Here is a 57,671-nt window from a genome sequence, read left to right as displayed (position 1 = left end):
CAGCCTGCCTCAGACACCGGGGAATAAACGATATATGGCTGGCAATAAACACTCATCCCGACACTGATCACCTGCAGGGGATTGAAACCGTCATGCAGGAAATGCGGGTTCGACAAGTGGCGATTCCGGCCTGTTTGGATTCGTCAGATGACTATGATTATTTAAAAGGCATAGCCAGAGAAAAAGAAATTCCCCTGGTTAGACTATTCGCGGGGCAGGTGCTGAACGCAGATAATAGTTTGCAAATAGAGGTTTTATATCCGGAGCAGAATATGAATCTAACCAATAACAATGATCTTTCACTGGTACTGAGGCTGCAATACGGCAAATTTTCGTGTCTGTTAGCCGGTGACCTGCAGCAGGCAGGTATAAGTAATATGTTAAAGAAAGAAAAATTGCTGCCGGTAAATGTCTTGAAAATACCGCATCACGGCAGCAAAGGGTCGCTGGTTCCCGCTTTGTACGAAGAAACCTCCCCCGACTGGGCGGTAATATCGGTAGGGGCCAACAACCGCTTCGGACATCCTTCACCAATAGTCTTGCAAGAGTTAGCGCAGAGGGGCATAAAAGTTCTGCGCACCGATCAAGACGGGGCGATCAGCGTCCGCAGCGATGGGCGGTTTATAAAGATTGAGCCTTACCGGAAAAAAGTGAGGGATATTTTCAAAGCCTCGTGGCAGTATGGTTTGTCCCATCACCCCGGTTAACAGGTCATCATTAAACAGCAGGCAGGAATTAAATACAGAACAAGTCTTGATAATCGCAATATGAACAGCCCTAAATGTTTTAGGTACGGAAATGGAATTAATGATTATATCAACCCGGCATATTGAATTATACGGGATACTGATTCTCCAGCCCTGGTTCTGACATCATTTTCGTCAAGGCAAAGCAGTTGTCCATTAAGCATTAACAAGCGGCCGTCAACTATTGTCGCGTAGACGTCACTGGCCTGGGCCTGATAAACCAGATGGCTGTACACGTCAGCTGCCTGTACCGGCTGGTGATGCCATCCGTCCAGGCTTACTACAGCGATATCCGCCTTTTTGCCGATTTCCAGACTGCCGACCTCTTTTTCCAGGCCCAATGCTTTAGCGCCTCCCAGGGTAGCCATTGCAAAAACCAGCGGAGCCGGCATGCTGCGGGGACCGTGCAGGGGCTTTTGGATAAGAGACGCCAGGCGCATTTCCATGAACATGCTCAGGTTGTTGTTACAGGGGGCGCCATCAGCTCCCAGAGAAATATTGGCCCCCATGGCCTGCAGTTCAGGAATTCTGGCTATACCCGATCCCAGTTTCAAATTGGAACCGGGACAATGAACGATATTTGTTTTGCTTTCAGCCAGGATTTTCATTTCTTCATTATTTAGATAAATGCAGTGGGCCAGTATCAAGCGGTCGTTACATAACCCCAAACTTTCCAGGTAGTTGATATTGCTTAAGCCATGTTCCTTTTCTATCAGGGCTGTTTCGCTGCGGTTTTCGGAAGCATGGGTATGTACGGGAATATTATGTTGGCGTGACAAAGCGGCCAGGCTGCGCAGCAGTTCATCTGAACATGAAACCGCAAACCTGGGACAAAAAGCGTAGTGTATCCGACCATTGGCCTGTCCATCCCAGCGCTGCCAAAGATCCAGGCTTTCCTGCACCGCATTTTCGGTGGTGTCCATCAAGCTGGCCGGAACTGCCTCGCCCTTGTTCATCAGGCATTTTCCGCCCAGGTAGCGGATACCCGCCAGTTCAACCGCCTGAAATACCGATTCAGTATGGTGGACACTGGCCATGTCAATTATAGCTGTAGTTCCGCCCCGCAGCAGTTCAGCACAACCTGAGAGTGAAGAATAATATATGGATTCTTCATCGTGACTGCCTTCCAGAGGCCAGATGCGTTTTCTAAGCCAATCAAGCAGTTCCAGATTATCGGCCATACCGCGAAAGAGGGTCTGACATAGGTGAACATGAGTCTGAATCAGCCCGGGAATGACCAGTTTGCCTTGGGCGTTAATAGCCGTATCCCCTGCACCTGCTGCGAATTCTCCGATGCCTGTGATACAGTTATCTTCTATAAGAAGATCAGCCTGGAGAATTTGGCGTTCGGGGTTCATGGTTACCAGGGTGCCGTTTTTTATTACAAGCATAAAAAACACCTCGTTTTTATCATGAGTGTATCTTAACAGGTATATGCGTATAATTCCATGCTTATGAATAGTTAAACTAAAATACATAATGATAATATTCCCGGCTAATTATTCATAGCTTGAAAAGATAACAAAGTAATGAGCTGTGAAGCTTACCGGGGGAGGGATAATAATCAACCAGCATGAGATGCTGCACCGGCCTGTGGGCAGGCTGTTATTCAAACTTTCCTTTCCTGCCATGACCGGTATGGCAATATACTCATTATTATGCCTGGCAGAAACCTTTTTCGTCAGCCGCCTGGGGGAGGAGGCCCTGGCGGCGGTAACCCTGACCATACCTGTGCAGGTTTTGCTTACCGCGATGGCATCAGCCGCCGGCACCGGTCTAACATCATTGATTTCTCGCACCCTTGGAGGCGGAAATAGCAGCGAAGCCCGCAATATTTCCTGGCATGGATTTTTCCTGGCCGTTTTTATGGGCCTGCTGTTTTGGCGTCTGGGTGTCAGCTGCATTGACAAGCTGCTGATCTATTCAGGCTGTACTTCAACAACCTTTGCTTTGAGTAAAGACTTTTTGTTGATTATTCTTTCCGGTTCTATATTTACCTTTCTGGCTATTATGATGGGCAACGTCATCCAGGGCGAAGGGGATACGGCAATGCCGATGCTGATTGCCCTGGCAGGGGTTAGTATCAACGTGATTATTGACCCGTTCCTCATGTTTGGCCTGGGGGTTTTTCCGGTTCTGGGATTAAACGGGGTGGCGGCGGCAACTGTTGTTTGCCAGGTCTGCAGTACCATTTTCACCTTTATGGTTTTAAAAAGGAGAAACAATATATTCAGCTGGTCGCTGCGTGAATTCTCCCCCAGTTGGCAGATTATTCGCGATATCTTTAGGGTAGGGCTGCCGGCCCTGGTCATGGAAATAGCCTCTTTGCTGGTTATGGTTTTAATTAACCGGGTTCTGGTTGGTTACGGCTGTGCGGCGGTAGCGGTTATGGGTATATTCGTGCGTATTCGTTCATTGCTTTTGATGCCAGTATTGGGCTTGGCCCAGGGAACTATGCCTATAGTCGGTTTTGCTTACGGTGCCCGCAGAGATGAACGGGTAAAAGAGACCCTGCTCAAAGCAGCCATTTTCTCCCTGGTGCTGATGATGGCCGCCTGGCTTCCCCTGCAGTGCAGTCCGGCCTGGTTAATGCGTTTATTTTCCCAGGATGTAAAACTGGTGGTTATGGGGGCTGATTGCTTGCGATTGGCCACTCTGATCTTACCCATATTGGGGCCGTTGATTATCCTATCCACTGTTCTGCAGGCAGTTGACCGGGGCATGAAAGCCATGTGGCTGTCAGTCTTGCGGCAATTGGTCTTCTTTTTACCGCTGTTATATGTACTGCCCGGAATGGTTGGCCTGAAGGGAGTGTGGCTGTCATTTGCCGGTTCTGAATTATTGGCCGCTTTTTTAGGATTATACTTCCTGGTGCGGTTATGGAACGAACTTACCCCGCGCCGCTCTCTGAGAATCCTGACCATGGCCCCGAAATACACCCTGGGGAGGCTGCTGGTTTGGCTGAGGTTTTAGTAAAACAAACGCCCATGACGTTGTGGGTTACCGAGAAGATGGAACAGGAGCGAGGAATACGTGTACAGAGCACTCGGGTTTTAATAACAGATCTTTAACTGCAGGATAAGACAAAGCACTGAAGATTGAACCGGGTTTTCTAAATCCGTTATACTAGAGAAAAATAATTTGATGGGCAGTGTTGATTGGAAATGAAAAAAGAACAGGTTTATTTTCTGTGGGGAGACGAATCGTATCTAATAGATAAGGAAATAAAAGATATACATACCCGCCTGCGGCACAACTATGGAGAAGTGGAACTGCTATACCTTGATGGGGATGAGATGAGCGGCCGGCAGCTTATAGAAAACCTGCAGTTTACTTCTTTATTTTGCGAGCAGCGCATGGTGGTCATAAAAAAACCGGCCTTTCTGGGGAAAGGCAAACGTAAAGCTGCACGCAACGATGAACTGCGCAAAGCTGTTGAAGAATTTCTTCTTCAGGATATGGAGGACCAGACCCTGGTGCTTACAGCCGAAGAACATGATAACAGCAACCCTTTGGTTAAAATCCTGGACCGCCAGGCCACAGTTTTGCAGTTTAAGCAGGCCAGCCCCCAGTATATAACCAAATGGGCGCAGGAGGAATGCAAACGCCGCGGATTGAAGGCTTCCGCCGAAGTGATAAATTTGCTGAGCCGCAGTGGTCAGGACATGTATTACCTGGAAAACCTGATTGAAAAGCTCAGTTTGATGACTATGGGAGGCAGCCTGACCGTTCAAGATTTGGAAGAGGAACTGGAGAATAAAGAGGAGACCCGGGTATTCGCTTTGACCGATGCGCTGCTGAATCGCAACCTGAGAAGCGCGTTTAGGGCCTATAACCAGCTGTTGGAACAAGGCGAGCCCCCTTTGCTGTTCCTGAATATGACCGGACGCCAATTCTTTAATTTAGGCAAAGTAAAAGCTTACATGGAAAAAGGATATGATAAGCAGAGTATAGCTGCGGCTGTGGGGATGAAGGAATATGGCGTACAGAAACTCATGTCCTGCGCACGTGGTTTTGCCTGGGAAGAAATGGATGATATTTTAGCCTATTTGATGGAGCTTGATTTGACCATGAAAAGCACCCAGCAGGACGGGGAAATCCTTATGGAATCAATGCTGGTGAAGATTTGCAGAAAAAAATAGAACCTGTCGTAAAGACAGGTTATTGAGCTTGCATCTGGTTTAGTTTTTTGGCCAGTTTGGATTTACGTCTGGCAGCGGTATTTTTATGCATGATATTCTTACCTACGCTCTTATCGATTAAAGAAGTTGCCTTTTTTAAGTTATCCTGGGCGACTTCTGTATTATCCTGACGCAGAGAACTTTCATACTTCTTGATAGCGGTCTTTATCCGGCTTTTCTGGGCTTTATTTCTCAGACGATTTTCTTCTGCTTTGCGGGCCCGCTTGGCCGGGGTCTTACTTTTGGCCACGAATTCACCTCCTCGTGATGGACAGCTAACAGGAATACTATAGCACTAGGCCCTGCAAAATGCAACTGCATCTTATGAAATTCATCCCCATCAGACCATAATAATCATTTCTCAGGCCGCATATTCTTTAAAAGCTTTCCTGATTATAAATTCTAAGATCCCAATATGGCTAGGTTATTTAGATGAATCTATGTGTAAAGGCGGTTTGAGACGGGTGAAAATAATTGAAACCGATGGAAAGGTCCTGGCGAAACTGATTCCTGTATCCCAATGCACTGAAGCTCAGTTTTTTTTCGCAAGACGATGAACCTTTACAGGCAGGAACCTGGAACTGTCAAGCGGGTACGAAACTTCCCGCACATATCCATAATGAAGCCCATAGAATAATCAAGCGAACCAATGAAGTTTTGTATATTTACAGCGGCGGTGTTATGGCCAGCATATATGATGAGGAAGAAAATCTCATTGAAGAACTGCAATTACAGGAAGGGGACGTATTAATTTTACTTGCAGGTGGGCATGGATACCGGATTTTAGATAACGCCGCCAAGGTTTTGGAGAAAGAGCCATCTGCTGCTGCATTAGAAAAGGTTTCCCTCAATACTGACCTTATCACATGATAGCTATAAAATATAACTGAAAGGTTAACAATGGGTTGCGTTTATTGTTCGTATTCCAGTTATACTGTATAATAATGCTATATTTATGAAAATGGGGGTCAAACCTTGGCTAAATCCCGTTATTTACTTTTAACACTTTTAATAGGGTTGATTTCTTACTCATTTATTGATCTATTTTTGAAACTGCCGTTTGAAATACCGATTGCCTCGCTGTCCATTTTAGGCGGGCTTGTTTTTATTGCTATGGCATATATAGAAACGAAAAAAATGTTTAATGATACAGCATCGAACCAGGCTGTGGTTTTGATGGTTTATTGGGTAATCAGCTTTTTGGGTATTACAGTTGGCTTCTCGGGTATTTACCTGGAGTTATTAAGGCAAAATCCAGTTAGCTTTGTAGGATTATCCGATGGTATTTCAGCGCTTTATTTCTCGCTGGTTACCTTCGCTACAGTTGGTTATGGAGATATCTATCCGGTATCTGCAATAGCCAAGGTTTTGGTAATGAGCGAGGTTTTATTTTCTGTTATTTTGATGCCTATAGTTATTGCCATTACTATTGCTTTTATTATTAATAAAAAACAGTTATCTCAAAAAAACCATAAAATCAGCCTGCACCAGGACGAACAAACCATTTTAAAAAGGATTAAATAAGGCTAGTTATTATAGCTTGTATCCCAAATTCATTTCTTATATTCGCCTATCGCAGCCCTCATTTTGTTATGCCTGCTTCATGCCTGCTTTGTTCCACCTGTTCTATTCATCATGGCCTAGCCATAAATTTAAAATAATATGCCCTTAATGAGGTGGCGGGATGAAGCGGCGGAGTGCCTTTGTTAGTTTTATAAAAGCCATAGTCCTTATGCAGTTCTTTTTCCTGGCTCTGTTGGCAGGTTTAAGCTGGGATATAAACAGCAACCTTGAATACTCACGGAACTTGCGTATTCCGGAAACATATATGTCGTTATTCAAGGTAAAAATCAGCCGTGAAATGGCCCAAAGTGCTTTGAGGCTGAACAATGTGGCTATGGCGGGCATTAACAGCCCGCAGCTTGCCTGGCGTGATTACCTGAACGCAGAATGCCCCAGGCAGTTATGAGCAGCAATTTACGGGTCCTGGCTTCACGCGGGGCCTATTCCGCTGATTTGCCGGATGATAAACCTGTGATTAACAATCCCTTGGAAAACGCACCACCAGAAACGCAGCCTTACAATGAAAAATATGCTGCTGCCCTGAAGGAATGCCAGGTGGTTTTCTATTGTACGCACAGCGCAGAATCATATATACCTGACAGCGGTGTGGCCAAATGCGAGGGACAAAGGGGTCTCGTGAACCAGGTGGCGGATACTCTGGCCAGGGAGTTGAACCGCGCCGGAATACAAGCGGTTTTCAATGATACCATTCACGATTTTCCTGAGTATAACTACAGCTATACCAACTCACGGGAAACGGTTAAAAATACTATAAAAAAATATCCCCATCTGGTGGCATTATTTGATATTCATCGTGACAGTATACCCGGCAGGGAAGATGCCGAAACTATTAATGTAAACGGAAAAGATGCGGCTTTAATTTTAATCGTAGTAGGAACCGATGAACGCAAGCCGCATCCCAACTGGAGAAAAAACCTTGCTTTTGCGGAGAAAATCAGAAACAAGGGAGAGGAAATCTATCCCGGACTGATCAAAGGGGTGCGAAGCAAGGCGGGTACCTATAATCAAGAATTCTTTGACCATGCACTTTTATTGGAGTTTGGCACTGATCGTAACTCTTTACAAGAAGTCACTTATGCCGCCCAATTATTTACCAATATATTATTGGATGTATTATACGAGGAAGTTTCGTCATGAGGTTTCATAAAGTATTAATAGTATTAGGAATATTTGGCCTTTTTATCGCTGGATTGAATACCGCCAACCAGGGAATCAACTGCCTGACCCTGGATAACCGCCAACCGGTTGTGGGGCTTAAAATAAGCAATGAAGGCATTTATGTAATAGCTTTGGGGCAGGGTTATGAGTATGACCAGGACAAGCTTGATAATCTAAGAGATAAAATTAATGAAAAAACCTTACGATTGCAGCACATTTTAAGGTCTTCTGTCTCGCGCCTGCAGCGCTTCTTAACATCTTACCCCCGCGCGCATCTCGAACAACTAAACCTATTACCGTGAACCAACTCCAGCACCCCTCCTGACACACCCCCTGATAAAATTCCGTGTTAATCCCTAAAATATTGCGCGTTATCTGCGTTTGTTTAATCCAGAATTGAACCTGGCCTTTCAATAAGGTATAATTTTGTGGCGATGTTTTCAGCCTGAACTGAAATCTGGAGGGTTATTTTTGCAGGAGAAAATAAGAAATTTCAGTATAATAGCGCACATTGATCATGGCAAGTCTACCCTGGCTGACCGCCTGCTGGAGTTCACCGGAACCTTGAGCCAGCGGGAGATGCGCGACCAGTTCCTGGATAAGATGGATCTGGAAAGGGAAAAGGGCATTACCATAAAGCTGCAGCCGGTGCGCTTGAATTATAAAGCCCGCAATGGCCAGGAGTATATTATAAATCTTATCGACACCCCGGGTCATGTTGATTTCGCCTATGAAGTGAGCCGCAGTCTGGCCGCCTGCGAAGGCGCCCTTTTGGTAGTGGATGCTTCCCAGGGTATTGAAGCCCAGACCCTGGCCAATGTCTATATGGCTATGGATTTGGATTTAGAGATTATAGGGGTAGTAAATAAAATAGATTTGCCCGGAGCCGAACCCGAACAGGTCAAACAGGAGATGGAGGATGTACTGGGCATAGATAAGGACGAAATTCTCTCCATCTCAGCCAAGCTGGGAACCGGGGTTATGGATGTTCTGGAGGCCATAGTCGAACGGGTTCCATGTCCGCAGGGGGAAGAACACGGTCCGGTGCAGGCCTTAATATTTGATTCCTATTTCGATTCCTACAAAGGAGCCATCTCTTATATCAGAGTGGTATCAGGCGAACTGCGCAAGGGTGAAATGATCCGCATGATGTCTACCGGGAAAGAATATGAAATAACGGAAATCGGGGTGCTCTCTCCTTATATGACTGAAGTGCAGGTTTTGCATGCCGGGGAAGTGGGTTATCTGGCGGCAGGTATAAAAAATGTTAAGGATACCAGAGTTGGAGATACCGTTACCGCGGTAAAGAGACCAGCTCAAAACCCGCTGCCAGGCTACCAGGAAGTCAAGCCTATGGTTTACTGCGGGTTATATCCGGTCGACAACAGCGAGTTTGAACGCTTGCGTGATGCCCTAGACCGCCTGAAATTAAACGATGCCTCGCTGTATTACGAACCGGAGAGTTCGGATGCCCTCGGGTTTGGATTTCGGTGCGGCTTTTTGGGTTTGTTGCACCTGGAGATTATACGCGAGCGGTTGGAACGCGAATATGACCTTAATCTCCTGGCTACCGCGCCCAGCGTTATCTATAAAATTATTCTGACCGATGGCAGCGAAGTGCTGGTGCAGAACCCTACCCACTGGCCGCCGCCCCAGAAAACCCATTGTATAATGGAACCCTATGTCAAGGCTTCAATAATGGTGCCTCATGATTTTGTAGGCAGTATCATGGAATTATGCCAGGAAAAACGCGGCAATTTTGTCAATATGGAATACCTGACTACTCACCGGGTGATGCTGACCTATAAGCTGCCCTTGTCGGAAATACTGTATGACTTCTTTGACGCCCTCAAATCCAGGACCAGGGGATATGCTTCCCTGGATTATGAAATCAGCGGGTTTGAGATTTCGGATCTGGTTAAGGTTGATATACTGCTCAATGGTGATATGGTTGACGCCTTGAGTTTCATCGTCCACAGTGACAAGGCTTATTACCGGCCCGGGCCATAACCGAACGGCTGCGGCGCATTATACCGCGCCAGCTGTATGAAGTGGTAATTCAGGCGGCTATTGGCAGCAAGGTCATTGCTCGCGAGAATGTTAAAGCGATGCGCAAGGATGTCCTGGCCAAATGCTACGGGGGCGACATAACCCGGAAAAAGAAGCTGCTGGAAAAGCAAAAAGAAGGTAAGAAAAAGATGAAACAGATTGGGCACATCGAAGTACCTAAAGACGCCTTTCTGAGGGTAATGAATATTGAAGGCGATTAATCCCTCTTCGCTGGGCATATATATCCATGTTCCTTTTTGCCTGCAAAAGTGTCGTTATTGTGATTTTTATTCCCTGCCGCTTGCCTGGCCGGTTGATATGGCCAGCTATAACCAGGCGCTGCTGGCTGAAATATCCCTCAAGGCTTCGCTCTACCCGCACCAAAGCATACAAAGCATATATATTGGGGGAGGAACCCCCAGCCTGCTTTCGCCTCAACAGATTCAAACCATTATAACGGTCATTAAAAACAGTTTTAATTTAAATATAGACGCGGAAATAAGCCTTGAAGCCAATCCTGCTGCTTTGCATGAGCAGAAAATGGCAGGGCTGCTGGAAGCGGGAATTAATCGCTTCTCATTGGGAGTGCAGAGTTTTGATGACGAAGAACTTAGACTAATGGGACGGGCGCATAACGCTCGTCAGGCATACGAGACCATAGAACTTTTTCAACGCCAGGGCTGTAAAAACTTCAATATTGATTTAATTTATGGCCTTCCGGGGCAGTCTATAGAAAAGTGGCTGCAAAACCTTAAACAAGCGGCAGAATGTAATCCAAGCCACCTGTCGCTGTATTTATTGCAATTGGAAGAACACACCCCTATGGGCCGGGATGCAGCGGCTAAAAAAATCCGGCTGCCAGGAGAAGATATAGAATGGGAGATGTATTACCAGGCTGTATCCTACCTGCAAGAGCATGGATATGATCATTATGAACTGTCTAATTTCTGCCGTCCGGGTTATCACTGCCGCCATAATCTATTATACTGGTCGGCCTGTGAATACCTGGCTTGGGAGCCGGAGCGGTAAGCTTCATAGCAGGACGCCGGTGCCGCAACCTCGCTCAGGTTGAAACCTACACCAGAAATCTATTGACGGGCCAAACTTGCCCGCAGGAAGAACTGGAAACCATGCAGGGGCAAGATATTATAAGAGATGCAATTATCCTGGGTTTGAGATTAACCGGCGGGATTGAATTGAAATCATTTAATCAGCGCTTTAATATTGATCTCTTACAAGAATTTAATGAACAAATTAGTGTATGCCTGAGCCAGGGCTTGTTAGAAATCGTGACCGGGAGATTGAGGCTGACCAGTAAGGCATTTTTCCTGTCCAATCAGTTTTTGCAAGGTTTCTGACCTGATTTACGATCTTGACAAAGCTTTCTGCAGGTGTTATTTTTTTGGTAAATAATCATTAGCACTCAACGAAGGAGAGTGCTAACAGGTGGTTTTAATATGACACTGGATGAACGTAAAAAATTAATCCTGGGGTCTATTATTAAGGATTATGTGGAGACTGCCGAACCCGTAGGGTCACGGGCGGTGGTTAAAAAACATGATCTAAAATTCAGTGCCGCTACAGTGAGAAATGAAATGGCTGATCTGGAGGAAATGGGTTATTTAGAGCAGCCGCATACCTCTGCGGGGCGCATTCCTTCGGAAATGGGTTTTCGTTACTATGTAGACTGGATGATGGAAAAAGAACACCTGGATGAAAAAGAAGCGGAAACCCTGCAGCGTATTCTGCAAAGCGGCAGTCAGGAATGGAATGAACTGGCTCAACATATCAGCAGTTTTCTTGCTCAGGTGACAAACTATACCTCATTTGTTATCGTGCCGGCTGTGCGCCTGTCAGATTTCCGTTATTTGCAGCTGGTGCCTGTAGACCAGAACAAAGCCCTGGTCCTGGTAGTAACTGATCCGGGCATGATTATGCACCGCAAGATCGAGGTGCCTGAAGATATAAACGCCGAGGAGCTTGACCAGATAGGCAGGGTCTTTACACAGATGTTGGGAGGTAAGAAGCCCGGCGAAATCAAACGCAGTACCTTGAGCCAGCTTCGCGACAGCTTGAGACAGAGACGCAAGCTAATTGACCGCATTCTGGAGTCGATTGATAACCTGCTAGACAACTCCACCAGCGAGCGGGTCGTAGTCAGCGGCGCCCTTAACATTTTGAATGAACCAGAATTCAAAGATATAGAGAAAATTAGAAGGGTTCTGGCTATCCTTGACGAAGCTGACCGCCTGAGGCATATTCTTCCCGACAGCACCGGGGATGAGGTGGATATTCGTATCGGTAAGGAAAATTTGGCCGATGACATTAAGGAAATGAGCCTGGTATTCTCAGGGTATAAGACCTTCGGCGAAATGGGAAAAATAGGAGTTATAGGTCCGGTGCGCATGGAATATTGGAAAGCTGCGGGTTCGGTTGAATCCGTGTGTGATATAGTTGAGGACACCATAAAGAAAAAGTAGGAAAAAATCTGGACCAAAAGACAGAAATTGAGGGATCTGGGGGGTTTATAATAAACACAGAACAAATGATCATATTGTTCTCGCCTCCGACTTCCTGCTTCCCGCCTCTCAATTACGGAGGTTGCCATGGCAGACAGTTTATTTTCACATAAACAAGAAAAAGACGACCGGTTTCAAACCCTGCTGAATAATGCCCATGCCGCCACAGTAATATCACAAATCGTAGAGGGAACCATAGGCCCCAAGGGGCTGGACATAATGATGGTTGATCCCTTTGCTGATCTGGTTATAACCAATGACGGGGTGACCATTCTAAAACTTATGGATGTCAGCCACCCGGCGGCCAGGATGATTATTAACGCTGCTCGAGCCCAGCAGGATGAGGTTGGGGATGGCACCACCACTGCCACCATTATGGCGGCGGCCCTCGTAGCTGAAGGAGCAGCCAGGTGTTAAAAGGCGTCCCGGTGAGCCGGGTTATAGACGGCATTGAAATCGGTATAAAAGAAGCCCTGCATCTGATAAAAGAACAAAGCCGGAAAATAAACATCGATCAGAAAAAGCAGCTGCATGATATAGCCTCTATTGCGGGGCGAGGACAGCAGGAACTGGCGCAATTGGTGGTGGAAGGGGCCGCTATGCTGGGCATGGACAGGATGCTGCAGGATGATTATCGTTTTGCTGATGCCGTTATTGCCCGCGAAGCCGCTGAAAATCAAGTGTTTAACGGGGTGGTTTTGAACCGCCAAGCATTGAACCAGGAAATGCCACGGGAAATTAACAACCCTTTAATATTAGTTGTTGACGATGCTCTGGCCCCCGAAGACTTAAATCACGACGCCATGAAAACCGAAGCCGGTTTTCAATATTTTCTCCAGGCTCGCGATACATATGAAAAAAATCTGCGCAAGATTGCGGAACTGGGTGTAAATGTGGTTGTGGCTGACCGTTCTATTGATGACCTGGCGGAAGAAATATTCACAGAATCGGGAATTATGGCTTTACAGAGAGTATCAAGCCGTGAAATTGAACGGTTGTGTCAGCACACCGGCGCGAGGAAAATCAAACGGGTTACCTTGAACCGCAGTCCGGAGATCCTTTCTTCTTATTTAGGTAAAGCCGATCGCGCTGTCAGTGATGAGAAACTGGAGCATACTTGTGTTTACGGAGGCAAGGGCGAAACCTGGACCACTATCATCGTAGGAGCTGCCACAAGTGAAGTGGTGGATGAAAGGGAACGCATCGCCCGCGATGCCGCGTCGGCGGTGCAGGCTGCGGTGCGAGAGGGGATTGTCCCCGGCGGGGGAGCCCTGGAAATTTGGTTGGCCGCGGAAATGGAGAAACTGGCCCGGTCCCTGGGAGGGATGTCGTCTTACGGGGTGCTGTGCGTAAAAGAGGCTTTTTTAAAACCTTTTAACTGTATGGCCAGCAATGCCGGGTTTAATCCCCTGGAAAAGCTGGGTGATGTTATAGCCGCGCAGAATCGGGAAGGCCGCGTTTCCATTTCCTTTGACTGCGAAAGCGGCGCGGTGGTCGATATGATAGAAAACGGCATTGTCGATCCCGCCCTGGTGAAGATTAATGCCGTAAAAACCGCCGGTGAGGTAGCAACAGCCATATTACGGATTAACACCATTATAAAAATGAAAAATGAGGAATCGAAACCGGGCAGCCTAGATATCATGGAATAGAGGTGATATTAGTGGAAAAGCATGACGCAAAACCGGAGGAGGCAGAGAAGCTCGCAAACGATGGGAACGATGCTGCATTGAATGCTCAAGATACCGAAGTTGCTGAACTAAACGAAGAAGATGAATTATCCTTACTTAAAAAAGAATTAGAAAAGACCCAGGAAGAAAATAAAAAACTATATGATCAGTACCTGCGCGCTTTGGCTGAGGCTGATAATAATCGTAAAAGAGCCGCCAGGGATAAAGAAGAATATCTTAAATTTGCCGCCCTGCCGGTTATTAAAAAAATATTACCGGTTATAGATGATCTGGAGAGGGCTATGACCAGTGCGGATTCCGCTCGTGACTATGAGGGACTCAGCAAAGGGGTTGAGTTAATCTGCCGCAAGCTGCATGACATAGTTCGCGAACAGGGCGTCCTGCCTATTGAAGCCCATGGGCAGGCTTTTGACCCCCAGTATCACCAGGCTTTAATGACTGAGGAAAGCGCAGATCATCCTGAGAATACAATCATAGATGAGCTGCAAAAGGGTTATATCATGCATGGCCGGGTAATAAGACCCAGCCTGGTTAAAGTAAGTATGTCTAAAAACTGAGGACCATACTGGTTTTTGCGTTAATGTCCTCAAAAATATATGGAGGTGTTGTTAAATGGCAAAGGTTGTAGGCATTGATTTAGGAACCACCAATTCATGTATTGCAATTATGGAAGGTAGTGAAGCAGTTGTAATTCCCAATCCGGAAGGAGAACGTATTACTCCTTCAGTAGTGGGCTTTTCTAAAACCGGCGAACGCCTGGTCGGCCGGGTAGCCAAACGCCAGGCTATTACCAATCCAGAACGAACAGTTATTTCGATCAAGAGAAAAATGGGCACCGATTACAAGGTGGAAATTGACAATAATAAATACACGCCTCAAGAAATATCAGCCATGATTTTGCAAAAGCTTAAAACGGATGCGGAAGCCTATTTAGGAGAAAAGATTACCCAGGCGGTAATAACCGTACCGGCATATTTTACGGATGCACAGCGGCAGGCCACCAAAGATGCCGGTAAAATTGCGGGTCTGGAAGTACTGCGTATCATTAATGAACCTACGGCTGCAGCGCTCGCTTATGGTTTGGATAAAGACGAAAACCAAACCATTCTCGTTTTCGACCTGGGCGGCGGGACTTTTGACGTTTCTATTTTGGAGATTGGCGACGGGGTTTTTGAAGTAAAGGCCACCAGCGGCAACAATCGTCTGGGCGGTGACGACTTCGATGACCGCATCATTAACTGGCTTATTGCTGACTTTAAGAAAGAAAAGGGCATAGACTTGAGTTCTGACAAGATGGCTATGCATCGTCTTAAAGAAGCGGCTGAAAAGGCTAAACACGAACTTTCAGGTGTTCTGACCACTGATATAAACATACCTTATATTACAGCTACGCCGGAAGGACCGCTTCATCTGGAGAAAACCCTGACCCGGGCCAAGTTTAACGAATTGACCGCGGAACTGGTGGAAAAAACCATGGGACCTACCCGGCAGGCTATGAAGGATTCAGGGCTTAGCCAGATAAGATTGACAAAGTTATCCTGGTGGGAGGATCTACTCGTATTCCAGCTGTTCAGGACGCGATTCGCAATTTCATCGGCAAGGAACCTTTTAAAGGCATTAACCCTGACGAAGTTGTGGCCGTAGGCGCAGCTATTCAGGCCGGAGTCCTGGCCGGGGATGTAACCGATGTGGTCTTATTGGATGTTACTCCTTTATCACTGGGTATCGAAACTCTCGGTGGGGTATTTACCCGAATTATTGAACGTAACAGCACTATTCCCACCTCCAAGAGTCAGGTGTTTACCACTGCGGCTGATAACCAGACCTCGGTTGACATTCATGTTCTGCAGGGGGAAAGAAAGATGGCCGGAAATAACGTTACTCTGGGCCGGTTCCAGCTGACTGGAATTCCCCCGGCGCCGCGCGGAATTCCGCAGGTGGAGGTAAAATTTGACATTGACGTCAATGGCATTGTGCATGTAAGCGCCAAGGACCTGGCCACACAGAAGGAACAAAAGATAACCATTACCTCTTCCAGCGGTTTAAGTGATGAGGAAATTAAACGCATGATGGAGGAAGCCGAGCGTTATGCTGAAGAGGATGAAAAACGGTTGCAGGAAGTGGAGACCCGTAATTCCGCTGACAGTATGATATACCAGGCAGAGAAAACCTTAAAGGAATTTGCTGATAATATAGGCGAAGCTGAACGCAGCCAGATTGAATCTGCTAAAGAGGATTTGAAGAAGGCCCTGGAAGGCAGCGACATCGAAGACATCAAAGCTAAGACCGAAGCCTTGACCCAGGCCATATATGCAGTCAGCGCTAAAATGTATGAAAATGTCAACCCGCAGCGCTGATGACGGGGAAGTGTTTGACGCTGATTACAACATCCCCGATGATGATAAATAGAGTATAATAAACAGAGAAAATCACCACAGATGAACACTGATTAAATTAGCAAAAACATTACAATAATCTGAAAAAAATGGAAACATCTGTATGTATCTGTGGTTAAGCGATCCCATAGTAAGTTGAATTAAACACATGAGGTGGGAAAATGGCCACTAAACGCGATCTTTATGAGGTCCTGGGAGTTTCCAGGAATGCTTCGCCGGATGATATCAAGGCTGCCTACCGCAAAATGGCGCGTAAATACCATCCGGATGTCAACCGGGAAGACCCCAATGCTTCAGAGAAATTTAAAGAAATCAATGACGCCTATGAGATTTTAAGCGATGATCAGAAACGTGCCACTTATGATCGTTTCGGTCACGATGCCTTTGACCCCACCAAAAATACCGGGGGGTTTGGAGGCGGATTTGGTGGTTTCGGGGAAGGCATGGGCGGATTTGGCGATATATTCGATTTGATTTTCGGTCAGGGAGCCGGTATGGGTAAACGCAGCCGCAGTGGTCCACAGCGGGGTGCTGATCGCGAACTGCGTATGGATATCAATTTTGAGGATGCGGTTTTCGGCCTGGAAAAGGAAATAGAGATTGCCCGGATTGAAAAATGTGATCGCTGTAAAGGCAGTGGCGCTGAAGAAGGCTCACAGGTCAAAAACTGCCCCACCTGTAACGGCAGCGGACAGGCGAGAACAGTGCAAAGCACGCCTTTCGGACGCTTTGAAACCGTACGTCCCTGCAGCCGCTGTCATGGAGAAGGTAAGATTATAGAAAAGCCCTGCAGCGAATGTCGGGGTACCGGGCAGGTCAAGAAGAACCGGCGCATTGAAGTGCGCATACCAGCAGGAATTGACAGCGGGTCCCGCCTGCGCATCCAGGGTGAAGGCGAACAGGGACAAAAAGGCGGACCTCCCGGTGATCTGTATATAACGGTGGCGGTTAAACCGCATCCCCATTTCAAACGGGACGGTTATACCTTAATTACTACTGCGGAAATTAATTTTGTGCAGGCTACCCTGGGAGCGGAAATAGATATTCCATTGCTGGGAGGAGCAGTTCACAAACTGCTTATTCCTGAAGGTACCCAGCCTGGTGATGTTATAACCGTTAAGGGCAAAGGTGTGCCGCATTTGCATGGGGCCCGTCAGGGCGATTTAAAAGTCATTATAAAAGTAAATATTCCTAAAAAAATAACGAAGAAACAACGTGAACTCCTGCAGGTTTTCTACAATGATGACGATAAGTCAGGCAAGAAGGACAAGGGACTGTTTGATAAATTTAAAGATGCGATGGGATAGGAGTGCCTGAATGACTTGGAAAGAAATTAGTGTGCTTACTGAAGGCATATGTGTTGAAGCAATTTCAGGAATTTTTCAAAGATTGGGTACCGGCGGGGTGGTTATCGAAGACCCGCAGGGGGCGCGTAAATATATCAGCAGCGAACCATGGAAGGCCACTTCGCCTGATTTCATGGAACATAATTTTGTGGTGGTAAAAGCTTATTTTCCGGAAGACCGTGAGGTCATGGATGAACTGCACAGCTGCCTGGATGCGGTCAAAGAGAACTTCGGAGTGGAGTGCAAGGTATATATTGACGAGGTTCGTGACGAAGACTGGGAACAGAATTGGAAGAAATATTATCACAGTTTTAAGGTTGGGGACAGCTGGTAGTTAAACCATCCTGGGAGGATTACCAAATGGGTCCTGGTGAAATAATCATCGAACTGGACCCCGGGATGGCTTTTGGCACCGGCATACATGCGTCAACGCGGTTCTGTCTCAAATTTATCGACCAGTATGTTAAAGGCGGAGAAAGAATAATCGATGCCGGCTGCGGGTCGGGCATTTTGTCTATTGGTGCCGCTAAATTGGGAGCCCAGAGTGTTTTTGCCATGGATGTAGACCCGGTGGCGGTTAAAGTAGCCCGGGAAAATATTGTTTTAAACGGTTTGGATAATCTTATCGAAGTGCGCGAAGGAGATATAGCTGAAGAAATTCTGGGCAGGCCTGTAGATATGATACTGGCCAACATTACCGCTGAGGTAATAAACGAATTACTGCCCCTGGCGTCAGAGGCTTTACCTTCAGGTGGATATTTCTTTGGTTCAGGCATAGTAGACAGCCGCTGGCCGGGAGTACAAAAGCAGTTGGATAACTGCGGCTTCACGGTTGAACAGGTCCTGACTGATATCGACTGGGTAGGCGTGGCAGCACGCAAGAAATAGCTATAGGTGTCAGGGGGACGGTTCTCTTGACACCACCTGGAACAGAGTTTTAAAACGGTGTCAAGAGAACCGTCCCCCTGACACCTTGACACCAAAATGATTATACGAGGGGTGTATGGAGAGTGCACCGTTTTTTTGTTTCTGCGACAAACATAAGGAAGATGAAATGTATTTTGATCGCGGAGAGTTAAGACACATAGAAAAGGTGCTGCGTCTGCGTCCGGGTGAAATAGTTGCGGTTTTTGACGGCAGCGGTATGGAATACCGGGTGCGGTTACGGGAAGACCAGGAGCAGAGACTAAAGGGAGAAATTATTTCCAAAGCGTGTATCGACCGCGAACCTGAAACATCATTGCATTTGGTTCAAGGTATAGCCAAAGGCGATAAAATGGACAGCATCGTGCAAAAAGCCGTGGAAATAGGGGTAAAGGCTATACATCCCCTGGCTGCACAGCGCAGTGTGGTGGAACTTGATGAACGCAAGGCAGGAAAAAGGGTGATGAGATGGCAGGAAATAGCCCGGGAAGCCTGTAAACAATGCCGCCGTAACCAGATGCCGTTAGTGAATCCCATGCGCGGGATAAATGAAATCCTGCAGATAATAGGCCAGACCCCGGCGATAATGCTTTATGAAGAAGAACATAAACTAGGATTAAAACAGCTTTTACAAACCGAAGAAGAGAGATTCACCGGGCAGGAAATATTTATTTTGGTGGGACCGGAAGGCGGTTTTAGCCATGAGGAAGCGGAAGCCGCCAGGGATCGCGGGGTACACCTGGTTACTTTGGGACCACGTATCTTGCGTACTGAGACCGCTGGACTGGTAGCGGCCAGCCTGATCCTCTACCACTTTAACGATTTGGGGTAAGAATTAGCCACAGATGAACAATCTTAAACATTTTGTCTTATCCCACAGTTAAAAATCAGGGTTAATCTGCGGCTGGCAAAAGGGACAAATTATTATGAAGAACGTGGCTTTTTATACCTTGGGGTGTAAGGTAAACCAGGTAGAAAGCGAACAACTAAAAGAAATCTTTATCCAGCGGGGCTATCGGGTGGTTGAACCCGGCGAACCAGCAAATGTTTATGTCGTAAACACTTGTACGGTTACGCATGTTAGCGACCGGAAATCCCGGGCAGTTATCAGAAGAATCGCCCGGCGGAATCTTGATGCCATAATAGCCGTGACAGGTTGTATGGCCCAATTAGATCCGGAGGCTTTAGCGGATATCCCAGGGGTCAATCTGGTTATAGGCAGCCGCGAAAAGGAAAATCTGGTTGATATAGTCGAAGAATATATCTCAGCTAAAACTGAGCGGCCGATAGTATGTACCAGGGTTGAGGCTGATAATAGATACTTAAAACCGGTGATATTTAGTTCACTGCATGAAAGGACCAGAGCCTTTGTCAAGATTCAGGACGGCTGCCAGAGTTTTTGCTCCTATTGTATAGTGCCCTATGTGCGCGGCAAGGTCAGGAGCAAGCTGCCTGAAGATGTTTTAGGCGAAGTTAGGCAGTTGGTCAGCCTTGGCTACCGGGAAATCGTAATAACCGGAATTCATACCGGGCAGTATGGACTTGATCTTATCGACTGGGATCTGCATCGTCTGTTGGTTCATATTCTGCATAATGTTGAGGGTGATTACAGGCTGCGTTTAAGCTCAATTGAACCCCTGGAGATGAAAGATGAACTGATAGAATTAATGCGCATGGATAAACGAATCTGCCCTCATTTTCATATTCCCCTGCAAAGCGGCAGTGACCGGATACTGAAACTCATGCACCGTCGCTATGACAGAAGCTATTATATGGATTTAATCAGAACAATTGCCGCCAGCCTGCCCCGCGCATCTTTTACCAGTGACGTTATGGTAGGATTTCCGGGTGAATCAGAAGCTGATTTTCAGCAGACTATTGACCTGTTGCTGCAGCTGCCTTTGCTGGACCTGCACGTGTTCAAATATTCACCGCGACCCGGCACACCCGCCGCAGATTTTGCACACCAGGTGAAGCCGGAAATTAAACAGGCTCGAAGCGAAACCCTGCTGGAACTGGCCCGAACCAAACACGATGAGTTCATAATCCGCTTCATGGGCGAGGAGTTTGAAGTATTGGTAGAGCGAGAAGTAAATGGCTTTTTTTACGGGTTTACAGAAAACTATATTGAAACCGCCTTTTGTGCGTCTCAAAATCTATGCGGCGGGTTTGCACGGATAAAGCTTACTGGTATAAATGGCCCTGTGGCAACCGCAGAACTTGTGTAACTCAGATAATAAATGGACCAGGTGCATTACAAAGCAAAATATCCGAAAATTACTTTGTAATGGATTAAATATTTTGATAAAATAGATAGGAATATTTGCTATTTTAAATGAACGATTATCTTGCGGGATCAAAGATGAAATATTTTTAAAAAAACCCGGTGTTTATGGAGGAGGTGAAAGTATGACCGCTGCAGACTGTTTATTCTGCAAAATTGCCAGTAAAACCTTGCCAGCCAAAGTAGTGTATGAAGATGATCTGCTGATAGCTATTGAGGATATTAATCCGGCGGCGCCAGTTCACATACTGATTATTCCGAAAGAACATATCTCTTCACTTAATGAGCTGCAAGTCAATCACGTTGCTTTGCTGGGGCAGATTCAGCTTTTGGCAGCCCGGCTGGCCAGCCAGTTGAACATTGCTGAACCTGGTTACCGCCTCGTAAATAACTGTGGTGAAATGGGCGGGCAGACGGTTATGCATCTGCATTACCACCTGCTGGGCGGAAGAAATTTCGGCTGGCCTCCAGGCTAAACCTTGACTGGGGGCTTATTAGATAGTAAAATATAAAGGCGTTTTCAGCCTGATCGGATGAGGGGAGGGATACAGTGAGCGAAGTACGAGTAGGAAAAAATGAATCCCTGGATAGCGCCCTAAAGAGATTTAAACGTTCCTGTCAAAAGGCAGGGGTTATGCAGGATATAAGGAAACATGACCATTACGAAAAGCCCAGTATTAAGAAGAAGAAGAAGTCGGAGGCTGCTCGAAAGAAAAAGAAATTTTAAGGGCTAAAGCTCCCTTTTACGATCAACTTACGTAAATTGAAGGGTAGGCTGAAGACGAACAGGTAAAACTACAGAAATTTAAGCGCTATTAGGAAAATGAAAGCCTGGTAAATCAGTTTACCAGGCTTAAATTATTTATAACCCGGAATAATTAGTTGGGGGGATTAAGGGTGAGCTTTATGAACAAAGGCATGCAAAATAAGAGACAGCGCCGGGTGGTAATAGCCATCATAAGCCTGGTCATTGTGTCCTTTTTGTTCAGCATAGTAGCAGTTACATTTTATTAAGTTTAGCAGTTGATATAAACCTAAAACTAAAAAATCTTTTGCAGCCTCCTGGTGATTACCAGGAGGTTTTTTGGTTGTATAGGAAAGTATGGTTGCATGGCTGTGGATAAGTGTACTCGGGGGCGTGGGCGGGGCAATCGCAGAGGTCATCGTGAACGGCAGTACCGCTGCCCTGTCATTGCTGGGAAAGATTACTTCGCTGTGCTGGCAATGAAACAATAAAGGATTACCTTCGGGAACAACCTAATGTCGTTGCGAGAAGCGCTGCCATGCGGCAATCTAAAACCATAACGCTTCTCGCCCGGAGGCTAATTTGTTCATTTAGCATTGCATGCGGGCATATATTTTATAAACGGGTCAAGACTGCGTGATTACTTCTTCGGCAGGAGGGATAGTAATGGACAAACGCCGGGAGGCCATAAGTAAAGCCATGGCTGAACTATTAGAAATTCCTCGTGATCTGGTACTGGATCTTCCCAAACTTACCATAGTCGGAAGAAATGAATTGTATCTTGAAAACCACCGCGGCATTATCGAATACAATCTTAACCGAGTGCGCATTAACTTAAGCCGGGGATACCTGGAGATTGACGGAAACAACCTGGAAATTAAGGCCTTAATGGCTGAAGAGATGAGCATTTGCGGAGAAATTCACACCGTTAAGTATATGGACTGAGCGGGAGGATTCAGAATGGCCAATAAACTCTTCGAGCAAGTAGGGGGAACCATTCGGGTCAAGCTGGGCGGCAAGAATCAGGAAAAGGTAATAAATATGGCCAGCGCCAGAGGGATATATATATGGGACATCAAGCGAAATGGACCGGATCTGAACTTGAAGGTAAGAAGCAGTGCCTTCAAAGCCTTGCAGACCATAGCTGAAGAAAATGGTTTTGCATTGGATGTTACCGAAAAAAAAGGCCTGCCTTTCTACGGCAATATCATAAGAAAAAGGATGGGCTTTTTAGGCGGCGCTTTGTTGTTTATTATGGCTCTGTACCTGCTGTCTTCATTTGTATGGTTTATTGATGTAACCGGAAATAAAAAGGTAGACAGCAAAAAAATTATTCTCACCGCCGCCCGGCACGGGGTCTATCAGGGAGCGGCCAAGTGGAACTTTAGGCGAACTGAGGTAGAACAGCATATACTGCAGGATATCAGTGAACTTACCTATGTGAAACTGGATATCAAAGGGGTTAGGGTGCAGATTCAGGTGGTTGAGAAAATTCTGCCTCTTCAGGACGGCAGGCCTTGCCATATCGTAGCGAGCAAGGAAGGGGTTATAGATGATATTTTAGTGTTGGAAGGCGAAGCTAGAGTTAAACCTGGGGATGTGGTATCAAAAGGGGATATACTAATCTCCGGGGTGGTTGTCCCCCAAAAAAGTCCATATGTGCCCGAAGAAGAACAGGAAGTACCGGAACCATATATTGTTCAGGCCCGGGGGGAGGTCAAAGCGCGGGTCTGGCATGATGGCTATGGGGAATGCCAGCTGCGCACTGAGAAGCTGCTGGTCGGCCACAGGAAAAAATCTTACTATAACATTATTACTCCTTATGGCAGCATAGCGCTTTCTGGTGCTGAAACTAAACCGTTTGCACACTTCATAAAGAAGACCTCCCGGAAAACCTTCTGGACAATATGGGGGGAATGTGGCGTTAATAAAGTACAGTACCAGGAAACCATACCGCAAGTGCGGGAATACACTGAGGAACAGGCTTTAAAAATCGCCCGTCAAAAGGCAGTAAATAACGCGCGGGAAAAATTGGAACCTAATGCGCCCGTCATAAATATGCGTATAAAAATACTGTCATCACCCAGTGAAGATATTATACGGGTCAAAGCCTCACTGGAGTGTTATGAAAACATAGTGGAGAAACAGCCGATAAATATGGTGCCATAGTCCTAATAAACCACAGGGGCTTTTTATATCACATATATATATGATATAATGGCCTAAATAAAATCCTGAATACTTAACGGAGGGATGGGTATTTGACAGAGAAAGAAACCCGGGTGAAAATTAAGAATAATGGCGAAGCTGCCATATTTTTTGGTATTGGTGATGAGACTTTCCGCCATCTGAAAAGCATTTGCAAGGCGGAATTATATGCCCGGGGTTCAGAGATATATGTCAGGGGCAGCAGCGAAGATGTAGATGTTGCAGTTGAACTTATTTACAGCATCCTTGATTTCATTGACAGTGAAAAACAATTGACTATTAATGATATTAATTACATGCACAACCTGCTGCAAAGAGGAGACAAGCCCCAACATCGCGATATTCTGTCCGGTTCTATCCTGAATACTGTACGGGGCAAAGCCATTAAGGCCAAGACCCTGGGGCAAAAAAGGTATGTTGAAGCTATCATCCGGGATGATATTGTGTTTGCCATCGGCCGGCGGGAACAGGTAAGACCTATCTGGCAGTGGCTCTGGCGGTATATGCTTTAAAAAACCGTGATGTGGAAAGGATTGTTCTGGTAAGACCCGCGGTTGAAGCGGGTGAAAAGCTGGGCTTCCTGCCTGGGGACTTCATCGAAAAAGTAAATCCCTACCTGCGTCCTCTGTATGACAGCCTTTTTGATATTCTGGGAGTAGAAGTCACCCAGCGTTATTTGGAGAAAAATATTATTGAGGTAGCACCTTTGGCTTATATGCGCGGCAGGACATTGAACAGCGCCTTTATTATTCTTGATGAAGCTCAAAATACAACTCCTCAGCAGATGAAAATGTTTTTGACCCGGCTGGGTTTTGGTTCTAAAGCGGTAATAACAGGGGATATTACTCAGGTAGACTTGCCTAAAGAAGAATATTCTGGCTTAATTGAAGTACAAAAGATTCTGGGGCAGGTCAAAGGGGTTTCTTTCGAGTATTTAAGCAAAGAAGACGTAATCAGGCATCCTCTGGTGCAAAAAATTATTGATGCCTATGAGGCTTATGAAGCCATAGAAAATTTTAATCATTAAATCATCCGGTTAGTTAGTTTTGGCCACTTCTTATGAGGAGCGTTGGCATGAAGATACCTGGTATCCTGGTGATTGCAGGCCGCAGATTATTAACATTCCTGAAACAATCCAGCACTAAAAAGGTTCTGGGGCTACTGTTTTTCTTTGCCGTAACCATTTTGATTTTATTCAGCAAGTTCAGTCCCAAGCAGGTGATGTTGAAACCTGATGAGGTTGCTCAGCAGGATATACAATCAAATATTACCGCGGTGGTAATTGACCAGAGACAGACCATGACCTTGAAACAGCAGGCTGCCTCCCGGGTGCAGAAGGTCTACCAGGAGGACAAGTATGCTCTTACTGCTACCCAGGATGAGATAAATAATTTTTTTGCCGCTATTAATGAGATATTAGCTTCATCATCGCCGGATACAAAAACCCGTCTAAAGGAACTCCTGGATAGCAATAAGCATAACGGACAATTTAAAATCAGATACAGCAGCTCTCAATTAGCGAGTTATTTGACTAATGCCCGTCCTCAGGATTTGGAGCAGATGAGGCTTACCTCTTTGAGTATCGTGGCCGGGGTTATGGAGCAGCCGGTAACTGAAGAGGCTATTGGCGGACTGGAAGAACAGGTCAATAATAGCATCGGACAACTGGCTTTCGTACCTCAAGCCCAGGATATAATGAAGCTTATCTGTATCAATTCCTTAAGACCCAATTTGGTGTTTAATGAGGAGGCAACCAATCAAGCTAGAAAAGAAGCCATGGATGCTGTCAAACCAGTGCAGAAGACCGTAAAGGCCGGGGAAATTATTGTGCACCGGGGTGAACGGGTTACTCCGGAACAGATTTCAACATTAGAACAACTGGGCATTCAACGCAGCCGCAGCTATCCTCTGACTTTAGTCGGTTCCGCTTTGTTTGTACTGCTGACATTTTGGCTGAGCATTGACTTTTTGCGGCGCTATTACCGCAAGATTTACGAAAACGACTCATTAATGCTCTTAATAGGTTTAATATTCATATTAGTGCTTTCCATTACCCGGGTTTTAACCATTATCAGACTGGGCGACCAGCCGGAAATAAACGCGCTTACCGGATATCTGGCGCCGGTTGCGGCAGGTTCAATGCTGGTGGCCATCTTGTTGGAGAATCGCCTGGCCTATTTCCTGACCATGATTATGGCGGTTTATGTGGGCTTGATAACTGAAGGCAACCAGTTGTTTTACGCTATAACAGCCTTCGTAGGAGGCACCGTAGGCGTTTTTCAGGTTTACCGCTTAAGTCAAACCTCAGACCTGGCCAAATCGGGTGTATATATAGCTCTGGTTAATATAATAACGATTTTTACCCTTACCCTTATTGGCGGCAACGTAAACCTGCATTTGCTTTTAGTAGCTGGTATAATTGGGGCAGTAAATGGTATACTGTCGGCAGTCCTGATGATAGGAGCCCTGCCCTATCTCGAAACAAGCTTTTCCATTACCAGTATGATTAAATTGCTGGAACTGGCCAATCCCACCCATCCGCTTTTAAAGCAGCTGCTTTTAGAAGCGCCCGGTACCTACCATCACAGTCTGATGGTAGCTAATCTGGCCGAAGCTGCTGCTGAACCCATAGGCGCTAATCCCTTGCTGGTCAGGGTGGGTTCTTATTATCATGATATAGGGAAAATAAAACGAACTGATTATTTTGTAGAAAACCAGCGCGGCTATGAAAACCCGCATGAGAAAATAGCGCCGGCCTTAAGTGCCTTAATCATTACTTCACATGTGCGTGAAGGGGTGGAACTGGCGCGAGAAGCCCGGCTGCCCCAGATTATCATAGATTTTATTGAACAGCATCACGGCACCAGCCTGGCCAAATTTTTCTACAGCCGGGCACTTGAAGAAGACCGTGAAGGCACTATCAGCGAAGAAAATTTCCGTTATGAAGGACCAAAACCCCAGAGCAGGGAAGTAGCTTTGGTAATGTTGGCAGATTCAGTGGAAGCGGCGGTTAAATCTCTGCAAGATCCCAATCCGGAACGAATCAGAAATATGGTTCGTCGCATAATAAAGGACAAGCTGAACGATGGCCAATTAGAAACCAGCGACTTGACATTTAAAGACCTGGACACCGTGGCCGGTTCATTCTGCCAGATGCTGGAGGGTATATACCATAAACGCATAGAATACCCGGAAATCATCGTGCGGGAATTTGAAAAAAGGAGAGAAAAGCATGGAGGCCATGATCATAAATCAGCAGAATAAGATAGTATACACCAGGGAAATGCAGCAAGTAATAATGACTGTGATCAATGCGGTGGCCAAGTTGGTTCGTCTGCCGAAAAATACTGAGGTCAGCGTTATGGTCGTTGACAACAGCTATATACAGGAATTGAATTTTATTTACCGCCAGCAGAACCGTCCGACAGATGTCTTATCATTTGCTATGAATGAATTAGGTGAAGATGAACCCGACTATGATTTCGGCGGTGATGTAAACGTACTGGGCGATATTGTCATTTCGCTGGAACAGGCTCAGGTGCAATCCGAGGAGTATGGACACTCGCTGAACCGGGAACTGGGGTATCTGGTTGCTCATGGTATGCTGCATTTATTGGGCTATGATCATGAAACCGAAGATGAGAAAAAACTCATGCGCAATCTGGAAGATAAGATCATGCATTCCGTAAAACTGGAAAGGTAGAATTGATGGGCAGCGGTAATCTCGGGGAGAGTTTTGGACATGCTGTTTCAGGCATGGTCCAGGCGTTTGTTTCCCAGCGCAATATGAAAATTCATGGACTGGCAGCATTAATCTCCGTTTCGGGTGGTTTTCTTTTTAGACTGAATAGATTAGAATGGGGAATGCTGATTTTAACAATATTTTTTGTCCTGGTAAGTGAAACTATTAACACCAGCGTAGAAAAAACAGTTGATTTGGTAACTCTGGAATACCATCCCCTGGCCAAAGCAGCGAAAAACCTGGCGGCGGGCGCAGTCCTGCTCAGTGCCATCAACGCAGTAATAATGGGATTCATAATCTTTGGCCCCCATATATTTTAATTCAACCACAGGAGACACAACCCACATATGGATACAGATGTTCACAGATAGGGTGTTTTGGAGATCCACTAAACAGTTAATTACTTTTAAGATGAAAATAGATTATGCTAGATTGCATTTATAGACCTTTTATTACTAAAAAATAATCTGTGTGTATCGGTGTAAAATCTGTGTGATTCTGTGGCAATTAACTCCCCGGAGTGTTATGACCAATGAGGAACTGATAGCCAAAGCCCGGCAAGCACAACAAAACGCCTATGCGCCCTATTCGGGGTTTAAGGTAGGTGCGGCATTGCTGAGCGGTGATGGGAAAGTCTTCACCGGCTGCAATGTGGAAAACGCTTCATATGGATTGAGTGTATGCGCAGAACGAACAGCAATATTTAAAGCCGTAAGCGAAGGCATAAAGGAATTTGCTGCCATGGCCATAGCAGGCAGCGGGGAAGGGTTTATTTACCCGTGCGGAGCCTGCCTGCAGGTTCTGGCCGAATTTGCTCCCGAAATCAAACTAATTATTACCGATGAAAAAAACCGGAGCAAAGAATATAATTTACAGGAGATGTTACCCCGGCTTTTTGTTTTGCGTTAATTAGGAGGTTAATCGTGAAATCAGGGTTTGTAAGCATTGTGGGCCGTCCCAATGTAGGAAAGTCCACATTAATGAATGCAATAATCGGAGCCAAGATAGCTATAGTAACCCAGAAACCTCAAACGACCCGAACCCGCATCCAGGGAATCTATACCTGTGACCAGGGCCAGATAATTTTTGTGGATACCCCGGGAATACACAAACCCCAGCACCTGTTGGGCGAATATATGGTCAAGGTATCAACGCGCAGTTTGGAAGAGGTAGATATTATATACTATATGACTGATGTGACCAGGCCGTTCGGCGGAGGAGAACAGTTTGTAATAAACCACCTTAAGGATGCGTCAGTACCGGTTTTCTTGCTGGTAAATAAAATAGACCTGGTAGAATCTGATCAGGTGGAATCTTTTATCGAGAGCTTTACCAACCAGATGAAATTTGCGGAGATTATTGCTTTATCCGCCCGGCAGGGTACCAACCTCCCGGGTTTATTGGAGACCACTTTTAAGGCTCTGCCGGAAGGTCCCTTATATTACCCGCAGGACGACCTGACAGATCAGCCGATTTCCTTTATTGCCGCTGAATTGATTCGGGAAAAGGCCTTGATCTTAACCCGTGATGAAATACCACATTCCCTGGCGGTAGAGGTGGAGGAGTTCAAACAGCAATCTGCGGGCAAGGTTTACTTGCGAGCGGTGATTTACACCGAGAGGGATTCGCAAAAAGGCATTATTATCGGTAAAAACGGGCAGATGTTAAAAAGTATCGGAGAACAATCCCGGCACGAGATTGAACGCTTGCTGGATACTCAGGTATACCTGGATTTATGGGTTAAGGTTAAGAAAAACTGGCGTGACAATGAGAGCAACCTTAATCAGCTCGGTTTCAGGTTGTGAGGTGAAAAATGCTTCCTGCCTATTTGGACAGTACCAATTTACAGGCGGCTTGCAGCCAGAAGGATATAGAACATCTGTGCGAAGAAGCAAAAAAGTATGGCATGGCCGCGGTGTGTATTAATCCCTGCCGCTTGCCGCAAGCTCGGGATTTGCTTGCAAACAGCGGGGTTAAGCTATGTACGGTGATCGGTTTTCCTCTGGGTGCCGACAGGACAGAGACCAAGGTAAACGCAGCCAGGATGGCGCTTGAAGATGGAGCCCAGGAACTGGACCTGGTTATGAATATCGGCAGATTTAAGGACCGGGAATACATAAACGCTGCTCAAGAAATTGCAGCCCTGCTGCACCTTAAAAACGAATACAGGTTTATCTTGAAAGTGATTGTGGAAAGCGCATTGTTGAGCCCGCAGGAACTGGTCAGGGCTACGCAAATGGTTGGGGACAGCGGGGCGGATTTCATCAAAACCTCCACCGGCTTTTCCACCCGGGGGGTCAGCTGGAGGATATAGAAATTATAAAGGCTAATAAGCCGGATAACCTGAAAATCAAAGCCAGCGGGGGCATCAAGGAACTTGATTTTGCCCTGCGGTTGATTGAGGCCGGGGCTGACAGGATAGGCAGCAGCAGCGCGGGGCGCCTGGCAGAGGAGTATTTGTTAAGGGGAGGACGATGAGGAGTCGTCCTTTTTGTGTATTTAAAGAAACTATATTTTTTGCTTATATTGATGGCTGTATATACGGCCGTAATGATCGAATACCCTTGTGATGCCATGAAAGAGTTTGGGTATTATCAGGGTCTGGAATTATATGCGCGGTACGTCAGCAGCCACGCTAGAGCGATGGTTTTGTACAACCCGGGTTTGAGGATGCTGCCACAGTCTGAATTTCGCATAGCGGCAGTGCTTCCCGGCAACTACCAAGATTACCCTCAGCAATTAACCCGGCTTCTGGATGCCAGATACAACGCCATCGTAGAATGTTCGCAAACGGACAGCTGGCACAGCAGCCCGCAAGGGCAGGCATACCTGCGCAGGATGAGGGATAATTGCTACCGGGTGGTGGTTTTTGACGGAGGTCATCACCTGCCCAGCCTGGGATTAGCGCCGGACATAATCATTGTCCCTGAACTGGGCGGATACGCCGTCCATGCTGAAATGACTGACGGGATATCAGTTCAGCGTATCCTGGAGATGGTGCGGGAGGCCGGCTGCCCGGTTATGGTAGTAAAGATTCCCCGCTGGGGACTGGTTAAAAACGAAACCTCCCTGGCAAATATAACCAAAACCGTTTTGCAAAATAATACCCGGTTCAGGAGGGATGAAACATTTAATCCCGTGGCTTGTCCGCGTATGAGCAAATACGGCGGCAGTATCTTTGCCTGGGTGAACCGGGATTATATCAGAGACCGGAAATGCCTGGCCAGAAGAATTGAATCTCTGGGATTAGACGATGTAAAACGGGTTTATCTGGCTTTTGATTATCATTATATTGGAACCGATGAAGCTGACAATATCTGTTGCAATCTGAGTCACAGGTTTAGAATTAAAGTAGAAAGGGTTAATGACCCGGTTAAAGTGGCCAATGTACTTTTTTGGAGTGGAAGATAATGTATTACCGCAGCCGGGCTATAGTATTAAAATCAATAAATTATCGTGATACCGATAAGCTGGTCAGCCTTTTTACCGAAGAAAAAGGCAAGGTGCGTTCTATTGCCCGCGGGGTTCAGAAGCCTAAAAGCAGCTTGCGGGCCTGCACTCAGCCCTTCTGTCATTCTATGCTTCACCTCAGCTCCGGACGGGAACTCGACATTATTACCCAGGGCAAACTCATCGATTTCTATGGCAACAGCCGCGAGGATGTGGTTTTAAGCCTGCACTCTCTCTACATAATGGAACTTATCGATAAAGCCCTGCTCGATAAAATGCCCATGCCGGAGTTATATTCGTGCGCTCTTTCTGTTCTGGAATATCTGGATAAAAAAGGCTTCAACCCTCTGGTCTTGCGGTACTTTGAACTGCAATTACTGGCAGGGTTAGGATATGGACCGTTGCTTGATGCTTGCTGCGGCTGCGGCAGAAAGGATGTGAAAAAGCCCGTATTTAACCTGGCCCAGGGGGGGATTTTTTGCGAATCCTGCCTGGATGTATCTCTGCACAACGTTTATCTGAATGGTGAAAGCCTGGCGGTTTTACGTTTGCTGGCTTGCGGCGGCCTGGCTGCTTTGAACCGGCTTAAAGTCTCGCCGGCGGCTTTAAAGCAAATTGAGCATATACTAGAATTAGATCTTGAGTATCACCTGGAAAGAAAGTTCAATATGAAAAAAACTATTCAGCTTATAAATAAAAGCCAGTAAAGATGATTTACAGGTCAGGTAAGGGCTAGTGTGTGGAGAAATTTACCGTAAAAGAATGACTTACTCAACTTGCGCATTAGAATTTGTATAAACAATAAAACCTCTGAAAACTGACTATTTATTAGGGAGGTAAGTTTTATGCAGAAGACTGAGAGCATTGCCGATAAATTCAAAACCTTTCTCAACAATATTAAAGTCGATAACCACGATATTATTATCCAGCGCGGCAAGGAAATCGCCTTGGCGGTAAACAATTATTACTGGCATATAAAATCAGATACCCGCAACGTGTTTTATCTCGGTTCCTTTGGCCGGGATACCGCCATAAATGAGCTGGATAACGTAAATATAATGGTGGTATTACCCTTGCAAATCTATGAACGCCTGGCAAAATGGCCGGGTAATGTGCAGCGCACCCTTTTGCGGGAAACCAGGGATTTCATGAGTAAGATTAATGCTGATGCTTTTATAAATGATGAACACTGCCTGATGATGCCATACAAAGAAAAACCCCTGGTGGAGGTGATTCCCGCTTTCGCTGTCCCGAAAAAGAATGGATACATATATCCCGATCCTTCCGAGGGAGGACGCTGGCAGGAGTTCAATCCCATCAGGGAAATTGAAGTTATAGATGAATATAATTATAAATACGGCGGTAAGGTCAAACATATTGCCCGCATGACCCGAGCCTGGAAGTTCACGCATAAGGTGGTTATGCCCAGCATGCTCATTGATACCATGGCCATGAATTTCATGGAGGACTGGGAAGGAGCCGAAGTATCCTATGGTTACTACGGCAATATGATGATGGACTTTATGGAATACCTGGCTGGAAGACGCAAGGAACAGCTTGATTGGTATGCCAAAGGCAGCAACCGTAAACTGCACCGGGAAGATGATTTTGGCGCACCCGCCAATGACGCCTACAAAAAAGCGGTGGAAGCATTATCCTACGAGGAAAAAGGTGAGAGCTATAACGCCAACCGCTGCTGGAAAGAAATCTTCGGCGAGAAATTCCCGGGGTAGGACATTACCTCGGAATTGACAAGGGCGGGGCAGGCTGATAAACTAATTGTGATTTTGTACAACTAAATAACTACAGCGATGAAAAAGAGGAGTAAAAAAACGTACACCTTTACAGAGAGCCGGGGAAGCTGGAAACCGGCAGGCTGGTTTTTTGAAGGCGCTTTGGAGCTGCGGGAGGAACGCCGTAACAACGGTCAGTAAAACCCGGCAAATGAAGGTGGGCTTACAGCCAAATCAGGGTGGAACCGCGGTTAGAAACCGTCCCTGTCCGCAAGGACAGGGCTTTATTTTTTGAAGGAGGTTGTGATGTTGACTTTTCAGGAGATTATATTGAAATTGCAGAATTTTTGGGGCCGCCAGGGTTGTATAATTCAGCAGCCCTACGATATGGAAAAAGGTGCCGGCACTATGAATCCGGCCACGTTCCTGCGCTGCCTGGGGCCTGAACCATGGAACGTAGCCTATGTAGAACCCTCGCGCCGCCCCACCGACGGCAGGTACGGCGAAAACCCCAACCGTTTGCAGCATTACTATCAATACCAGGTAATACTAAAACCATCCCCGGATGATGTTATTGATCTCTATTTGGAAAGCCTGCGTGAACTGGGTATCGAAGCTGAGAAACACGATATCAGACTGGTGGAAGACAACTGGGAATCTCCGACTCTTGGAGCCTGGGGCCTGGGCTGGGAAATCTGGCTGGATGGTATGGAAATAACCCAATTTACCTATTTCCAGCAGTGCGGCGGCTACGACTGTTATCCGGTATGCGCGGAAATCACCTACGGCCTGGAACGCATCGCCATGTATATTCAGAACCGGGAAAGCGTTTTTGATATCGAATGGGTGGAAGGCATCACCTATGCGGATGTACATCACCAGTCCGAGGTGGATTATTCCCGTTACAATTTTGAACTGGCGGACGTGAACAGCCTGATGACCATGTTCAGGCTTTGCGAACAAGAGGCCCAGCGGATAGCGGCCGAACATCTGCCCCAGCCGGCCTATGATTATGTCCTGAAATGCTCGCACCTTTTCAACCTGCTTGATGCCCGCGGGGCTATCAGCGTAACCGAACGCACCGGTTATATCGGCAGGGTGCGCAATCTGGCCCGGCTGGTGGCAGGTGAATACCTGGAACAACGCAAAGCCATGCGTTACCCGCTTATAAAAGATGAAAATCTCAGGAAACAATTCTTGAGCGAGGAGGAGGTCGGCTAATGGCTAAGGATTTATTGCTGGAAATCGGGGTGGAGGAACTCCCCTCCGCATATATGGAAAAAGCTATCGATGACTTGCAGAACCTGGCCGAAAAAAAACTGGGTGAAGCCAGGTTAAAATACAGTTCGCTGCAATGCTATGGCACTCCGCGCCGCTTAACCCTTTATGTGCAGGGCTTGGATGAGAAGCAGGCGGATGCCTGATCGAAAACCGGGGGCCTAAAAAAGAAGCGGCTTACACCGCTGATGGCCAGCCCAGCAAGGCCGGTCTTGGTTTTGCCCGCGGCCAGGGGATGGCCTTTGAGGACTTGGAAATTCGTGAAGCAGGCGGAGCAGAATATTTATACGCCGTTAAAAAGGAAAAAGGCCAGCCCGCCCTGCAGGTACTGCCTAATCTGCTGCCGGAAATCATTACTGCCTTGGTTTTTCCGAAATCTATGCGCTGGGGCTATTATAACACCCGGTTTGCCCGCCCTATTCGCTGGCTTTTAGCCTTGTTTGATGATAAAGTAATCGAATTCTCGATAGATAATATCAACAGTTCACGGCAAACCTGCGGGCATCGTTTTCTCTCCAAAGGCTTCCTGAGCGTAAAAGATACAGCGGAATATTTTGAAATACTAAAACAGAACTACGTTATTCTGAACCAGCAGGAACGCAAAGATATCATCTGGAAACAGGTAGTTGAAGTGGCCGCGGCCCAGGGGGGTACAGCCATGGAGAATCCAGAGCTGCTGGAGGAGGTAACCCATCTGGTGGAATATCCCACCGCTTTTTATGGAAGCTTTTCACCTTCATACCTGGAGGTTCCCCCTGAAGTACTGACCACCAGCATGATTGAACACCAGCGTTATTTCCCGGTCTACGATCAGACAGGTAAGTTGATGCCCGGTTTTATAGGGGTCAAAAACGGCATCGCCTACAGCATGGAACTGGTGACAGCCGGTAATGAAAGGGTGCTGAAAGCCAGGCTGGAAGACGCGTTGTTCTTCTGGAAGGAAGATACCAAAAAAGCCCTGCAGGATATGGTGGCGGGCTTAAAAGACGTCATGTTCCATGAACGCTTGGGCAGCCTGATGGATAAAGTACAGCGGTTGGAAAATCTGGCCGTTAAGATGGGCGAACTGCTTTCTATAAGTAATCCAGTTCGTTTGCAGCGGGCCGCTTATCTGTGCAAAGCCGACCTGCTCAGTGCCATGGTATACGAATTTCCCGAACTGCAGGGAATAATGGGGCGCTACTATGCGCTACAGAGCCATGAAGATCAGGAAGTAGCCGCAGCCATTCTTGAACATTATATGCCGCGTTTTGCCGGCGACAGGCTGCCGGCAAGCTCAACGGGCATAGTCTTAAGTTTAAGCGAAAAAATTGATAACCTGGTGGGCTGTTTTGCTATAGGCATCAAACCGACCGGTTCTCAGGACCCTTACGCCCTGCGGCGCCAGGCTCTGGGTCTGGTGAATATTATCCTCGAACATCACCTGGTGTTCAAGCTGGATGAAGTCCTGAATTTGGCATATGAAGCCTTCATTCCAATCAAACCCAAACTGAGCCAGGCCGATACCGCAGCTGAGTTAATGGAGTTTATCGTTCAGCGCTTGCGCGGGATTCTGTTGGAACAAGGCATCTCCTACGACGTTATTGATGCGGTTTTTGCCAAACCCTCATCTGATTTAAGCGATTTGGCGAGAAGAGCAAAGATGCTGCAGCAATTTAAAGGCAATGATTACTATCAGGACTTTATGGTGGTTTACAACCGTTCCCATAACCTGTCCCGCAAATGGGAATCTGCAGAAGTGAATGCTGCAGTTTTGGCGGATGATTGCGACAAAGAACTCTTCCAGGCTATTAAAGGACTTAAGGGGCAGGTGGAAGCCAGTCTCAACAAACAGAATTACGAACAGGCTTTGCAGGACCTGGCCAGCCTGCGCCCTGTACTGGACAGATTTTTTACAGCAGTCATGGTGATGGCAGAGGATGAGTCCCTGCGTAATGCACGTCTGGGTATGCTGAAGACCATTGCTAATTTATCCCACCAAATTGCCGATTTCAGCAAATTGGTTGATTAAAAAAATAAATAATTTAAACAGGATTTTATTATTTGATATAGTATATATAATTAGTGTATTTTGCATTAAAAAGTATAGCACATAACAGGCGGTGAACAGCATCGAACTGAATGAAAGACAGGAAAAGATACTGGAAATCGTTAAAAACCATGGCCCCATTACTGGGGAAAAGATTGCCGAGTTATTAAATGTGACCAGGGCGGCTTTGCGGCCTGACCTGGCTGTACTGACTATGTCGGGGTTTCTGGAGGCCAAGCCCCGGGTGGGCTATTATTTGAAAAGCGAAGGGGAAAACGAGATTCGCAAGGCCCTGAACAACTACCGAGTGCGGGACATTCAGTCCCTGCCGGTAATATTAAAGGAAAATGCCAGCGTTTATGATGCTATTGTTACCTTGTTTGTGGAGGATACCGGCAGTATATTTATCGTAGACGAAACCAATTACCTGAGCGGGGTGGTTTCCCGCAAAGACTGCTTAAAGACTACGTTAGGACAGGCTGATATACACAAAATGCCGGTCAGTATTATTATGACCCGTATGCCTAATATCATTTGCGCGGGTCTGGATGAAAATGTGGTGGATGTGGTAAAAAAGATTGTGGAACATGAAGTCGACGGACTGCCGGTAGTCAAGACCTACCTGGATTCCGCCGGGGAAGAAAAACTGGAAGTGGTAGGCAGAATAACCAAGACCAATATAGCTCGTCTCTTTTTAGACCTGGCAGCCGAAGGCCGCAGCCCGCATAATGCAGATGTTTGAAGTTTAATTTCACGTTGTATAACGAGGAATAATAATATGGTGGGGTGTAACTGTTCATTCAGCCGCACTGATTCAGTAGTAAGTAAACTGGGTATTAAATACAATATTACGGGGTAAATTGATATCTACCGCCAAGCAGGGCGGGAAGATGGAGGTTAAAATATGAATCATTTGCCGGGAGTATTTATAGTCTCAGATTCGATTGGAGAAACGGCGGAAATGGTAGTCAGGGCCGCTGCCAGCCAGTTCGACTCGGGTAATATGGAAATCAGAAGAATACCCAATATTTCTGATACGGAAACCCTGGATGAGGTGGTTCATCAGGCGGCTGCCAGCAAATTCCTGATAGCATATACTCTGGTAATTGACAACCTGGCAGATCACCTGTGCTGTGAAGCCAAGAAATATGGCGTGCCCTGTGTAGATATTTTAGGGCCGCTGGTAGAGGCTATAGGCGCCGCCAGCCATTTAGAACCCAAAAGGGAACCGGGGCTGTTAAGAAAAATCGATGAAATGTATTACCGCCGGGTGGAAGCGGTAGAATTTGCGGTCCGTTATGATGACGGCAAAGACCCGCGCGGAATTGACCTGGCCGATATAGTTCTGGTGGGAGTGTCGCGCACCTCAAAGACGCCGCTTTCCATGTACCTGGCACATAAGCGCATCAAAGTCGCCAATGTGCCTCTGGTGCCTGAAGTCAATCCCCCCGAAGAATTGTTCCGGGCAGAAAAAGGTAAAGTTATCGGCCTGACCATAAAATTGGAACAACTCAACCAGATTCGGGCTGAACGTTTGAAAACCCTGGGACTAAAAGGACAGGCCAGCTATGCCAATCCTGAAAGAATTTTGGAGGAGATTGAGTACGGTAATAGTATAATGAAAAAGTTGGGCTGCCCGGTAATCGATGTAACCAATCGGGCTGTGGAAGAAACCGCAAGCAAAATATTAGAAATATATTATAGGAGGTTAAGTCATGTCTAGCACGAAGTGGGTGTACTTATTTGAAGAAGGAACTTCTGATATGCGCGGCCTGCTGGGCGGTAAGGGAGCCAATCTGGCGGAAATGACCCGAATAGGGCTGCCGGTGCCTCCCGGTTTTACTATAACTACTGAGGCGTGCAATGCCTACCTGGCGTCAGGCAGCGATTTTCCGGAAGGGACTCTGGACCAGGCATTTGCAGCTTTGCAGAAACTCGAAGCGGCAACTGGAAAAAAATTTGGGGACAAGGCTAATCCCTTGCTGGTTTCAGTCCGCTCCGGGGCAGCTATATCTATGCCCGGCATGATGGATACCATTCTGAACCTGGGTTTAAATGATGAGTCTGTTTTAGGACTGGCGGAGCTGACCGGGGATGAGAGGTTTGCCTATGACTGCTATCGCCGTTTTATCCAGATGTTTTCCAATGTGGTACTGGACATTGAACATGCCCATTTCGATGAAGTAGTGGAGAAACATAAGAGAAAACTCAGCCTGATATTTGATTATGAGATACCGGCTAAAGAATTACAGGAGATCATCAGCGAATATAAAGTTATCGTAAAACAGGCAAAGGGTTTTGAATTCCCGCAAGATGTAAAAGAACAGCTCTTGATGGCTATCAAAGCGGTATTCGATTCCTGGAACAACCAGCGGGCCATCGTTTATCGCAAGATTAACAAAATTGATGACAGCCTGGGAACAGCCGTGAATGTTCAGTGTATGGCATTCGGCAATATGGGGCAGGACTGCGGCACCGGCGTTGCCTTTACCCGTAATCCTTCCACCGGGGAAAAAGAGTTATATGGCGAGTTCCTGGTTAACGCTCAGGGAGAGGATGTAGTGGCAGGCATCAGAACCCCCATGCCTATATCAAAATTAAAAGAAGAGCTGCCGGGAGTGTATCAGCAGTTTGTTGAGACCTGCCAGAACCTGGAGAACCATTACCGTGACCTGCAGGACATAGAATTTACCGTAGAAAAAGGCCGCCTTTTTATGCTGCAGACCCGCAACGGCAAAAGAACCGCGCGCGCCTCAGTGCGAGTGGCGGTGGAAATGGTCAACGAAGGACTAATAACCAAGGAAGAAGCCCTCTTACGTGTAGATGCGGAACAGATTAACCAGCTCCTGCACCGCCAGATAGATCCCGGAGTTAAACTGGAACCCATCGCGGTAGGATTGCCTGCTTCACCGGGGGCGGCTTCCGGCAAGGTGGTATTTGACGCTGACCTGGCTGAAAAGGCTGGTCAAAATGGGGAAAAGGTGGTTTTAGTCAGAGCTGAAACTACTCCTGACGATATTCACGGTATCGTTTATGCACAAGGGGTTTTGACCTCACGGGGCGGGATGACTTCTCACGCTGCGGTGGTGGCCCGCGGTATGGGTAAACCGTGCGTATGTGGCTGTGAAGCGGTCAAAATTGATGTCAACAACGGCTGTTTTTCAGTTAATGATATAGTGGTCAAAGATGGCGATATCATCACTATTGACGGCGCTACCGGCCGGGTTATGCTGGGCGAGGTGCCAATGATTGAACCTACCTTATCGGATGATTTTGAAAAACTCCTGCAATGGGCTGATGAAACCAAGACCCTTACAGTCAGAGCCAATGCCGATACCCCGGTGGATGCGGCCCGGGCCAGAGAATTTGGTGCTGAAGGCATTGGATTGTGCCGGACAGAGCATATGTTTATGGCTCAGGAAAGGCTTCCCATTGTACAGGAAATGATCATGGCAGAGAATCGCGAAGATAGAGAAAAGGCGTTGGCTGGGCTTCTGCCTTTCCAACGGGATGATTTCTACGGGATACTCAAAGCGATGGCTCCATATCCAGTAACCATACGCCTGCTGGACCCGCCCTTGCATGAGTTCTTGCCGGATCGCGAGTCCCTGCTCCTGGAAATTGCGGAGATGAAGCACCAGCATGCGGATGAAAAACTTTTGCTGGAAAAAGAGGAACTGCTGAAGAAGATACATAGCCTTTCCGAGGCTAACCCCATGCTGGGTCATCGCGGCTGCCGCCTGGGATTGACGTATCCTGAAATATACCGCATGCAGGCACGGGCTATTTTTGAAGCCATATTGCTGCTGAAAAATGAGGGCATTAAAACAGAAGCAGAGATTGAGCTGCCGTTGATAATGGATATAACCGAACTTTCCATGTTAAAAGCTGAGATACTGGATGTATATGAAGAGTTCAAAAAGGATACCGGGGCAGAATTGGAATTTGCGGTGGGAACCATGCTGGAATTGCCGCGAGCCTGCCTGGTTACTGATGAACTGGCAACTGAAGCGGAATTCTTTTCTTTCGGCACCAACGACCTGACCCAGACTACTTTCGGGTTCAGCCGCGATGACGCCGAAGGCAAGTTTATCCCGGTTTACATTGAGAAAAAAATAATCAAGGACAATCCCTTCGCGGTCCTGGACCGCAAAGGGGTGGGCAGCCTGATGCGTATGGCCGTGGAAAAAGCCCGCAAGACCAGAGAGGGTGTTTTAATGGGCATCTGCGGTGAACATGGCGGAGAACCCAGTTCTATTGAGTTCTGTCACCTGCTGGGATTGAATTATGTCAGCTGCTCTCCCTACCGTATACCGGTAGCCCGCCTGGCTGCCGCCCAGGCCAGGTTGAAGAACAAATAGATTATTTTAGACGCAGATTAACGCAGACTTCGTTATGATGTACGCAGAAAGAACACCAATCTAATCACAAAAAGATAAAAGCGCTAAGGAAAGTTAATTTTCTTAGCGCTTATTTTGTTGTACGACTGGTTTAATTCTTTTATATATCATAGGAAGAAAAAAATATCTCAGCTGCCTGCGTGAACAGGTGTCTTGCCTGTCGCCTGGATATGATTTTGCTAATCTGCGTCTTTTCTACCTTGATGTGTCGCTTAATACTATTACGCGCTGTTCATCAGGGTCATAGTACATATTGATATTGCGCAGCTTTTCTTTGAGCTTTAGCGGTTCCGATTTAATGGTGAAGTTCATACCCGGTTCCAGCCCCCCGTCGATCTGGATCATGCCTTCGCCCCGGGTGTTCTTCAGTATAGATACTAGGTAGTTTCTCTCTACTACCAGGGTATCGTATTCCTCACTTAGTTGAAGAAATTCAGGCAGTTTCTTTTGCAGTCTTTCAATATTATCACGGTTATCGAGATCGGTTCTGTACTTGCGGATTAAGTCAGAAATGTTTTGCAGGTCGGTTTCTTTTTTGGCTATAGCATCGTTTAAGTCGCGAACGCGTTGATAGAAATCACGCCGGTCTATGCCTTCCACTTTTAGGTCCAGCGCCAGGCAGTTTTGCACTCGGGATGCTTTAATACGCGTGCGGGCATAAATGCTGTTATTGCCCAGAATACGTCCTTTGCGGCCGTGTATTAATACCGAATCACCCGCTTTTAAGTCACAGCGCAGGACATATTCATTTACTATAATGTTCTGCCCGGCTTCGGCAACAATGTTCTGAGCGAAACGGGCCTCAATATTCTTGCCCGCCGTAATAACCGCGTTGCCTCTGCCTATAACCCCTTTATGAATGAAAACCGATCCACGCCGGGAGGTAACCTGGGCGTTGTCTATCATGCCTCGGATTTCTATATCATCATCTGCTTCTACGCGAAAACCTTCCTTAACATTGCCGCCAATCATGATTTTTCCCATGAAATTAAGATTACCGACAGAGAAATCAACATCACCTTTGATAACCAGCATTTTGGTTACATATATACGGTTGTTCAGCCAGGATAAAGCTCCGTCATACTCAGCCACCGCCTGGTCGTCTATTACCAGTACACCTTTTCCGGTTTTAAAATCGGCGTGTTTACCAGGTTTAGCAGGGATTTCCTCACCCATAATATTCATTCCTGGTTCTCCGGGAGTGGCAGGTATACGTTCCCCCACTGCTTCTCCGGCACGTATTGCGGAGATGAAACCCAGTTGATAGTAATCAACCCGCCCATCCTCGGTCATAACTGGTTTTGTGTCCGGTTCTTTATAGTTATATTTAATTATGGCATCGCGGCCCGGATTAGGAGGCCGGCCCTGGGCCACCAGCACCTTGCTGCCCGGATTACTTATACTTTCTTTTATAGCCTCTTCGTTAATTCCGAATTTTACCCCCATCTTATCCAGCTCTTGCATAACGTCATTGATATCCAGTTTGTGTACGTAATCCGGATTGATTCTTACAAAAGCCTTCATTTGATCACGGGTAATATCAATTTCTAGAGGAACAACCTTTTCAGCATTATTTCTTATATATACTAAAAAACCAGAATCAAGTTCATAGTCCGGGTCTATAGCGATGGGGGTTCCAGGGGCTTCATTTAAGAGTTGGGAAAATAACCTTGCAGACAGGCGAAATCCCAGCCTATCCAAGTCTGCTTCAAGCTGACCCCGGTTGACCGGTGAAGTGAGCATGCGGATGTAGAAGCCGCTGACATCTTCAATTATTTTAAAACAGAGTGGTGATTGATTAGACATAACATCCCCTAAAGAATTATTTATCTAATACGGAAAGTTATGATAATGATATTTTCAGTTTAATATTATAACAGGAATTTTATTACTTGTGGGAAAAATGGTTATATTTAACCCGGATTTTTTAAAAATAATTCTAATTTCAGAGTGTAAAGGAATTATCATTACAGTTATAGAATGAATAATTAAACGGCTGGATACGGTTGGCGGGGAGGTGCAGAGGTTGAATATCCGCGAGGAAATCGAACAGAGGGAAGCCATGTTTCTAAGCCCGCAGGCGGCTTTGTCTCTGAATTCAAAGGGGAGAGAGAGGCAGGAGGAGGCAGACGCAGTTAGAACCTGTTTTATGCTGGACAGGGACCGAGTAGTTCATTCCAAATCATTCCGGCGGCTGAAACATAAAACCCAGGTTTTCATCGCTCCCCCAGGTGACCATTATCGCAGCCGCCTTACCCATACCCTGGAAGTTGCCCAGATTGCCAGGACTATAGGCACAGGCTTGAACCTCAACTTAGATCTGATTGAAGCTATGGCTCTGGCTCATGATGTAGGCCATACGCCGTTTGCTCACGCCGGCGAACAGGTGCTGAATGAACTATTGCCGGGAGGCTTTCGTCATAATGAGAATAGTATCAGGGTTTTAACCAGAATAGAACAGCATAAGGATCGCAACGGCTTGAACCTCACCCGGGAAGTTCTAGATGGAGTTCTGCACCACAGCGGTTATGGGGAAGGGGAGGCCCGGGCTTTTACCCTGGAAGGGCAGGTAATACGTCTCAGTGATAAGATTGCTTATGTACAGCACGACATTGACGATTCAATCAGGGCAGGGGTCTTGCGGGTCGAGGAAATACCCGGTCAGTTCCTGGAAGTACTGGGGACTACCCACAGCCAAAGAATCGCTACCCTGGTGATAGATACCATAGCCAATACACGTAATATGATTGAAAAGGGAGTAATCAAAGTAGAACCCAGTCCGGAAATAGAGTCGGCTTTAAAGGGCCTGCGTGAGTTTATGTTTGAAAACATATATCGGGGGCCGGTTTGTAAAGCGGAACGTGTCAGGGCGGCCTTTATTATTGAACATCTATTTGAATATTACTGCAAACATCCTGCGAAGATGAGCCCGCTTTATGCACAGATTGCTGAGGAAGAGGGTCTGCAAACGGCAGTGGCTGATTATATTTCGGGTATGAGCGATGCGTATTGTGTTTCACAGTTTCAGGATTTGTATGTGCCTCAGTCCCTGGTTCCCGATGCTCGCAAAGATCTGCCCACCGGCAGTTAGTTAGATAATAACGAGGCGTGAGTATCAGAAGTGGAGGCAAATTGGGGACTATCCTGGGGATTGTAATGACGAAGGAAGGGAATGGCGGGACTGTTCCCGGGCTGCTCTGTCGTTGCGAGCGCAGCGAAGCAATCTTTCCTTCGCTTTAACCTTTTAGTTTGATGCGTCGCTGACGCTCCCCGCAATTTTCGCGCGCCGCGCGCACCACAATAAACGAACAGCATTAGAGTCTTTTTGATTTATGCAGCAATGACAAGACCATGAGTTTTCATAGCCATAACAGGGGGCTGCGTACGTAGTTATGTCATTTGACCATCACTTTAATATGCGGCTTAATGGAGTATACAATATTTCTGCGAAGCCGTGACAGGAATAATAACTAGCTTGTAGAACGGAACAAGTAACAGACTGTGACGAAAATTATGAAAATAAAGCAGGAAATATGCTGTAAAAGTAGAATAACAGGTGATGCGCAGTGGGTTCCTATTATGATGACCCGGTGGTGCGGGAAATAAATGAACGTTTGAATATTATCGATGTAGTCTCCGAAACGGTTGCTCTGAGCCGCAAAGGCAACCGGTATTGGGGACTATGCCCTTTTCATCAGGAGAAAACCTCTTCATTTACAGTAACTCCTGAACGCAATATGTTCTATTGTTTCGGCTGTCATGCCGGCGGAGACATGTTTAATTTTGTAATGCTAAGGGACGGCATCGAATTCAAAGACGCCTTACAGCTTCTGGCAGCCAAAGCCGGGGTAGAAATCCGCCAGGCCATGCCGAAAAAGGAGATAGACCGCCGCCGCCAGATAATTGAGATAAATAAGACCGCCGCCGAATACTATTCGGCCTGCCTGCAGGGTAATAAGGGCGGTGAAGCCAGGGAATATTTGCAGCGGCGCGGATTAGAAGCAAAAACCATTGAAAAGTTTTACCTGGGTTTGGCCACCGATTCATGGAACAGCCTGGAGGAGCACCTGCTTAAAAAAGGTTTTTCGCCGGAATTAATTAAAGATGCAGGTCTCATAAAGCGCAGCGATAAAAATAACAGCTATTATGATCTGTTCCGGCAGCGTATTATGTTTCCTATCAACGGCATAAATGGTGAAATAATCGGTTTTGGCGGCCGGGTTATGGATGCGGGCCAGCCCAAATATTTAAATACGCCCGAGACAGAAATCTACGCCAAACGTATGAACCTTTACGGGTTCTACCAGGCCCGGGAAACGATTCGCCATAGCAATGAAGTGGTCCTGGTTGAAGGTTATATGGACTGCATCAAGATGCACCAGGCGGAAATCACTAATTGCGTGGCCACCTTGGGCACTTCCCTGACCCGGGAACAAGCTCGGTTAATAAGGCGTTATGCCGAGAAGGTTATTGTAATATATGACGGCGATGAAGCGGGTCAGAGGGAAGCTTTGCGGGCGGGTTCAATCTTATTGGAAGAAGATTTGCGGGTACAGGTTTTAATACTGCCTCAGGGGCAGGATCCAGATGACTTAATAGAATTATACGGAAAAGAGGAATTTAAACGATATATACAGAATAATAAATGCAGTTTCATAGAATTTAAGATAATTCGTCTCATAAACACCGAAAAAGATCTGAATTTAGACGCCAAAATCAGAGTCATCCAGGCGGTCAAAACTGATATAACCCGGTTAGAAAGTGAGATTGAAAAAGATTTTTACACCCGGATACTGGCTCAGAAACTAAGTTTGGAAGAAAATCTGGTACAGCGAGAATTACAGGCCGGGAGTAAAACCAGGACCGCAGGAGTTAAGAATAAAACTGGGATTAATAGGGATAATATACAGTACGGCAATTATAGTAATTATAACATAGAAGAGAAAATACTGGCAGCTATGCTGCTGGATGATAATATTTTTAACCAGATTAAGAACCGCATCGGGCTCGGATTTTTTTCGAAACCGCAGTATCGTGAACTGGCTGCAAAATACGATGAAATACCAGGCGACCAGGAGCAGCGTTGGCAGGCTCTGTCGCAAGAAATTAATGAAGAAGCATTGCGCAGCAGCTGGGCCAGGATAACGGTTTTAATGGAAGAAGATACCAGACCTGGTTCGGTGGAGATTGAGGCCTATATCCAGCGTGTGGAAAGGCTGAGGTTAAAGGCTCGCTGGGGTAAAATGCACCAGCGCTTGAACCAGCTCCGCGAGGAAGGAGATTTCTATAGTTTGCTCGAGTTTATATTGCAGATTGACAGCTTTTTGCATCACACCCGGAAAGGGGGGACGGCATGAAAGACCGTAAACTAGCCGATGTGGTAAGCGTTATGGCCGAAAAGGGAAAAAAGAAGAGAAATCTTTCCTACGATGAAATTATCGAGGATCTGCAAGGTTTTAACCTGGGGCCCGATAATTTAGACGATATTTTGGAACACCTTCAATCATTGGGTATCAGCGTCAATAGTGAAAGTGAGATTGAAGAAGAAGGTGATCCCGAAAGTATCGAAACCGAAGATTTATTTATTCCCGACGGCATCGAAATAGACGACCCTGTTCGCATGTATCTGAAGGAGATCGGGCGGGTGCCGCTGCTCGTGGCAGAACAGGAGATCGATCTGGCTCATCGCATTGAAGCAGGAGACGAAGAGGCTAAGAAACAATTGGTGGAAGCCAACCTTCGCCTGGTGGTCAGCATTGCCAAACGTTATGTGGGCCGGGGTATGCTGTTCTTGGATCTCATACAGGAAGGTAATCTAGCCTTATGAAGGCCGTGGAAAAATTTGATTATCGCAAAGGGTTTAAATTCAGTACCTATGCCACCTGGTGGATACGCCAGGCCATAACCCGTGCCATAGCTGATCAGGCCCGTACTATCAGAATACCGGTGCACATGGTGGAGACTATAAATAAGCTTTCCCGGGTGCAGAGAAATCTTCTGCAGTCTCTGGGGCGCGAACCTACTGCGGAAGAAGTTGCCAATGAGATGGACATCCCGGTAGACCGCGTGATTGAAATCATGAAAGTAGCCCAGGAACCGGTTTCTCTGGAAACCCCTATTGGTGAAGAAGATGACAGCCACCTGGGTGATTTTATAACCGATGAAGATGCCGAATCGCCGGAGGAATCAGCATCATTTGTCCTCTTGCGTGAACACCTGGACGGAATTTTAAGCACCCTGACCGACCGCGAGGAAAAGGTTTTGCGTTTGCGGTTTGGTTTGGACGATGGCCGGCAGCGCACCCTGGAAGAAGTAGGCCAGGAGTTCGGCGTAACCCGTGAACGCATACGCCAGATTGAGGCCAAGGCCCTGCGTAAATTGCGTCATCCTTCGCGCAGCAAGAAACTTAAAGATTATATTGAGTAGGGTTTCGTATTGACAAGTGTACTCCAGGCGGCTTATAATATTTGTCGTTGGGGCTTTCCTCGATAGCTCAACGGTAGAGCATCCGGCTGTTAACCGGAGGGTTGTAGGTTCGAATCCTACTCGGGGAGCCAGTGTAAATAATGGCGGTAACCCACAGGAGTTGCCGCCTTTCGTTTGCGAAAACCGTAAAAATCGGCCAGGCCACTTGACCTGCCGCCAGATTTTTTATATACTATCACTTGCGAGGTTTCGCAAAATCCCGGGCCTATAGCTCAGTTGGTAGAGCTACCGGCTCATAACCGGTCGGTCCCAGGTTCGAGTCCTGGTGGGCCCACCACTATGAAAACCGAGGCCGGAAGCCCGAAATCGGCAAACGATTCCAGACTTCCGACTTCCATTTTGGCCCCTTGGTCAAGCGGTTAAGACACCGCCCTTTCACGGCGGTAACAGGGGTTCGAGTCCCCTAGGGGTCACCATTACCCGGGCGGTTAGCTCAGCTGGGAGAGCGCCTGCCTTACAAGCAGGATGTCACAGGTTCAAGTCCTGTACCGCCCACCATTAGAACATTAAGGAAGCCCGAAAAATCGGGCTTTTTTTATTATTAAATTTTTTGTGAGGCCAGGAACGATAAAATAAGAATCCCTATGTATCGGTATTTATATATAAGGACGGGTACAAGTGGGGTACAAAAATGGGTACAAAACTTTTGAAACGCAAATACCGATAAATAGGGATTTTAAAGAATAGAAACGTGGGATATCTGTCAGAAAAGAAAAGACCTCCGGAACAGAGCCGGAGGCACCAACACTAAGTTCCTACTCAATAAACGGAGGGTCATGGTCAGGTAGCATCTGACCATGACCTTAATTTGATTATAATCACCTGTTAGAATTTATCAACTAGTATGATATGATATTATTATGAGTGAAGAATTTATCAGTGATAGTCTACAAAATTTTAAAAAAGATATTTTGATTTGCTATGGTATCCAAAGTATAGCTTCGATTGTTATATTAGCATTACTTCTCAGCTCAAAATAAACCTGAGATTAACCAAGCTCCCCAAATGGGGGGCTTTTTTAATGCTTGAAAACTAAATAAAAAATCCCTGCTAACGCAGGGAAACAGCTCCCAGGCTGGGCTGTGGCGAATCTGAAAAAGAAAGGAGGATACGCCTGGCCTGCCTGGGGGGCTTGGCGTAACACAAAAAATGAAGGACGTGTATATGACCATTGCGCGGGGAGAAACCCCTGAGAAAGCTTTCTGGGTAGCCCAGCACATGGGCTGGAATGGTCCGGAAATCCGAAGAAAAGAGGGATATATCATGTTTGATGTCCCTGATCTGCGAGACACGGAAACGCCGACAGACTATGCCTTTAAAATGGCTAAAAGCCTAAGAAAAGGCAAGCTGGATCTCCCCCGGGAACTGAGCGGCTGTGTTCAGATTCGGCAAGCAGACCCCGATGCAGAACCTAAAAACTATTTCTTAGACCGCCGTAAAAATGCATATCTGTTTTTTGGATGTGTGTAGAAATCCTGCTAAGCAGGGAGTCTTAGAACCCGCCTAATGGCGGGTTCACTGCTTTATATGACTCTTTTTTTCTCATTTCTTCCTTTTTTCACCCCTGGGCAGTGCCTGGGGGTTTTTTTATTTACAAAAAAAGGAGGAAACGAGAAAATGGCATTAATTGATTTGGTAGGTGGCAGTGATTATATCGCTGTATCGCGTACTCTATGCAAAAATATTGGTCCTGCAGAAGCAATACTATACTCAGAAATTATTGACCAGTACAAGTTCTACAAAAAAGCAAACAAACTAGATAATAATCAGATGTTTTATGCCCTGGTCGAAGATATCACAGAAAAAACTGGCTTAAGTGCTGACCAACAACCAAGACTTCTAAAAAAGCTTGAGGCAAAAGGACTAATTAAGGTTGTTTATAAGGGACTTCCCCGTAAACGGTTTATATGTAGATGAGAATCCGGAATACTTAAAAACCGTATATAATGATGACGAAGCCCGAAATATTCAGAAACCGGATTTTGCGGCGACTAGTAACCGGGAAATGCAGGAACTAGTAACCGCAAAATCGGCGACAAGTCGCCGCAATCCGGCAGAAACAAACCTAATAAACAAACCTAATACAAACCTAAACAACAACGTCGTTGAGATTTTCTCAGAACATGATATTGATATCCGTCCTGTGCTGAAAAAACATCCAGGTATATTTGATGATTTTTCTGCCCAAGAAATTTCCAAAGTGGCCAGAACACTAAAAAATAAAGCCGTTAAAGGAAAGATACAAAACCCAGTGGGTATAATCTTGGCCAACCCGGATATATTACGCACGATTTTGACTGGTGAATTTTATGCCGAAAAGAAGCAAGCTGGAAAGGCATATTTTTCAGAATATACTACATATGTGCCCCCAGACATATTTTAGTAAAGCGGTTATTATCTGGGTAATAAATCTATTCTAACGTTTGCTTTGAGGGCATGGGCAATTTTATTAAGGGTTTTTATACTAATATTTTGTTCACCATTTTCAATCCGGGCGATGACGGACTGAGTTGTACCTGCACGGCTCGCTACCTCTTGTTGTGTTAAACCGCGCTGCAGTCTCAAGGCAATAATCTGCCTGGTGATTTCATGTGCAAGTTCGCTTTCGGCCCAAGCTTCAGCAAAAGCAGGTTCTTTAAGACTATCTTCTATATGCCGGTTAAGATCATCCATGTTTTAATGTTCCCCTTTCTCAAGGTATTGTCTGAGCCGTTTTCTGGCCAGATCTATATCTTGTTTACTTATACGCTGAGTTTTCTTCTGAAATCCGTGAGTAAGTAAAATTATTTGCCCAGAAATAACTGAAAACAGAATACGGTATTGATTCCCCTGGTATATTGTACGCAGTTCCCAGATATTACGATCAATATTACTTACCAATGGGAAACCAAGTTCTACACCGAATTCAGCTAGAAGTTGTAAGTTTCTCAGTATTTTAGCCTTTACTTTAGGAGAGGTAGAATCAACAAACTCTCTTACAGGCTGCCGGGTTCCTTCTTTAAAATAAAATATATTCCAGTTCATATCGATATTATAGCATATATGCTATATGGTTGATGTGTAAAGTCTAACTTAGAATGTATATTCTAGGATATAAAACCGTCAATTAATATATTTTTTTATCCTAGAATACAGGCTAAAATGGCCTTAAAAATATATCCTAGAATACGGATACGCCGGGTTTTTCTGAAAAATATACTTGTTTATTTTTTTCTTGGCGTGGTATATTTAAGATGTATAGATAATCACATCAAAAAATCCTGTTTCAAACAGGGACCTACCTAAGACTTGATGAAGTCGCCATCTAAAAATCCTTTTTGGAATTAAATCCTTTTTTTAAGGGAACAGAGCAATCTGTTCTATTTTGGCTTTCTGTTGTTCTGCTGGCCGGGCATTAATAACCCGGCTGGGCCGGGATGATGGGAGGAATGAAAATGCTAGTATTATTAATTGTTTTCACAGGTTTCTTTTTAATCTGCACTGCCTGGTCTAACCCAGGGAGGATCGCAAAAAAAATCCTCAAGTTCAGTTTGAGGGGGCTGCTGAGAATTCTAATCTCAGTTATGCGGTTAGGAATAACCGCTTTACGATAGCTTATTCGGGCTGGCAGCGTGATGCATCCCCAAGCCAGCCCACAACAGTTTCCCCGGCGCGACGCCGATACAGGGGGATCTGGACCAAGGATAAGTAGAGACAGTGCTGCTAGCACTCCCGGTCTGAATCACCAACAACGATTCAACGCGATTCGGACGTCGGCCCGCGGGCGACAACCACCGGATCATTGCACGGAACGCCGAAGGCGTTCACCGCGTAAGCGGCAAGTGCATCCTTAGTACTGAAGAATTGATCATTCTAAATTGAAATACGTAGCCCGTTCCTCTCCTTCGCCGAATATGCATAGAATTTAACCCAATATATTTTAAAAATATTTTTCCCAAGAAAATTTTTCAAATGAGGCGGCGAAGGAGAGAACGGGCAAGACCCCCACGAAATGCGAAATGTTGGGGGTACGGCACAAGTGGAACGAAGTGAATAGCGAGAGACGATGCTATTTTCCTGCGCAAGCTATGTCTGAAAAGGAGTGATGAATAATGAGATATAGTTTTCCTGAAACCGGTATAAAGGCAACTGACGATCTGGGTAGACAACTCGAAAAAATAATACGAACGTGGAACAGGGGAGCATATAAGACTAGGTATCGATATGCTCCTGCCTGTTCAAGGTTCGTGAAATGGGTTCAACCTGCATTCAAAATGCAAAAACTGGCAAACCTGCAAGACAAACACCTGATCGCATATGGCAAATACCTGAAAAGCAAAGGCTGTACAGACAAATATATAAAAAATGAGATTTCTGCCCTTCAATATCTCCATACATATATTCCCAATGCACGGTACGAACTGTCGAATTCAAAGGAAATCAACGTTAAGATCGGCCTGGCTTCGACCCCGAACAACAAAGCCAAAAATCTTGATCAGAGTTGGACACGAGATGAAGTTGTCCACTTTTGCCAACACGCAAGGGAACACGGCCACCCCAGGTACGCGCAAATGGCGCAAATCACATACCATGTTGGGACGCGTTTGGAAGAAATTGTTACCTTGAGAAGAAATGAGGTCGAGAACGGGCTCAGACGAGGCGTTTTGCGCCTGACCAGCACCAAAGGTGGCCGACCGCGCAAAGTGCCCCTCTCTGAGGCTGCTAGACGCTCCTAGCTGAATCGATCGAAAATGTGCCAAGGGGCGCGTATGTTTTCGTACCACCTGGGCAAAAGGTGCACAAATTCATGAAATCTGTGCAAGAATACGTTTTCAATCACCGTGACGATTTTCAGGATCCCACACGGGTAGGTGATCCAACCCGCACGGAACTTCACTGGCATGGCTTGAGGCATTCTTTCGCCCAAAATATGTATTCTGAATTGCGGGCGTCTGGTATTGACGATCATGAAGCCCGCCACCAAGTTTCTGAGGCGCTCGGGCACAGCCGGGAAAGCATCACATTTACGTATGTTTAGAAGGGAGGCTGGAATGGAAAATGACCGAACAAAAATACCAAAAAAGAATTTCTGAACTAGAAGAAGAAGTAAGAATTTTGCAACGACGCCTGGCGGGACACCGCGAAGCGGTGGCTCGTTGGCGCCAGCGTGCGGGGGTGGAACCACCTGTTGCTCAAATCGAACTATTCAAATCAGAGATATACATATACCGGGGAGATTTCTGGACTCGTGAATATTATACTTTGCCAATTGAAAAAAATCCGTATCTTCTGGCTGAAGCCTGGGCCTGGGTGGTCGAAAATGGTCTCAACGACATGGAGATATGCGAGCGGGTGTATTTTGACCAATATGACCAAAAACGTGGCTGGGTATTGATCATTACCAAACCCTGGAAAATTTAAAAAACATATTTTGAAAACTACCCATAAAATAAAATATAGGGATATATATTGCAAAGAAAAAAATATCTAAGTATACTAAAATCATAAGCAAAAAGATTATAAATTTCAGCATAAAAATAATAAAATATTTCCCCTGACATCCTAATAAATGGCAAAAAACTAGGGGTGGTTTACAAAAAATTAGACTTTTTTTGTGTTGCTACACCTATGCCCTTCGATAAGCGAAGGGCTTTTATTATATGGATTGTAAACACCAGCCCCTCTTTATGAGGGGTTTTTACTTTTTCTGAACCCCTGTATATGGTAAAATAAAGAAAGGAGGTCTACTGCCAATAACTATCCCCCCGGGGAAATAAAATAAACGGAGGTAATCAAGGTGAAGAAACTAAAAATATTTGCGCTGATAATCATGTTAGCTTTTCTGGTTTCAAGCAACGTTAATACGAACGCCGATGAAACCGTAAGTACGCCTAATAAGTTAATAGTATTCAAAATCGGCCATAACAAATACTACACTCAGGATATAGGCTCAACCGAAGTAAATACCGTCCAGATGGATACCGCGCCCTTTATAAAAGACAGCCGGACTTACGTACCCGTTCGTTTCCTGGGCAACGCCTGGGTGTAAGCGACAGCAACATCGCCTGGGACAATTCCGCCAGGAAGGCTGTTTTACAGGGCAGAAGCAAACTGACGCTGACCATCGGCAGTAAGACCATGCAAAAGAACAACGAGAATATTGTCATGGATGTGGCTCCGTTGATAGCCAACCCCGGCAGGACTATGCTCCCTGCCCGTTATGTAGCTGAAGGTTTAGGCTTCAAAGTCGAATGGGACGCGGCCAAACAGCTAGTCATAGCCTACCCCGAAGATCAGCCCAAACCTGACATAGAGAATATATTAAAAGAACTGAACAACAGCTCTATCACCGTGCAGGACCTGGGGAATGCAACCGGGGATCAGAATATTAGTGCGGCAGGATATAATCTATTTCTTAGCAGCAGCAATAGTAACCCAACTATGTTTTTTAATATTGGTGACAGCAGCTGGCCAAAGCAAAATATCCGCGTAGTCTGCACCAGCCACCCGGAGTTTAATACCTGCCATCAGCAGATGATTAATGGGCAATGGCGTGATTTTCGGAAAGACGTATGGACAAACAACTATATGTTGTTCAGAGATGGCTATACTTCCAATCCCAAGTCTGGCATGACCGTAACTTTTGATATTTACGGCGGCTACAACGGCGATGAAAGCTACGAAGGCGTAAAGATAGCCACCATCCGCAAAACGCTCCCCTAAGTCCGGTTGTTGACTGATTACGAAGGGGCCAGAAATGGCCTCTTTTTATTTATGAAAAGGAGTGAAATATCTTGAGAAAACTAATATGTTTTGTCCTCATGACAGTGTTTCTAATGGCTAATTGCCTACCCGTATATGCTGACGGAATTGGCGACAACCAGCGTTCAGATTATCCAGGGGTAACTGATTATCAAAAACACCCTGTATCACTTAATGATGACCACAAGAAGCCCTCTGCCGGGTTTTCGCTGCAGATTAAAACCTCGTTCGGCAGTTTACGGGCAGAAACAATTAAATCAGGTAATATTGACGGGAAACCAAACATTGTCCCTTCTCAGGATTCCCCGGTCATTAATGCTGCCGTAGGTGACAGTATAGTAATTAGTGATCGCTGTACCAAAGGAACCGGCAGTATAATCAACCAGTACGACATCCAGTATAGATTCGTACCCGAAGGATCAAACCGGGAAGACTGCGAAATACATTCCCAGATAGTCAGTAATTTCGATGCGGTGAAAAACATCATCGAAAAACTGCCCTTAAACGAAAAAGGAACCTATGAAATCTTTATGGCCGTAGCCGATAACGCATCCTGTTTGCCGGGAGCCGTAAACTGGTCAGCCAATGGCAACTTCAGGACGATCAATACGTCAAATAAAAACTTCCCTAACGGGATGTCTGGTACTTTACCGAAGCATTGGTCAAAGTAGGGGCAGGTTTCCCAGATTTCTACCCCACGCCTGAAGGCTCAACCGAATGGAAAGAAGAATACAAAGACCCCAATAAAGGTGCAAAGACTTATGAATATAAGCAGGGCCAGACCGAAATTACCTTCCCGGTAACTCTACGCAACTCCGGCGAAAAAGCCGTAACTGATTTTAGAGCCGTATGGTACGGGAAGGGCAGCGATTCGACAGCAGGCTGGCAGGGTACGAATCCCGCGTGGAAGTCAGACCCGGCAGAAATCGAATTAGACAAAAACGGAGAGCAAACATTTAATGTAACGGTTCCCCTGCCGGTTCCAGATGGCAGTAAAGGCTTGCTATGCTTCAAAGCCAACGTAAACGGCAATACCCCTGCAACCGAAACCAACCAGGAAAACAATCTTATGTTTATACAGATCAAGTCCAAAGGCGTGGATATAAAAGTAGTTCAGCCGACCCAGCCGAGGGTATTTAAATTAAAACCGGGGAAATCCGTAACAATAGACATCCCGTATGTTGTTGTAAGGGTAGACGAATCCGATATCCCTGTTGAAGTTGATGTAAAAGCAACATATCCAGGCGGCGTTGATAAAGACAAACCGGCATTCAGTAATGATTATGACTCAAAAAGTTACAACGCCCACATAACCCTTAATAAAGTAGGGACGTATGCACTCAAAGTAACAGCCTGGCCGGTAGGGGTTGAAGACATTGACCCCAGCAATAACACAGGGCAGACAACTATCATCATAAAGGCCGATGAATCTTACAACGCGGAAAAAATAAATTCTGACAACCAGACCAGGGTGAATCTCAGAAGTTAGAACAATAAAGGGCAGTACCTTATTAGATACTGCCCTTTGCCCTTTTCTCCTATTTTCAGCCCCCGATTTTTCGGGGGCTTTTTTTATACCAAAAAATAGGAGGTTGATATTGTGCAAACTTATACCGTTGAACAAACTGCCAAGATATTGCAGGTTCGTAAGAATTTTGTCTACGATTTAATTTTTACCGGTCGCCTGCGGGCTGTCCGCTTGTCAGAGCGGCGATTTCGCATTTCGGAAGCTGCCCTGGCTGAATTTCTTAGGCAGGAAGAAGCGCGTGTGGCCGAAACTTGTGCGCATTGAAGCAGGAAAAGGGCCAGGAACACAGAAATATATAGTATCGTTCCTGGCCTCCGAAGGGAGGCTGGAAATAAATGTCAATTTTAAAACGCGGTCAAAACACATGGCTTATTAAAATCTACCTAGGGCGAGGTGAGGATGGCAAACCTAAATACCACTATGAGACTTTTTACACACCAATAAAAAGTCTGGCCCAGGATCGTGAAAGGGACTTAAAAAAACAGCTGCGGGCCGCAAAACAAGGACCTAACAGTAATATCGTTACCCTTGGCCAGTGGATAGACGTTTGGCTTCGTGACGTTAGAAAATCGGTTGCGCCGGCTACATGGACTACATATGAATCCTGCGCACGAGCCGTAAAACCGTTTGTGGGGCACTTAGTTTTGTGGACGCTCGATTCCCGGCAATTAAAAGATATTATGGAAAAGCATTTTTTTAGACGTGAGTAATAGAACGCAAAAAAATATGTACGCTTTTGTGAGAATGGTGGTAAGAGCGGCCATCTGCGAAAAAAAAGCGCCGATAGATGCATTACAGTCGTTTCAGATGCCACGTGAGGAAAAAGTGCACAGGGATACATTGAGCCGGGAAGATATGCGCCGTTTGGTGGGGGCTACTGAGCGGTATCGATACGGGCTGGTAATTCGCTTGCTGGTACTGACTGGGGCCAGAGCAGGGGAAATACTAGGTCTGACCTGGGATGCGGTGGATTTTGCAACCCGCAGCGTCACAATCAACAAATCCTTGAATATCCATACCAGGGAGTTGAACGATCGCCCAAAGACTGAGAATTCCCGGCGCACCGTGATTTTGGATGAGGAAACAGTAGAACTTTTAAAACAGCAGAAGGAAAAACAGAGGGCGGAGCTACGGGCGTTAGCTGTAACCCCGCTAAATTCGGACACAGGGCTAGTGTTCCTCACACAGACAGGGAAACCGGTCAAATATTCCTCGGTTCAAAAAACTTTCGCCTATTGCTTAGAACGTGCAGAGTTACCTCATATGCGGATCCATGATTTGCGGCACAGCCTGATTACCTTATTACTTCTAGAGGGAACGAGCGTTTTGACTGTGGCATCATTAGTCGGCCAAGATCCATCTACAACTACCCAAAAATATGCTCATTTAACAAAAATAAGCAATGCAATCAGCCTATAATTAGAGATGGCGATTTTTAGGTATTTTAAAAAAGTGGGGTACAGAAATGGGTACAAGGCTTAATAGCGCCTATATATTGGGTTTCCTGGTGGGGTGTAAAAGGTTCAAGTCCTGTACCGCCCACCATTAGAACATTAAGGAAGCCCGAAAAATCGGGCTTTTTTTATTATTAAATTTTGGTGTCGCGGGTGTCGGTGTCGAGGGGACGGTTCTCTTGACACCATCCGACTAGGTCTATGAGCATAGTAGAAGAAGTATGACGTCCCTACGGTCACAGGATATGATGCCAATCGCGTCTTGCGTAGAGGATTCTTTCAACATCAACGGTTTTTGAACTTTTCAATCTATCGTAAAAGACAATATAATTCTTTACGATCATCTTTCGATATCTCATCATTGCAAGCCGTTCATGACTTACAGGAGGACATTTTTGCGGCATGACCGCTAAACCCGAGATAGCTTCATTAACAAGGTCCATCAACTTTAATGCGGTCACAGGTGCTGATAGCTGCGCAGAGATAAAGTGTCAAGAGAACCGTCCCCCTGACACCTGTTGACAGAGTACAAGTACTGCGAGCTTCATCTAAAACGCTATAACAAAGAAAGACCCAATGTCGGAGAACGTGGTTATGACAGCCGGTGGCGGAGAGCGAGTAAATTATTCCTAAAAGCCAATCCTCTCTGCAGACATTGTCAAAGGGAAGGCAAGCTGATTGCTGCTGAGGTAGTTGATCATATAGTTCCTCACCGGGGAGATCAGACTTTATTCTGCGATGAAAGCAACTGGCAGCCGCTTTGTAAGAAGTGTCATGATCGAAAGACGAGGACAGAGGATCAACATCCGGAATAGGTGTCAAGGGGACGGTTCTCTTGACACCTTTTTTGGTCTATACAGTCATCTGCTATCATTCGTTTTCTGTACGATCCCTCGATTAATCCCCAGCAAATTAGCTATGGCCCTAACGGATAGCCTGGTATTAGTCTTTAGGTCCACTATGAGCTCTGTACGGATGTTCTTGTTGTTCATCAGTTCG

Annotated in this window: 61 protein-coding genes, 4 tRNA genes, 4 pseudogenes and 1 other annotated feature (1 of these 70 running past the window's edge); of the genes and pseudogenes, 63 read left to right on the top strand and 6 right to left on the bottom strand. The window is 46.1% G+C overall.

The features are described 5' to 3' along the window. On the top strand, window positions 1-707 hold the 3' end of the coding sequence (locus tag JCM14374_RS00320) for a DNA internalization-related competence protein ComEC/Rec2 (RefSeq protein ID WP_054691953.1). The gene continues 1,627 nt to the left of window position 1, outside the view; 707 of the gene's 2,334 nt are visible here — the last part of the coding sequence; its start codon lies off the left edge, out of view; the stop codon is at window positions 705-707. A 104-nt stretch (window positions 708-811) separates the two neighbouring features. Here JCM14374_RS00320 and JCM14374_RS00315 read toward each other — a convergent pair whose 3' ends face one another. Continuing rightward, window positions 812-2,137 (bottom strand): 5'-deoxyadenosine deaminase, encoded by a 1,326-nt coding sequence (locus JCM14374_RS00315; protein WP_054691951.1) that lies wholly within the window; start codon window positions 2,135-2,137, stop codon window positions 812-814. Window positions 2,138-2,282: 145 nt separating this feature from the next. Here JCM14374_RS00315 and JCM14374_RS00310 point away from each other — a divergent pair, with 145 nt between their 5' ends. Together JCM14374_RS00310 and holA are read left to right on the top strand one after the other, a co-directional pair. Continuing rightward, on the top strand, window positions 2,283-3,719 hold the full coding sequence (locus JCM14374_RS00310; protein ID WP_157048879.1) for an MATE family efflux transporter: 1,437 nt from the start codon (window positions 2,283-2,285) through the stop codon (window positions 3,717-3,719). 191 nt (window positions 3,720-3,910) lie between these two features. Beyond that, window positions 3,911-4,888: a DNA polymerase III subunit delta gene (gene holA, locus JCM14374_RS00305; protein ID WP_157048878.1), complete on the top strand. Its 978-nt coding sequence runs from the start codon at window positions 3,911-3,913 to the stop codon at window positions 4,886-4,888. A 19-nt stretch (window positions 4,889-4,907) separates the two neighbouring features. On the opposite strand, the gene rpsT is transcribed toward holA, so the two are convergent. Further along, entirely contained in the window at window positions 4,908-5,177 is a 270-nt protein-coding gene (gene rpsT, locus JCM14374_RS00300; RefSeq protein ID WP_054691941.1) for a 30S ribosomal protein S20, read from the bottom strand. Window positions 5,178-5,584: 407 nt separating this feature from the next. Here rpsT and JCM14374_RS00295 point away from each other — a divergent pair, with 407 nt between their 5' ends. From JCM14374_RS00295 to ppdK, 39 genes and pseudogenes are all read left to right on the top strand, one after another. Next, window positions 5,585-5,797, top strand: a complete 213-nt coding sequence (locus JCM14374_RS00295; protein ID WP_172674110.1) for a hypothetical protein — start codon at window positions 5,585-5,587, stop codon at window positions 5,795-5,797. 105 nt (window positions 5,798-5,902) lie between these two features. Continuing rightward, window positions 5,903-6,451, top strand: a complete 549-nt coding sequence (locus tag JCM14374_RS00290) for a potassium channel family protein (RefSeq protein WP_054691936.1) — start codon at window positions 5,903-5,905, stop codon at window positions 6,449-6,451. Between the two features lie 160 nt (window positions 6,452-6,611). Next, window positions 6,612-6,896: a hypothetical protein gene (locus tag JCM14374_RS00285; RefSeq protein WP_054691932.1), complete on the top strand. Its 285-nt coding sequence runs from the start codon at window positions 6,612-6,614 to the stop codon at window positions 6,894-6,896. Beyond that, the gene (gene spoIIP, locus JCM14374_RS00280; RefSeq protein ID WP_083453770.1) at window positions 6,878-7,648 is read left to right on the top strand and encodes a stage II sporulation protein P; all 771 of its coding nucleotides are present in this window, start codon (window positions 6,878-6,880) and stop codon (window positions 7,646-7,648) included. Before JCM14374_RS00285 ends, spoIIP begins: the two co-directional genes overlap by 19 nt. Continuing rightward, entirely contained in the window at window positions 7,645-7,971 is a 327-nt protein-coding gene (locus tag JCM14374_RS00275; protein ID WP_054691925.1) for a hypothetical protein, read from the top strand. Before spoIIP ends, JCM14374_RS00275 begins: the two co-directional genes overlap by 4 nt. Before the next feature lie 169 nt (window positions 7,972-8,140). Beyond that, window positions 8,141-9,939 (top strand): annotated as a pseudogene (lepA, locus tag JCM14374_RS00270) (translation elongation factor 4). Beyond that, a complete protein-coding gene (gene hemW / locus JCM14374_RS00265) occupies window positions 9,926-10,747 on the top strand; it encodes a radical SAM family heme chaperone HemW (RefSeq protein ID WP_054691922.1) in 822 nt (273 codons plus the stop codon). Before lepA ends, hemW begins: the two are co-directional and overlap by 14 nt. Beyond that, window positions 10,729-11,076: a hypothetical protein gene (locus JCM14374_RS00260; protein ID WP_054691918.1), complete on the top strand. Its 348-nt coding sequence runs from the start codon at window positions 10,729-10,731 to the stop codon at window positions 11,074-11,076. Before hemW ends, JCM14374_RS00260 begins: the two co-directional genes overlap by 19 nt. Window positions 11,077-11,175: 99 nt before the next feature. Continuing rightward, window positions 11,176-12,198 carry a heat-inducible transcriptional repressor HrcA gene (gene hrcA, locus JCM14374_RS00255; RefSeq protein ID WP_054691915.1) on the top strand — a complete coding sequence of 341 codons (1,023 nt, stop codon included), beginning with the start codon at window positions 11,176-11,178 and terminating at the stop codon, window positions 12,196-12,198. 126 nt (window positions 12,199-12,324) lie between these two features. Further along, window positions 12,325-12,654 (top strand): TCP-1/cpn60 chaperonin family protein, encoded by a 330-nt coding sequence (locus JCM14374_RS15445; protein ID WP_369397239.1) that lies wholly within the window; start codon window positions 12,325-12,327, stop codon window positions 12,652-12,654. After that, on the top strand, window positions 12,648-13,889 hold the full coding sequence (locus JCM14374_RS00250) for a TCP-1/cpn60 chaperonin family protein (protein ID WP_369397238.1): 1,242 nt from the start codon (window positions 12,648-12,650) through the stop codon (window positions 13,887-13,889). The genes JCM14374_RS15445 and JCM14374_RS00250 overlap by 7 nt, the downstream gene beginning before the upstream one ends. 11 nt (window positions 13,890-13,900) lie before the next feature. Continuing rightward, window positions 13,901-14,485 (top strand): nucleotide exchange factor GrpE, encoded by a 585-nt coding sequence (grpE, locus tag JCM14374_RS00245; RefSeq protein WP_054691912.1) that lies wholly within the window; start codon window positions 13,901-13,903, stop codon window positions 14,483-14,485. Window positions 14,486-14,540: 55 nt separating this feature from the next. Then, a pseudogene (dnaK, locus tag JCM14374_RS00240) lies at window positions 14,541-16,337 on the top strand (molecular chaperone DnaK). Window positions 16,338-16,485: 148 nt separating this feature from the next. After that, window positions 16,486-17,631: a molecular chaperone DnaJ gene (gene dnaJ, locus JCM14374_RS00235; protein WP_054691909.1), complete on the top strand. Its 1,146-nt coding sequence runs from the start codon at window positions 16,486-16,488 to the stop codon at window positions 17,629-17,631. Window positions 17,632-17,641: 10 nt separating this feature from the next. Next, window positions 17,642-18,558, top strand: a pseudogene (gene prmA, locus JCM14374_RS14140) (50S ribosomal protein L11 methyltransferase). A gap of 115 nt (window positions 18,559-18,673) precedes the next feature. Beyond that, complete coding sequence (locus JCM14374_RS00220) at window positions 18,674-19,426, top strand: 16S rRNA (uracil(1498)-N(3))-methyltransferase (RefSeq protein ID WP_054691898.1); 753 nt, start codon at window positions 18,674-18,676, stop codon at window positions 19,424-19,426. 94 nt (window positions 19,427-19,520) lie between these two features. After that, window positions 19,521-20,822, top strand: a complete 1,302-nt coding sequence (gene mtaB, locus JCM14374_RS00215) for a tRNA (N(6)-L-threonylcarbamoyladenosine(37)-C(2))-methylthiotransferase MtaB (protein ID WP_054691895.1) — start codon at window positions 19,521-19,523, stop codon at window positions 20,820-20,822. A gap of 181 nt (window positions 20,823-21,003) precedes the next feature. Then, window positions 21,004-21,354, top strand: coding sequence for a histidine triad nucleotide-binding protein (locus JCM14374_RS00210; RefSeq protein WP_054691891.1), 351 nt, complete (start codon window positions 21,004-21,006; stop codon window positions 21,352-21,354). 74 nt (window positions 21,355-21,428) lie between these two features. Continuing rightward, on the top strand, window positions 21,429-21,605 hold the full coding sequence (gene rpsU / locus JCM14374_RS00205) for a 30S ribosomal protein S21 (RefSeq protein ID WP_054691888.1): 177 nt from the start codon (window positions 21,429-21,431) through the stop codon (window positions 21,603-21,605). Between the two features lie 375 nt (window positions 21,606-21,980). Continuing rightward, window positions 21,981-22,106 (top strand): hypothetical protein, encoded by a 126-nt coding sequence (locus JCM14374_RS14990; RefSeq protein WP_278279202.1) that lies wholly within the window; start codon window positions 21,981-21,983, stop codon window positions 22,104-22,106. 183 nt (window positions 22,107-22,289) lie between these two features. After that, window positions 22,290-22,568, top strand: coding sequence for a sporulation protein YqfC (yqfC, locus tag JCM14374_RS00200; RefSeq protein WP_054691885.1), 279 nt, complete (start codon window positions 22,290-22,292; stop codon window positions 22,566-22,568). Window positions 22,569-22,583: 15 nt separating this feature from the next. Continuing rightward, window positions 22,584-23,792, top strand: coding sequence for a sporulation protein YqfD (gene yqfD / locus JCM14374_RS00195; protein ID WP_054691882.1), 1,209 nt, complete (start codon window positions 22,584-22,586; stop codon window positions 23,790-23,792). A gap of 92 nt (window positions 23,793-23,884) precedes the next feature. Continuing rightward, entirely contained in the window at window positions 23,885-24,343 is a 459-nt protein-coding gene (locus JCM14374_RS15890) for a hypothetical protein (protein WP_439646051.1), read from the top strand. Further along, window positions 24,319-24,858 (top strand): PhoH family protein, encoded by a 540-nt coding sequence (locus tag JCM14374_RS15885; RefSeq protein ID WP_439646050.1) that lies wholly within the window; start codon window positions 24,319-24,321, stop codon window positions 24,856-24,858. The genes JCM14374_RS15890 and JCM14374_RS15885 overlap by 25 nt, the downstream gene beginning before the upstream one ends. Window positions 24,859-24,905: 47 nt before the next feature. Further along, window positions 24,906-27,095, top strand: coding sequence for an HD family phosphohydrolase (locus tag JCM14374_RS00185; RefSeq protein ID WP_054691879.1), 2,190 nt, complete (start codon window positions 24,906-24,908; stop codon window positions 27,093-27,095). After that, a complete protein-coding gene (gene ybeY / locus JCM14374_RS00180; protein WP_083453767.1) occupies window positions 27,064-27,534 on the top strand; it encodes an rRNA maturation RNase YbeY in 471 nt (156 codons plus the stop codon). Before JCM14374_RS00185 ends, ybeY begins: the two co-directional genes overlap by 32 nt. Window positions 27,535-27,539: 5 nt before the next feature. After that, window positions 27,540-27,893: a diacylglycerol kinase family protein gene (locus tag JCM14374_RS00175; protein WP_054692350.1), complete on the top strand. Its 354-nt coding sequence runs from the start codon at window positions 27,540-27,542 to the stop codon at window positions 27,891-27,893. A 205-nt stretch (window positions 27,894-28,098) separates the two neighbouring features. Next, entirely contained in the window at window positions 28,099-28,482 is a 384-nt protein-coding gene (locus JCM14374_RS00170) for a cytidine deaminase (protein ID WP_054691876.1), read from the top strand. A gap of 14 nt (window positions 28,483-28,496) precedes the next feature. Beyond that, window positions 28,497-29,378 (top strand): GTPase Era, encoded by an 882-nt coding sequence (era, locus tag JCM14374_RS00165; RefSeq protein ID WP_083453766.1) that lies wholly within the window; start codon window positions 28,497-28,499, stop codon window positions 29,376-29,378. An 8-nt stretch (window positions 29,379-29,386) separates the two neighbouring features. Continuing rightward, window positions 29,387-29,887 carry a deoxyribose-phosphate aldolase gene (deoC, locus tag JCM14374_RS00160; RefSeq protein ID WP_054691871.1) on the top strand — a complete coding sequence of 167 codons (501 nt, stop codon included), beginning with the start codon at window positions 29,387-29,389 and terminating at the stop codon, window positions 29,885-29,887. A 179-nt stretch (window positions 29,888-30,066) separates the two neighbouring features. After that, on the top strand, window positions 30,067-30,984 hold the full coding sequence (locus JCM14374_RS00155; protein WP_054691868.1) for a hypothetical protein: 918 nt from the start codon (window positions 30,067-30,069) through the stop codon (window positions 30,982-30,984). Then, the gene (recO, locus tag JCM14374_RS00150) at window positions 30,984-31,730 is read left to right on the top strand and encodes a DNA repair protein RecO (protein WP_054691865.1); all 747 of its coding nucleotides are present in this window, start codon (window positions 30,984-30,986) and stop codon (window positions 31,728-31,730) included. The genes JCM14374_RS00155 and recO overlap by 1 nt, the downstream gene beginning before the upstream one ends. Before the next feature lie 138 nt (window positions 31,731-31,868). After that, window positions 31,869-32,756 carry an SMODS domain-containing nucleotidyltransferase gene (locus tag JCM14374_RS00145; RefSeq protein WP_054691862.1) on the top strand — a complete coding sequence of 296 codons (888 nt, stop codon included), beginning with the start codon at window positions 31,869-31,871 and terminating at the stop codon, window positions 32,754-32,756. Window positions 32,757-32,825: 69 nt separating this feature from the next. Then, window positions 32,826-33,025, top strand: a binding site (T-box leader). Window positions 33,026-33,065: 40 nt separating this feature from the next. Continuing rightward, entirely contained in the window at window positions 33,066-33,977 is a 912-nt protein-coding gene (gene glyQ / locus JCM14374_RS00140; RefSeq protein WP_054692347.1) for a glycine--tRNA ligase subunit alpha, read from the top strand. Further along, entirely contained in the window at window positions 33,977-34,180 is a 204-nt protein-coding gene (locus JCM14374_RS14985; RefSeq protein WP_278279201.1) for a glycine--tRNA ligase subunit beta, read from the top strand. Before glyQ ends, JCM14374_RS14985 begins: the two co-directional genes overlap by 1 nt. Beyond that, the gene (gene glyS / locus JCM14374_RS00135; protein WP_369397259.1) at window positions 34,177-36,045 is read left to right on the top strand and encodes a glycine--tRNA ligase subunit beta; all 1,869 of its coding nucleotides are present in this window, start codon (window positions 34,177-34,179) and stop codon (window positions 36,043-36,045) included. Before JCM14374_RS14985 ends, glyS begins: the two co-directional genes overlap by 4 nt. Window positions 36,046-36,145: 100 nt before the next feature. Then, window positions 36,146-36,805, top strand: coding sequence for a transcriptional regulator CcpN (gene ccpN, locus JCM14374_RS00130; protein ID WP_083453793.1), 660 nt, complete (start codon window positions 36,146-36,148; stop codon window positions 36,803-36,805). Window positions 36,806-36,967: 162 nt separating this feature from the next. Next, the gene (locus tag JCM14374_RS00125; RefSeq protein ID WP_054691853.1) at window positions 36,968-37,786 is read left to right on the top strand and encodes a pyruvate, water dikinase regulatory protein; all 819 of its coding nucleotides are present in this window, start codon (window positions 36,968-36,970) and stop codon (window positions 37,784-37,786) included. Further along, the gene (ppdK, locus tag JCM14374_RS00120) at window positions 37,779-40,424 is read left to right on the top strand and encodes a pyruvate, phosphate dikinase (protein ID WP_054691850.1); all 2,646 of its coding nucleotides are present in this window, start codon (window positions 37,779-37,781) and stop codon (window positions 40,422-40,424) included. The genes JCM14374_RS00125 and ppdK overlap by 8 nt, the downstream gene beginning before the upstream one ends. 234 nt (window positions 40,425-40,658) lie before the next feature. Here the strand turns inward: ppdK and JCM14374_RS00115 are convergent, their stop codons facing one another. Continuing rightward, entirely contained in the window at window positions 40,659-42,269 is a 1,611-nt protein-coding gene (locus JCM14374_RS00115) for a FapA family protein (protein ID WP_054691847.1), read from the bottom strand. Window positions 42,270-42,489: 220 nt separating this feature from the next. Here JCM14374_RS00115 and JCM14374_RS00110 point away from each other — a divergent pair, with 220 nt between their 5' ends. The 11 genes and pseudogenes from JCM14374_RS00110 to JCM14374_RS00065 all read left to right on the top strand — a co-directional run bounded on the left by JCM14374_RS00110 (window position 42,490) and on the right by JCM14374_RS00065 (window position 49,332). Continuing rightward, a complete protein-coding gene (locus tag JCM14374_RS00110; protein WP_054691839.1) occupies window positions 42,490-43,554 on the top strand; it encodes a deoxyguanosinetriphosphate triphosphohydrolase in 1,065 nt (354 codons plus the stop codon). A 17-nt stretch (window positions 43,555-43,571) separates the two neighbouring features. Then, window positions 43,572-43,703, top strand: coding sequence for a hypothetical protein (locus JCM14374_RS14980; RefSeq protein ID WP_278279200.1), 132 nt, complete (start codon window positions 43,572-43,574; stop codon window positions 43,701-43,703). Between the two features lie 326 nt (window positions 43,704-44,029). Beyond that, a complete protein-coding gene (dnaG, locus tag JCM14374_RS00105) occupies window positions 44,030-45,820 on the top strand; it encodes a DNA primase (RefSeq protein WP_054691836.1) in 1,791 nt (596 codons plus the stop codon). Then, window positions 45,817-46,889 (top strand): annotated as a pseudogene (gene rpoD, locus JCM14374_RS00100) (RNA polymerase sigma factor RpoD). The gene dnaG and the pseudogene rpoD overlap by 4 nt, the downstream one beginning before the upstream one ends. A gap of 56 nt (window positions 46,890-46,945) precedes the next feature. After that, window positions 46,946-47,020, top strand: a tRNA-Asn gene (locus JCM14374_RS00095). Between the two features lie 130 nt (window positions 47,021-47,150). Beyond that, a tRNA-Ile gene (locus JCM14374_RS00090) sits at window positions 47,151-47,226 on the top strand. 64 nt (window positions 47,227-47,290) lie between these two features. Then, window positions 47,291-47,365 (top strand) — tRNA-Glu (locus tag JCM14374_RS00085). A gap of 6 nt (window positions 47,366-47,371) precedes the next feature. Beyond that, window positions 47,372-47,447, top strand: a tRNA-Val gene (locus JCM14374_RS00080). Window positions 47,448-48,098: 651 nt separating this feature from the next. After that, entirely contained in the window at window positions 48,099-48,419 is a 321-nt protein-coding gene (locus tag JCM14374_RS00075) for a hypothetical protein (RefSeq protein WP_157048877.1), read from the top strand. 36 nt (window positions 48,420-48,455) lie between these two features. Then, window positions 48,456-48,866, top strand: a complete 411-nt coding sequence (locus JCM14374_RS00070) for a hypothetical protein (RefSeq protein ID WP_054691832.1) — start codon at window positions 48,456-48,458, stop codon at window positions 48,864-48,866. Continuing rightward, the gene (locus JCM14374_RS00065; RefSeq protein WP_054691821.1) at window positions 48,823-49,332 is read left to right on the top strand and encodes a hypothetical protein; all 510 of its coding nucleotides are present in this window, start codon (window positions 48,823-48,825) and stop codon (window positions 49,330-49,332) included. The genes JCM14374_RS00070 and JCM14374_RS00065 overlap by 44 nt, the downstream gene beginning before the upstream one ends. Window positions 49,333-49,343: 11 nt before the next feature. On the opposite strand, the gene JCM14374_RS00060 is transcribed toward JCM14374_RS00065, so the two are convergent. Together JCM14374_RS00060 and JCM14374_RS00055 are read right to left on the bottom strand one after the other, a co-directional pair. After that, window positions 49,344-49,622: a helix-turn-helix domain-containing protein gene (locus tag JCM14374_RS00060; protein ID WP_054691818.1), complete on the bottom strand. Its 279-nt coding sequence runs from the start codon at window positions 49,620-49,622 to the stop codon at window positions 49,344-49,346. Window positions 49,623-49,625: 3 nt separating this feature from the next. Continuing rightward, entirely contained in the window at window positions 49,626-49,973 is a 348-nt protein-coding gene (locus JCM14374_RS00055) for a type II toxin-antitoxin system RelE/ParE family toxin (RefSeq protein ID WP_054691815.1), read from the bottom strand. A gap of 1,229 nt (window positions 49,974-51,202) precedes the next feature. Between JCM14374_RS00055 and JCM14374_RS00050 the strand changes: the two genes are divergently transcribed. The 9 genes from JCM14374_RS00050 (at window position 51,203) to JCM14374_RS00005 (ending at window position 56,637) form a co-directional block, all read left to right on the top strand. Continuing rightward, entirely contained in the window at window positions 51,203-51,664 is a 462-nt protein-coding gene (locus tag JCM14374_RS00050) for a site-specific integrase (protein ID WP_369397237.1), read from the top strand. Between the two features lie 322 nt (window positions 51,665-51,986). Further along, on the top strand, window positions 51,987-52,349 hold the full coding sequence (locus JCM14374_RS00040; protein ID WP_054691806.1) for a hypothetical protein: 363 nt from the start codon (window positions 51,987-51,989) through the stop codon (window positions 52,347-52,349). Window positions 52,350-52,725: 376 nt separating this feature from the next. Further along, window positions 52,726-52,977: a stalk domain-containing protein gene (locus JCM14374_RS00035; RefSeq protein WP_054691803.1), complete on the top strand. Its 252-nt coding sequence runs from the start codon at window positions 52,726-52,728 to the stop codon at window positions 52,975-52,977. After that, window positions 52,968-53,651: a copper amine oxidase N-terminal domain-containing protein gene (locus tag JCM14374_RS00030; protein WP_369397258.1), complete on the top strand. Its 684-nt coding sequence runs from the start codon at window positions 52,968-52,970 to the stop codon at window positions 53,649-53,651. The genes JCM14374_RS00035 and JCM14374_RS00030 overlap by 10 nt, the downstream gene beginning before the upstream one ends. 71 nt (window positions 53,652-53,722) lie before the next feature. Then, window positions 53,723-54,361 carry a hypothetical protein gene (locus tag JCM14374_RS00025; RefSeq protein ID WP_054691797.1) on the top strand — a complete coding sequence of 213 codons (639 nt, stop codon included), beginning with the start codon at window positions 53,723-53,725 and terminating at the stop codon, window positions 54,359-54,361. Next, entirely contained in the window at window positions 54,349-55,179 is an 831-nt protein-coding gene (locus JCM14374_RS00020) for a hypothetical protein (RefSeq protein ID WP_054691794.1), read from the top strand. The genes JCM14374_RS00025 and JCM14374_RS00020 overlap by 13 nt, the downstream gene beginning before the upstream one ends. Window positions 55,180-55,290: 111 nt before the next feature. Next, a complete protein-coding gene (locus tag JCM14374_RS00015; protein ID WP_242848735.1) occupies window positions 55,291-55,482 on the top strand; it encodes a helix-turn-helix domain-containing protein in 192 nt (63 codons plus the stop codon). A 71-nt stretch (window positions 55,483-55,553) separates the two neighbouring features. After that, entirely contained in the window at window positions 55,554-55,928 is a 375-nt protein-coding gene (locus tag JCM14374_RS00010; RefSeq protein ID WP_054691788.1) for a tyrosine-type recombinase/integrase, read from the top strand. A 34-nt stretch (window positions 55,929-55,962) separates the two neighbouring features. Beyond that, complete coding sequence (locus JCM14374_RS00005) at window positions 55,963-56,637, top strand: tyrosine-type recombinase/integrase (RefSeq protein ID WP_054691786.1); 675 nt, start codon at window positions 55,963-55,965, stop codon at window positions 56,635-56,637. Between the two features lie 271 nt (window positions 56,638-56,908). On the opposite strand, the gene JCM14374_RS12920 is transcribed toward JCM14374_RS00005, so the two are convergent. Continuing rightward, a complete protein-coding gene (locus tag JCM14374_RS12920; protein WP_278279206.1) occupies window positions 56,909-57,157 on the bottom strand; it encodes a type II toxin-antitoxin system RelE/ParE family toxin in 249 nt (82 codons plus the stop codon). 33 nt (window positions 57,158-57,190) lie between these two features. Between JCM14374_RS12920 and JCM14374_RS12915 the strand changes: the two genes are divergently transcribed. Beyond that, window positions 57,191-57,487 (top strand): HNH endonuclease, encoded by a 297-nt coding sequence (locus JCM14374_RS12915; protein ID WP_242848734.1) that lies wholly within the window; start codon window positions 57,191-57,193, stop codon window positions 57,485-57,487. The last annotated feature ends 184 nt before the right edge of the window (window positions 57,488-57,671 follow it).

This window comes from Syntrophomonas palmitatica JCM 14374, from assembly GCF_001311885.1.
Lineage (GTDB): Bacteria > Bacillota > Syntrophomonadia > Syntrophomonadales > Syntrophomonadaceae > Syntrophomonas_A > Syntrophomonas_A palmitatica.
The sequence above is the reverse complement of the archived record's forward strand: the minus strand, read 5'-3'. Positions and strand labels throughout refer to the sequence as shown.

What these genes read in the sequence shown, in the direction of transcription:
- JCM14374_RS00070 (WP_054691832.1), top strand. Translation starts at nt 48,456, where the DNA reads ATGGCGGGTTCACTGCTTTATATGACTCTTTTTTTCTCATTTCTTCCT.
- JCM14374_RS14990 (WP_278279202.1), top strand. Translation starts at nt 21,981, where the DNA reads ATGGTTGCATGGCTGTGGATAAGTGTACTCGGGGGCGTGGGCGGGGCA.
- JCM14374_RS00185 (WP_054691879.1), top strand. Translation starts at nt 24,906, where the DNA reads ATGAAGATACCTGGTATCCTGGTGATTGCAGGCCGCAGATTATTAACA.
- ppdK (WP_054691850.1), top strand. Translation starts at nt 37,779, where the DNA reads ATGTCTAGCACGAAGTGGGTGTACTTATTTGAAGAAGGAACTTCTGAT.
- yqfC (WP_054691885.1), top strand. Translation starts at nt 22,290, where the DNA reads ATGGACAAACGCCGGGAGGCCATAAGTAAAGCCATGGCTGAACTATTA.
- JCM14374_RS00125 (WP_054691853.1), top strand. Translation starts at nt 36,968, where the DNA reads ATGAATCATTTGCCGGGAGTATTTATAGTCTCAGATTCGATTGGAGAA.
- JCM14374_RS00145 (WP_054691862.1), top strand. Translation starts at nt 31,869, where the DNA reads ATGCAGAAGACTGAGAGCATTGCCGATAAATTCAAAACCTTTCTCAAC.
- JCM14374_RS00050 (WP_369397237.1), top strand. Translation starts at nt 51,203, where the DNA reads ATGCAAAAACTGGCAAACCTGCAAGACAAACACCTGATCGCATATGGC.
- ybeY (WP_083453767.1), top strand. Translation starts at nt 27,064, where the DNA reads ATGGAGGCCATGATCATAAATCAGCAGAATAAGATAGTATACACCAGG.
- hrcA (WP_054691915.1), top strand. Translation starts at nt 11,176, where the DNA reads ATGACACTGGATGAACGTAAAAAATTAATCCTGGGGTCTATTATTAAG.
- JCM14374_RS00115 (WP_054691847.1), bottom strand. Translation starts at nt 42,269, where the DNA reads ATGTCTAATCAATCACCACTCTGTTTTAAAATAATTGAAGATGTCAGC.
- deoC (WP_054691871.1), top strand. Translation starts at nt 29,387, where the DNA reads ATGCTTCCTGCCTATTTGGACAGTACCAATTTACAGGCGGCTTGCAGC.
- spoIIP (WP_083453770.1), top strand. Translation starts at nt 6,878, where the DNA reads ATGCCCCAGGCAGTTATGAGCAGCAATTTACGGGTCCTGGCTTCACGC.
- JCM14374_RS00315 (WP_054691951.1), bottom strand. Translation starts at nt 2,137, where the DNA reads ATGCTTGTAATAAAAAACGGCACCCTGGTAACCATGAACCCCGAACGC.
- JCM14374_RS00175 (WP_054692350.1), top strand. Translation starts at nt 27,540, where the DNA reads ATGGGCAGCGGTAATCTCGGGGAGAGTTTTGGACATGCTGTTTCAGGC.
- mtaB (WP_054691895.1), top strand. Translation starts at nt 19,521, where the DNA reads ATGAAGAACGTGGCTTTTTATACCTTGGGGTGTAAGGTAAACCAGGTA.
- JCM14374_RS00075 (WP_157048877.1), top strand. Translation starts at nt 48,099, where the DNA reads ATGAAGGACGTGTATATGACCATTGCGCGGGGAGAAACCCCTGAGAAA.
- JCM14374_RS00005 (WP_054691786.1), top strand. Translation starts at nt 55,963, where the DNA reads ATGGTGGTAAGAGCGGCCATCTGCGAAAAAAAAGCGCCGATAGATGCA.
- JCM14374_RS00170 (WP_054691876.1), top strand. Translation starts at nt 28,099, where the DNA reads ATGACCAATGAGGAACTGATAGCCAAAGCCCGGCAAGCACAACAAAAC.
- yqfD (WP_054691882.1), top strand. Translation starts at nt 22,584, where the DNA reads ATGGCCAATAAACTCTTCGAGCAAGTAGGGGGAACCATTCGGGTCAAG.
- JCM14374_RS00220 (WP_054691898.1), top strand. Translation starts at nt 18,674, where the DNA reads ATGGAGAGTGCACCGTTTTTTTGTTTCTGCGACAAACATAAGGAAGAT.
- JCM14374_RS14985 (WP_278279201.1), top strand. Translation starts at nt 33,977, where the DNA reads ATGGCTAAGGATTTATTGCTGGAAATCGGGGTGGAGGAACTCCCCTCC.
- JCM14374_RS00275 (WP_054691925.1), top strand. Translation starts at nt 7,645, where the DNA reads ATGAGGTTTCATAAAGTATTAATAGTATTAGGAATATTTGGCCTTTTT.
- JCM14374_RS00055 (WP_054691815.1), bottom strand. Translation starts at nt 49,973, where the DNA reads ATGAACTGGAATATATTTTATTTTAAAGAAGGAACCCGGCAGCCTGTA.
- JCM14374_RS00010 (WP_054691788.1), top strand. Translation starts at nt 55,554, where the DNA reads ATGTCAATTTTAAAACGCGGTCAAAACACATGGCTTATTAAAATCTAC.
- recO (WP_054691865.1), top strand. Translation starts at nt 30,984, where the DNA reads ATGTATTACCGCAGCCGGGCTATAGTATTAAAATCAATAAATTATCGT.
- JCM14374_RS00210 (WP_054691891.1), top strand. Translation starts at nt 21,004, where the DNA reads ATGACCGCTGCAGACTGTTTATTCTGCAAAATTGCCAGTAAAACCTTG.
- dnaJ (WP_054691909.1), top strand. Translation starts at nt 16,486, where the DNA reads ATGGCCACTAAACGCGATCTTTATGAGGTCCTGGGAGTTTCCAGGAAT.
- JCM14374_RS00040 (WP_054691806.1), top strand. Translation starts at nt 51,987, where the DNA reads ATGACCGAACAAAAATACCAAAAAAGAATTTCTGAACTAGAAGAAGAA.
- holA (WP_157048878.1), top strand. Translation starts at nt 3,911, where the DNA reads ATGAAAAAAGAACAGGTTTATTTTCTGTGGGGAGACGAATCGTATCTA.
- JCM14374_RS00285 (WP_054691932.1), top strand. Translation starts at nt 6,612, where the DNA reads ATGAAGCGGCGGAGTGCCTTTGTTAGTTTTATAAAAGCCATAGTCCTT.
- JCM14374_RS00060 (WP_054691818.1), bottom strand. Translation starts at nt 49,622, where the DNA reads ATGGATGATCTTAACCGGCATATAGAAGATAGTCTTAAAGAACCTGCT.
- JCM14374_RS15445 (WP_369397239.1), top strand. Translation starts at nt 12,325, where the DNA reads ATGGCAGACAGTTTATTTTCACATAAACAAGAAAAAGACGACCGGTTT.